The following is a 56367-nucleotide window of genomic DNA, read 5'->3' on the forward strand; positions in this document are numbered from 1 at the left end:
TCGGCAGGTTGTACTTGGTGGCGAATTCGAAATCGCGCTCGTCGTGGGCCGGCACGGCCATGACGGCGCCATCGCCGTAGTGCATCAATACGTAGTTGGCGACCCATACCGGCAGCTTCTCGCCGGTCAGCGGGTGCTCGACGAACAGGCCGGTTGGCAGGCCCTTTTTCTCCTGGGTGGCGACGTCGGCTTCGGCCACGCTGCCACCTTTGCATTCAGCGATGAACGCCTGCAGCTCAGGGTTGTTCTGTGCGGCCTGGGTGGCCAGCGGGTGTTCGGCGGCCACGGCGACGTAGGTCGCGCCCATCAGGGTGTCGGGGCGGGTGGTGAACACCTTGAGTGCGCCCGCTTCGCCGATGGAGTCGACGTTGTACGGGAACTGCACTTCCATGCCCTTGGATTTGCCGATCCAGTTGCGCTGCATGGTCTTGACCTGTTCAGGCCAGCCCGGCAGATCGTCGAGGCTCGACAACAGTTCATCCGCGTAGGCGGTGATCTTGAAGTAGTACATCGGGATTTCGCGCTTTTCGATCAGCGCGCCGGAACGCCAGCCGCGACCGTCGATGACCTGTTCGTTGGCCAGTACGGTCTGGTCGATCGGGTCCCAGTTCACGGTGCCGCTTTTTTTGTAGATCACGCCTTTTTCGAACAGGCGAGTGAACAGCCATTGTTCCCAGCGGTAGTAATCGGGCTTGCAGGTGGTGACCTCGCGGGACCAGTCCACCGCCAGGCCCAGGCTGCGCAGCTGGGTCTTCATGTAGGCGATGTTTTCGTAGGTCCACTTGGCGGGCGCCACGTTGTTTTTCATCGCGGCGTTTTCTGCCGGCATGCCGAAGGCGTCCCAACCCATGGGTTGCAACACGTTCTTGCCGAGCATGCGCTGGTAGCGCGAAATCACGTCGCCGATGGTGTAGTTGCGCACGTGCCCCATGTGTAGCTTGCCGCTGGGGTAAGGGAACATCGATAGGCAGTAGTAAGTCTCCTTGCCTGGCTGTTCACTGACTTCAAAGGACTTTTGCTCGTCCCAGAAGGTTTGGGCGGCATTTTCTATTTCACGGGGCTGATATTGTTCGTGCATGGCTACTTTTGAACTGGATAGGGGTGGCCTAATCCTCTTCGGTGCACTGTCCGGGTTGTTCGACACCAAGAAGCGGCGCGTCCATGCCCAAACCCTGCGGGAAGTGGAGTTACAGGAAGCGCCGTAGCATACATGACCCCACTCTATCGAGGGAAACCCTGATTGCGCGCCAAGGGCCGTCTGTCGCGGCACCGGGCAGGCGCAGCAACGGGGGCTACGCTGTTTAGTGGGGAGCAAGTATTTCTTCAATGAGGTGAGGGGATGGTTGAATCGCAGCGAACTTTAACGAAACCGCAGTTGTACGAAGGATTGATCGACCGTTTGGGTCGGGCATTGGATGCCGCAAGAACCGCAGGCCGATTGCGTGATGAGCGGCCTCTGGAGCTGGAGTTGCGAGGCTTGAGCCAGGCGGAGCTTGAATTGATCAATAACTACCTGGCGTTGAATCACGACCGCGCCTCCCATGGGCAGGCTTCCCCGCCCGCTCATTCGGCCAAGGTCATCTGGATCAAAGACCTGGCGACCGGCCGCAGGCCAGAGAACTTGCGGTCTGTGCGGTGCAAGTGAGCCCCGCGTTATCCGTTAGCGTTATCAAAATGTTGTCGGTAAGGATTGTTGCAAAACCCCTTTGCATCTAGGCTTCGGGCATCTTTGGAGATGCCCGATGCCTTTTCGTTATTTCATTAAACAACTGTTGTTGCCGCCCGGTATTTTTCTGCTGTTGTTGGCGTGTGCCTGGTGGTTTCGCCGCAGCCGTCCGCGCCTGGCGGGCTTGTGTTTTGCCCTGGGGCTTGGCGGGATGTGGTTGATCAGCCTGCCCGTGATGGTGCAGTGGGGCGCGCGCGTCCTGGAGACAGAGCCGCCTCTGGCCCGGGAAGACTGGGCTACATTGGCCCAGCGTGCCGACGCGATTGTGGTGCTGGGCTCGGGGCGCGAGCGTGGGGACATTGCGTGGGGCAGCGATCAGCCCACCGGTATTGGCCTGGAACGTGAGCGTTTTGCCGCGCGGCTGGCCAAGGCATCCGGTTTGCCAGTGCTGACCAGCGGCGGCTTGCACTACGGCACGCCGCCCAGTGAGGCCGAGCTGATGGCGGTGTCGATGCAGGATGACTTTGGCGTTAGCGTGCGCTGGAAAGAAGAACGCAGCCGCACCACCTGGGAAAACGCCCAAATGAGCGCCGAGATTTTGTTGCCGCAAGGCATCAAGCGGGTGGTGGTGGTGACCCAGGCCTGGCACATGCCGCGTTCGGTGTGGAGCTTTGAGAAAGCCGGCTTCACCGTGGTGCCGGGGCCGGTGGGCTTTCTGGGTGTGGACCATGGTCGACCGCTGGGCGGTTGGATGCCGGACGTCAAGGCGGTGTGGCAAAGCGGGCAGTTGATCAATGAAGCGGTGGGGCAGGTGGGGTATCGGTTGTTCTACCGGTAGGCGCAACACAGGCGATCAATGGTGGGAGCTGGCTTGCCTGCGATGGCGGTGGGTCAGTGAGCACTCAGGGCACTGATACACCGCTATCGCAGCATAGGTATTTACACAACTTCAATACGACACTGACCCTGTGGCGAGGGAGCTTGCTCCCGTGACGGCCTGGCAGCCGACGCTTACCTACCTGACGCGCCGCTGTCCAAATGTGGGAGCTGGCTTGCCTGCGAAGACGGCCTGACAGTCAACACAGTTGGACCGTGTACATATCCATTCCTGCGGTAACGGCCGTCTAGGGTTCCGCTCTGACAGCGGCTCACTTTTGAAAAGCGCAAAAGTAAGCAAAACGCTCTTGCCCCACCACTCGGCACCTCGCCTAGGCTCGGTGTGCCCGTAATCCGCCAGTGATTTGGGGGGCCGCCGCCACGCGCCATCCATGGCGCGGGGCGGCTAAACCGGCATCCCTGCCGGTTTACCCCCCAAATCCCTGTCGAATTACGGCCAGCGTGGTTTAACGGGGCGCCTGAGATCAAAAGCAGATCAAGATCAAGAGCGACTCGCTTCGCATCGTGGTTACCGTTGAGCGTTACAGTGTTGTGTAGATACCTATGGCCATCGCAGGCAAGCCAGCCGCCACAGGTCAGAGCGTTTTGGACATTCGTGCGGCCAGCAGAGCCCAGCCAAACAATGCCAGGCACACAATGATCAACGGCCACGAACGCCATTGCAGGTACGGCGTGAGGTTATGCATCGGCACCACCTCCCCATAGAGAATGCCGCGCTCGAACTGCGGGATCTGCGCGGTGATCTGCCCGAACGGGTTGATCAGCCCGGTCACGCCGTTGTTGGTGGCGCGGATCATCCAGCGGCCAGCCTCCAATGCACGCATCTGCGCCATTTGCAGGTGCTGCAGCGGGCCGATGGAGCGGCCGAACCAGGTGTCGTTGCTGATGGTCAGCAGCAGGTCGCTCTGGGCCGACAGGCCGGCGGCGAATTCGGGGTACACCACTTCATAGCAAATGAACGGCGCAATCTGGTAACCCTTGGCCTGCAGCATGGCCTGGTCAGAAGGGCCGCGGGCGAAGTCCGACATGGGCAGGTCGAAGAAGGCAATCAGCCCACGCAGCATGTCCTGCAGCGGCACGTACTCGCCAAATGGCACCAGTTTTTGCTTGAGGTAGGTGCCGTCGCCTTCACCCACCACGGTGATGCCGTTGAAGTAGCGCTTCTGGTGGTGCACTTCTTGTCGAATCGGTACCCCGGTGATCAGCGCGGTGTCCCGGTCAGCGGCAAACTTGCCCATCATGCCCAGGTAGCCCTCCACGGACTCCTTGAGCACCGGCACGGCGGTTTCCGGCCATACCAGCAGGTCGACACGCTTGGAGCTCAGGCTCATGTCGCGGTACAGCGCCAACTGTGCATTGAGCTGGTCCGGGTCCCACTTCATGCTTTGCTCGACGTTGCCCTGGATCGCGGCCACGCTCAGCGGCGCGCCAGACGGCGATGTCCAGGCGTGATGCTTGAGCGCCAGGCCAATGGCCCAAGGCGCAACCAGCAATAACAGGCCTGCGCCGATGAAGGCATTGCGCTTGCTCGCCAGCAGGCGCGGCAGGTTGCACAGCAATGCGGCGGTGAGTGCCAGCGCGAAGGAAATCAGCCACATCCCGCCCAATGGCGCGAGGCCGGTCAACGGCCCATCGAGTTGACTGTAACCGGAGTACAACCACGGGAAACCGGTAAGGAACCAGCCACGAAAGGCTTCCTGGCCGACCCACAACGCGGCGAACGTCAATGCGTCCGCCAGCGGTGCTTCGTTACGGCGCAACCAGCGCGCCCACAGCCAGGCGGGTAGGGCAAAGAACCAGGCGATGGCGGCAGTGAACAGCAGCATCAGGAACCCCGCCAACAGCACCGAAGCGCCGCCGAAGTGGTGGATGCTGTAGTAGATCCAACTGGTGCCGGCGCCAAACAGGCCGAAGCCGAAACACCAGCCACGGCCCAGGGCCTGGCGGGGCGAGAGTTCCCGCAGGCCGATATAGAACAGGCCGACCGCTACCAGCGCCAACGGCCAGATATCGAACGGTGCCAGCGCCAGGGTAGTGATGGCGCCGGCCACCACGGCCAGCAAGTTACCGGGCCAGCCGGGTGAGGTGAGACGGCGCATGTCAGTCCTTAGCGGGCGATGGGTGTCAAACGGATCAGATGGATACGACGGCTATCAGCATTGAGGATGCGGAAGCGATAGGCGCCGATCTCGGTGGTTTCATTACGCTTGGGCAGGTGCCCGAACGCACTCATCACCAGGCCGCCGACGGTGTCGAACTCATCGTCCGAGAACTCGCTGTCGAAGAACTCGTTGAAGTTCTCGATCGGCGTCAGCGCCTTGATCAGGAAATCACCGCTGGGCAGCGGCTTGATGTAGCTGTCTTCTTCGACGTCGTGCTCGTCTTCGATGTCGCCGACGATCTGCTCCAGCACGTCCTCGATGGTGACCAGGCCGGCCACGCCGCCGTATTCGTCAATCACAATGGCCATGTGATTGTGGTTGGCGCGGAACTCGCGCAGCAGCACATTCAGGCGCTTGGACTCGGGCACGAAGGTGGCCGGGCGCAGCAGGTCCTTGATGTTGAAGCTGTCGCCGTTCTCCTTGAGGATCAACGGCAGCAGGTCCTTGGCCAGCAGGACACCCATGACGTCGTCATGGCTTTCACCGATCACCGGGTAGCGCGAGTGCGCCGAGTCGATCACGGCCGGGAGGAATTCCCGTGGGGTCTGGGTCGCCTTGATGCTGATCATCTGCGAGCGCGGGACCATGATGTCACGCACTTGCAGGTCAGCCACCTGAATGGCGCCTTCGACGATGGCCAGCGCTTCGCTGTCCAGCAATTTGTTCTGGTGTGCATCGCGCAGCAGCTCCAAGAGCTCCTGGCGGTTTTTCGGCTCGTGGGCAAAAGCCTGGGTCAGTTTACCCAGCCATGACTTCTGCCCGTTGCTCGATCGGTCTTCGCTCATAGCGATTACTCTAAATCCTTTGATATGACAGTTGAGTGTTGATCAGCTTTCGTCGTCTGCATACGGGTCGCGGTGACCCAGTTCTGCAAGCAACGTTCGTTCCAGCGCTTCCATTTCCCAGGCTTCGTCATCGTCTATATGGTCGTAACCCAAGAGATGCAAGCAGCCGTGGATGACTAGATGGGCCCAATGGGCCTCAAGTTCCTTGCCTTGTTCCGCCGCTTCGCGTTCGACCACCGCGACGCAGATCACCAGGTCGCCCAGCAACGGGATATCCAGCAATTCGTCGGGTACGTCGGCTGGGAAGGACAGCACGTTGGTGGCGTAGTCTTTCTGGCGCCAGGTGTGGTTCAGCTCACGGCCTTCGGCCTCGTCCACCAGACGAATGGTCAGCTCCGAGTCGGCGGTGCGCTGGCGCAAGGCCAGTTCACACCATTGGCGGAACTGGGCTTCGCTGGGGGCGGGCGCGTCGGTGGCCAGCTGCAGGTCTAGCTCAAGCATCGTGGCGAGCGTCCTTGGCGGGCGCGTCGTCGCGGTGTTCGAAACGCTCATAGGCTTCGACAATGCGCTGCACCAGCGGGTGGCGTACCACGTCCTTGGGCATAAAATGCGTGAAGCTGATACCCGGCACGTCCTTGAGCACCTCGATCACCTGGCCCAGGCCCGACTTGGTGCCCTTGGGCAGGTCGACCTGGGTGATGTCGCCCGTGATCACGGCGGTTGAGCCGAAACCGATACGGGTGAGGAACATCTTCATCTGCTCGACCGTGGTGTTCTGGCTTTCGTCGAGAATGATGAAGCTGTTGTTGAGCGTACGGCCACGCATGTAGGCCAGCGGGGCGATCTCGATCACCTGGCGCTCGATCAGCTTGGCCACGTATTCAAAGCCGAGCATTTCGTACAGCGCGTCGTAGAGCGGTCGCAGGTACGGGTCGATCTTCTGGGCCAGGTCGCCGGGCAGGAACCCGAGCTTTTCGCCGGCCTCGACCGCTGGGCGCACCAGCAGGATGCGCCGCACTTGCTCGCGCTCCAGGGCATCGACGGCGCAGGCCACCGCCAGGTAGGTCTTGCCGGTACCGGCCGGGCCGATGCCGAAGTTGATGTCGTTGCCGAGGATTTCCTTGACGTACTTCTGCTGATTCAAGCCGCGTGGGCGAATCATGCCTTTTTTGGTACGCAAGGCCACGCTGGCTTCGGCCACCGGGTTGTTGGCCAGGTCTTCCACAGCCGATTCCTGTAAGTACAGGTGCACGGTCTCCGGCGACAGCTCGCTACCCTTGGTTTCGCGGTAGAGGCGGCGCAGCAGGTTTTCTGCAGACGTGGTGTGTTGGGGTTCACCAATGAGCTCGAACTGATTGCCGCGGTTGCGGATCTCGATGCTCAGGCGTTGTTCGATCAGGCGCAGGTGCTCGTCGAACTGTCCGCACAGGTTGGCGAAACGGCGAGCCTCAAAAGGCTCGAGGATAAAACGATGGGGTTCTGCTATGGGTGCGTTCAAGGTTGCTTTTAGCCGCCCTTTGGCTGATGAGGTGAGAGAGAGAATAACGCCAGGCGCCGGTGTGCGAAAGCACTTAAATAGCCCGAGTGTGGCGCAGATCCCATGTGGGAGCGGGCTTGCTCGCGAATGCGCCAGTTCAGTCGATATTTATATTGGCTGACACACTGCATTCGCGAGCAAGCCCGCTCCCACATTTTGATCTCCATCAGACAAAAATATCGATGGGTTACTGGATCAGCGAGCCACGCAACGAGTGTGGCTGCGCCGCATCAATGTGCACATCGGCAAACTGGCCGATCAGCGTGGGATTGTCGCAGCGGAAGTTGACGATTCGGTTGTTCTCGGTACGCCCCTGCAATTCACCCGGGTCTTTTTTCGAATAATCGGTGACCAGAATGCGCTGGATCGAACCGACCATTTGTCGGCTGATTTCAAAGCCCTGTTGATTGAGGCGATGTTGCAGCGCGTTCAAACGCTCTTTTTTCAACGCCTCCGGGGTTTCATCCAGCAGGTCGGCAGCCGGGGTGCCCGGGCGCTGGCTGTAGACGAACGAGTAAGAGAAGTCGAAACCGACGTCTTCGATCAGCTTCATGGTCTGCTGGAAATCTTTCTCGGTTTCACCCGGGAAGCCGACGATAAAGTCCGAGCTGATGCAGATGCCTGGCACGGCGGCGCGCAGTTTGCGCAATTTGGATTTGTATTCCAGCGCGGTGTGGTTGCGCTTCATCGCCGACAGAATGCGGTCCGAACCCGATTGCACCGGCAAGTGCAGGTGCTTGACCAGCTCTGGTACTTCGGCGTGGGCCTGGATCAGGCTGTCGGAGAACTCCAGCGGGTGCGAGGTGGTGTAGCGGATGCGCTCGATGCCGTCGACGGCGGCGACCACGCGGATCAATTCCGCCAGGTCGGCCAGGCGGCCGTCATCGGTCTGGCCACGGTAGCCGTTGACGTTCTGGCCCAGCAGGGTCACTTCGCGCACGCCGTTTTCAGCCAGGTGGATGATTTCTGCCAGCACATCGTCAAACGGCCGGCTGACTTCTTCGCCACGGGTGTAAGGCACCACGCAGAAGGTGCAGTACTTGCTGCAGCCTTCCATCACCGACACATAGGCGCTCGGCCCGTCGATGCGCGGTTCGGGCAGATGGTCGAATTTTTCGATTTCGGGGAACGACACGTCCACTTGCGGCAGCTTGGTGACGCGTGCGGCGTCGATCATTTCCGGCAGGCGGTGCAGCGTTTGCGGGCCGAACACCACATCGACATAGGGCGCGCGATCGCGGATCGCAGCGCCTTCCTGGCTGGCCACGCAACCGCCGACGGCGATCACCATGTCCGGGTTGGCCAGTTTCAATTCACGCCAGCGGCCCAGCTGCGAGTACACACGGTCCTGGGCCCGCTCGCGGATCGAGCAGGTATTGAGCAGGATCACGTCGGCATCTTCGGCGCGGGCAGTGACTTCCAGGGCCTGGTGTTCGCCCAGCAAGTCGACCATGCGCGAGCTGTCGTACTCGTTCATCTGGCAACCGTGGGTTTCGATGTAAAGCTTCTTGGCCATGGGAATCGTCAACTGGTGGTAAAGAACCGCGCATTATAGGGGGCATGCCCATTGGTTCCTAGCGCTGTGCATCGGGTGCCATGCTATAGTTCGCGCCCTCTTTTATATCCCCATGTGTTGTTCGCCCACCATGACCAAACGTGAAGCTCCAATCTATAAGGTGATTTTCCTCAACCAGGGCCAGGTGTTCGAAATGTACGCCAAGCAGATCTATCAAAGTGATCTGTGGGGCTTCCTGGAGGTGGAAGAGTTCGTCTTTGGCGAGCGCACCCAATTGGTGGTCGATCCGGGCGAAGAAAAGCTCAAGGCCCAGTTCGAAGGCGTGGTGCGCAGCTTTGTGCCGATGCATTCGATTGTGCGCATCGATGAGGTCGAGCGCCTGGGTACGCCGAAGATCAGTGAGGCTCGGGGCATGAGCAATGTGATGCCGTTTCCGATGCCGATGCCTGAGAAGTAGGGCTTTAGACCGAGTCGCGCCCTTCGCGAGCAAGCCCGCTCCCACATTCGGCCGAGTTCCAGATTTGGAATGCGGTCAACTGTGGGAGCGGGCTTGCTCGCGAAGAGGTCATCAAAAACGCTGAGAATTCAGGGCAGGGGTGAGAACGGCGAACGCCCATCGGCGCTCTGCAATTCCTGCAGGTAGTTGCGGAAAATCTGCCCCAGCACCTGGGTTGCCACTTCCAGTTCATCGCGCTGCATGTGCTCGGCGACTTCGTCGGCGGTGTCCAGTGCGTCTTCAGCGCCGTTGACCGCGGCCATTTTCAGCACGATGTACGCCTGGACGTTGTTGGCCGGCACGCCTTCGCCTTTGAAGAACATGTTGCCCAACTGATATTGCGCCTGGGCGTGGCCCTGCAACGAGGCTTTCTCGAAGTAGCTCAACGCTTTGTTGAGATCAACGGCCGGGTTCTTGCTGTCGTGGTAGTACTCGCCCAACTCGTATTGCGCCTGCGCATCCCCGTCCTCGGCCTGTTTCTGGCACGCGCTCAGGGCTTCGGCCTGGCTGTCTGGCTGGGTATTGAGGGTGCAACGACCCATCGCTGGGATTAACAACGAGTTGCCGCCGGCCTGGGCATGTGCCAGTAGCGGTTGAAGGAGCAACAGGCAGCCCAGAACCAGGGTGCGGCCGGTGCGTTTCATGGGAATCGACTTACCTCTGACGGGGCGCGCGGACCCTCGAGGGAGTCCAATAAGCGCGCATTATGAAATAAGCAGGCCTCTGCTTACAAAGTCTTTACTCGTTTTTCTGCTGCTTGGGCAAGTTATCTGCCGGATTGCAGGGCAATTCTCGAAAAAACCAGGAATTGTCTGTAAGCAAAGTAGCAAATCTGACGCTGCCAGGGGCAACGTCAGAAGGTTACCGTCACTTATTTCAGGGCCGCGAAGGCGCGCTCGGCAGCATCCAGGGTCAATTTCAGCTCGGCTTCGCCATGGGCGATCGAGGTGAAGCCAGCTTCAAAGGCGCTCGGTGCCAGGTACACGCCGCCTTCGAGCATCAGGTGGAAGAAGCGCTTGAACAGCTCGGCATCGCTGCCCATCACGTCATCGAAGGTGACAATATCGTCGGCGCCGCTGAAGTACAGGCCGAACATGCCACCGGCCTGGGTGGTCACGAACGGGATGCCAGCGGCATCGGCGCGCTGTTGCAGGCCGTCGAGCAGGCGCGTGGTGTAGTCGGTCAGCTCGGCGTGGAAGCCCGGGCGGCTGATCAGGCGCAGGGTGGTCAGGCCGGCGGCCATTGCCAGCGGGTTACCCGACAAGGTGCCTGCCTGGTAGACCGGGCCGAGCGGGGCGATGTGTTGCATGATCTCGCGCTTGCCGCCGAAGCAGCCTACCGGCATCCCGCCGCCGATGATCTTGCCGAAGGTGCTCAGGTCCGGCGTGACGCCGTAGTAAGCCTGGGCGCCACCAAGGGCGACCCGGAAACCGGTCATCACTTCGTCAAAAATCAGCACCACGCCATGCTTGTCGCACTGCTCGCGCAGGCCCTCAAGGAAACCCGGGGCCGGGGGGACGCAGTTCATGTTGCCGGCGACTGGCTCGACGATGATGCACGCCACGTCCTGGCCGACTTCGCTGAGCATCTGCTCGACGGCCGCGATGTCGTTGAACGGCAGGGTCAGGGTGTGCTTGGCGAACGCCGCAGGTACGCCAGCGGAATTGGGTACGCCTTGGGTCAGCGCGCCGGAACCGGCTTTTACCAGCAGGCTGTCGGAGTGGCCGTGGTAGCAGCCTTCGAACTTGATGATGTTGTCACGGCCGGTAAAACCACGGGCCAGGCGGATCGCGCTCATGGTCGCTTCGGTGCCGGAGCTGACCATGCGTACCATCTCCATCGACGGCACGATCGAGCAGACCAGGTCGGCCATCTCGGTTTCCATCGCGGTCGGGGCGCCGTAAGACAAGCCGTGTTGCAGTTGCTGGCGCACCGCGTCGAGCACGTCCGGATGGCTGTGGCCGAGGATCATCGGGCCCCAGGAGCCGACGTAGTCGACATAGCGCTTGTCGTCTTCATCGGTGACGTAGGCGCCTTCGGCATGCTTGAAGAACAGCGGCGTGCCGCCCACGCTCTTGAACGCACGCACGGGGGAGTTCACACCGCCGGGGATGTGTTTCTGGGCGTTGGCAAACAGGGTTTCGGAACGGGACATGGTCGGGCTCTCTAAACTGAAGATTTAAGAAGGTCGTTGAACGCACGGGCGCGGCGGGTGACTTCCTGGGTGCTGTCGGCACCGAACAGGCCATGGACCACGGCGAGCAGGTCGGCCCCGTGGGCCACCAGCGGCTCGGCGTTTTCCAGGGTGACGCCGCCGATCACGCAGATCGGCAGGTGCAGGCGCTTGCGGGCCTGGGCCAGCATGTCAACGGTGGCGGCAGGTGCGCCGGGTTTGGTCGTGGAATTGAAGAAGCGGCCGAAGGCGACGTAGCTGGCGCCTTCTTTGGCGGCCTGTTCGGCCAGTTCGATCTGGCTGTGACAGGTAGCGCCGATGATCGCCTTGGCGCCGAGCAGTGCCCGGGCCGAGGTCAGCGGGCCGTCGGTCTGGCCCAGGTGCACGCCGACGCCCAGGCGCGCGGCCAGTTCGGCATCGTCGTTGATGATCAATTGAGTCTTGTAGCGCGAGCACAGCTCATGCAGCTTTTCGGCTTCACGCAGGCGCCGTGCTTCGTCGCTGCTTTTGTCGCGGTACTGCAACAGGGTGATGCCGCCATCCAGCGCCGCCTCGACGTAGGCGAGGAATTTGCCGGCCAACAGCTGGCTGTCGGTAATGGCGTAAAGGCCGCGTAGTTTCATCGGGCAAACCCCTTGCTGACGAGCGATAAGTTACGAGCAGAAATCCAGCGGCAATCGGCGCGGCACGAACTGGCCCTGGCCGAGTTGTTCGGCATCGCGCAGGGTACGCCACGTGTAGTTGAGGGCCGTTTGCACGGCGCTGGCCAGGCCTTCGCCCTGGGCAATGCGCCCGGCCAGTGCACTGGCCAAGGTGCAACCCGAGCCGTGATAACTGCCCGGCAAGCGCTGGCAAGTAAAGGTCTGGCGCGTGCCGTCGCGGCTGTACAGGCGGTTGTGCACTTCGTGCTCATCGCCATGGCCGCCGGTGATCAGCAGGTGCTTGATGTACGGCAGCAGCTTCTCGGCGCAGTCGTCGGCGCTGCCGTCGGGCAGTTCCGCGAGGATGCGCGCTTCTGGCAGGTTGGGGGTGGCGATCAATGACAAGGGCAGCAGCCGCTCGCGCATCGCATAACCGACCTCGTCCTTGCCCAGGCTACCGCCGCCGCCGGCGCGCAGCACCGGGTCGCAGACCACCGGCAAATGCGGGTGCGCCTGCAGCAGTTCGACCACGGTGTCGACCATCGCGGTGGAACCGAGCATGCCCAGCTTGACTGCCGCAACTTCAGAGTCGCCGAGCACGGCATTGGCCTGGGCCAGTACCCACTCACGGTCAAGCACGCGGAAGTCACTGACATTGACGGTGTTTTGCACGGTCAACGCGGTGACGGCCGGGGCCGCGTGGCAGCCCTGGGCGAGCAGGGCTTCGATATCTGCTTGCAGGCCGGCGCCCCCACTGGGGTCGTGGCCGGAGAGACAGAGGACAACGGGGCGAGAACTGTAGATATTCATGGTGCGCGAGCTTACCACCAAACGCTTTTTGCGTGGCTGTATGGCGATGGCAGAAGTTTGCCGCTGCGGTGTCGCTTTGCGTGGCTGAAAGCCGCAATGAAGTGGCCTGAAAGCATTGCCCTAGAGCCGTTCTAAAAAAAGTTCCGACAGTGGCTAATGGCTTTTACTGGCTATGCTAAAGTGCATCCAAACAACTTACTGTATCGCCGGTGTACGTCTTCTCAAAAGGAATGGGGGGCTTTTGACACAACCGGACCAGGCTACGCTGGGGCTCTATGCGCTATTTGCTGATTTTTTTATTGTGCGGGCTGCCGATGCTCGCCAGCGCCGTCGAGTTCAACCAGAACACGCGAAGCCTCCCGTTGGGCCGGGTCATGCAAGTGCTCGAAGACCCAACCGATGCCCTGACCATCGCCGATGTCAGCTCTCCCGCCTATGCCGCCCAGTTCAAGACCCATGACAAAGACACCCTCAATGCCGGCTATTCGCGCTCGGTGTTCTGGCTGAAGGTCAACCTGCACTACACCGCCACAGATCCCCGCGCACCACGCACCTGGTTTCTGGAACTGGCCTACCCGCCGCTCAATCGCCTGGACCTTTACCAGAACGACGGCACCGGGAATTACCGCCTCACCGCCCGCACCGGCAGCGCGTTGCCGTTTTCCAGCCGAGAGGTGAGCCAGAGCAACTACCTGTTCAAGCTCAGCTTCTTGCCCGACCAGCAACAAACCGTCTACCTGCGCTTGCAAAGCCAAGGCTCGATCCAGGCGCCGCTGACATTGTGGGCCGGCACCGCCTATATGGAAGAGCAACCGCTGCGTTTGTATGTGCTGGGGGCCATCTACGGTGTGTTGCTGGGCATGCTGATCTACAACCTGTTCATCTACCTGAGCGTGCGCGACACCAGCTACCTGTATTACATCCTCTATATCGCCTCGTTCGGCTTGTATCAGCTGTCGGTCAATGGTGTGGCGGTGGAGTACTTCTGGCCGAACAACCCGTGGTGGGCGAATGCCGCGGTGCCCTTCCTGATCGGCTCGGCGGCCTTGTTCGGCAGCCTGTTTGCGCGCAGCTTCCTGCACACCGCGCAGCACAGCCGCTGGCTCAACCGCATCCTGCTGGCGCTGGCGGCCTGTGGTGGGTTGGTGATGGCACTGGCGTTGTTGACCAGTTACGCCGTGGCCCTGCGCCTGGCCACTGCGCTGGCGCTGGTGTTTACCGTGACCATCTTCGTGGCGGCCATCAAGGCCTGGTACTGCGGGCAGCGCATGGCGCGTTATTTCATCATCGCCTGGTCGGCCTTCCTGCTCGGCGGGGTGGTCAATACCCTGATGGTGCTGGGTTACCTGCCTAACGTGTTCCTGACCATGTACGCCAGCCAGCTCGGCTCGGCCATTGAAGTGGCGCTGTTGTCCCTGGCCCTGGCCGACCGCATCAACGGCATGCGCGAACAGCAGGCACAGATTCTGCTCGATGCCAGCCAGAAACTCGAAGCGCTCAACCAGCAACTGGCCCGCAGCAACCGCCTCAAAGACGAATTTCTCGCCACCCTGACCCACGAACTGCGCACGCCGATGAACGGTGTGATCGGCTCGTTGGAGCTGATGCAAACCGTGTCATTGGACGATGACATGACGCAGTACCAGCAAACCGCCGCCGGCTCGGCGCGGGACATGATGCGCATGGTCAACGGTATTCTCACCCTCACCGAGTTGCAGGCCGGTCGCCTGGTGGCCCAGCCGCAAGTGTTCAGCCTGCGCGGCACGCTCGACACCTTGCGCCAGCAGTTCACCGGCAGCGCCCAGAGCAAGGGCCTGGCGTTCTCCATTGATATAGCCGATGAGGTGCCGGATCGGCTGATCGGCGATGCCGACAAACTGCTCCAGTGCCTGGATTGCCTGCTCGATAACGCCTTCAAATTCACCCACGTCGGCGCGGTTCGCTTGCGGGTGGTGGGCGTGCCACAAGGGGATGGCCCCTTGCACCTGAGCTTTATCGTCACCGACACCGGTATCGGCTTCGCCTTTCTCGATGAGGCCACGCTGTATCAGCGTTTCTTCCAGCTCGATGGTTCGATGACGCGTGAATACGGCGGCCTGGGCATTGGCCTGGCGATCTGCCGGCAATTGATCGAACTGCTGGGCGGGCGTCTGACCCACCATTCGGAACCCCGTAAAGGCAGCCGCTTCCAGTTGGAAGTGGACGTCTCGGTGCCGCAGCAGATCACGCCCGCCACGCAAACGCTGCCTGCACAGCGTGCGCCTCAGGAATGCACGGTGCTGCTGGTGGACGACAACAGCGTGGGCCAACTGGCGGTGCGTGGCATGTTGCTCAAGCTCGGTTACCGGGTTAAAACCGTGGACAGCGGCCCGGCAGCCCTCGCTGCATTGCAAGGGCACAGCTTCGACGCCGTGCTGCTGGATGTGCCAGAGGGTGGTTTCTCGTTGTGCTGTCAGATTCGCGCGTTACCTGGCTGCGGTGAATTGCCGGTGATCGCCCTGAGCGCTTCGCCCAATGGGCCGGAACGTGAGCGTTGCCATGGCATTGGCATGACGGATCGGCTGGCCAAGCCGGTGCGTTTCGATGCCTTGCAGGCGGCGCTTGAGCGCAGTGTGCTGCGCGCGGATGAGGGTGAAAGCGCCGAACATTCGGCGCGTATGCCACTTTTTTAAGCGCAGTGGCAGTGCTTAACTGAAAAAACCGGCCTCAATCGATCTGTGTTTTTGTAGGAGCGAGCTTGCTCGCGAAGAACCTCAACGATAACGCGCCCCTCCTGGGTTAGCGCGTTGCGCTCAGGTTTTTCGCGAGCAAGCTCGCTCCTACAGGCAGCCTGAAATCGATGCGGCCTTTTTTCCAGGAGGCCCGTCATGAACCTGCATCAGTTTGCCGAAACCCACGACGTCACCAACCAGCCACCGTCCCTGGACGGCACCAACCTGTATCGCATCGACGTGCCTTTGCAGGAATGGTCGCGCCGCTTTGGCGCTAGCTGGGCCGAGTCGCGCATGGATGCCTACGGCGCGCTCGCGGGTGGGCCGTTGATGGCGGCCGGGTTCCTGGCCAACCAGAACAAGCCGGTGTTCAGCAGCCACGACCGTTATGGCCATCGCATCGACCTGGTGGAGTTTCACCCGGCTTATCACGAACTGATGCGCACCGCCGTCGAACATGGCCTGCCGTCGTTGCCGTGGGCCCATCCGCAGGCTGGCGCCCATGTGGCGCGTGCGGCGATGACGTACCTGCACAGCCAGGCCGAAGCCGGCAGCGGTTGCCCGCTGACCATGACCTTCGCCTGCGTCCCGGCCCTGCGCCTGCAACCGGAGTTGGCGGACCTCTGGCTGCCGAAGATCTTCAATACCCAGTACGACCCACGCAATGTCGGCATCGCCCACAAGGCCGGCGCCACTATCGGCATGGCCATGACCGAGAAGCAGGGCGGCACCGACGTGCGCGCCAACACCACCCGCGCTTACCCCGTGGGCGCGGGCGGCCCCGGCCAGGCCTACGAACTGGTGGGGCATAAATGGTTCTGTTCGGCGCCGATGTGCGATGGCTTTCTGACCTTGGCCCAGACCGACAAGGGCCTGACCTGTTTCCTGCTGCCTCGGCACCGCCCGGATGACACGCGCAACGAGTTCTACATCCAGCGCTTGAAGAACAAACTCGGCAACTGCTCCAACGCCTCCAGCGAAGTGGAATTCCGCGGCGCCCTGGCGTGGATGGTCGGTGAAGAAGGCCGCGGCGTTCCAACCATCATCGAAATGGTCGCCATGACCCGTTTCGATTGCATGGTCGGCTCCAGCGCCTTGATGCGCCAGGCGCTGACCCAGGCCAGCCATCACTGCGCCCATCGCCAGGTGGGTGGCCGCGTGCTCAGCGAGCAGCCGCTGATGCAGAACGTGCTGGCCGACCTCGCCCTGGAAAGCGAAGCGGCCCTGGCCTTGAGCCTGCGCATGGGGCGCGCCCTGGATCATCTGGATGAGGCGCATGAAGCCAAGTTCGCGCGGCTGGTCACGGCGGTGGGCAAATATTGGATCTGCAAGCGCGCACCCGCGATGATCAACGAAGCCGCCGAATGCATGGGCGGTGCCGGGTATGTGGAGGACAGTATCCTGCCGCGCCTTTACCGCGAGGCACCGGTGAATTCGACGTGGGAAGGTTCCGGCAATGTGCAGTGCCTGGACGTATTGCGTGCACTGTCCAAAGAGCCCGGTGTGCTTGAGGTGCTGTTTGTCGAACTGGGCGATGGCCACGGCCACAAACAGTTGGCGCGGCATATCGAGCAGTTGAAGGCGGCGTTCATGGACACCCAGGACATCCAGTATCGGGCGCGGCAACTGACCGAGGACATCGCCCTGGCGTTGCAGGCCAAGTTGTTGCTGGAGGCGGGTAATGCGGCGGTCAGCGATGGGTTTATTGCCAGCCGGCTGGGTGAATCGTCGGGGCGCGTATATGGCACCTTGCCGCGTGGCGTCGACGTGGAAGCAATTGTCGCCCGCTCAACCCCGCAATCGCTCTGAATAAACACAATCCAAATGTGGGAGCGGGCTTGCTCGCGAATGCGGTGTATCAGTTACCTATTCAGTTACTGACCCCCCGCATTCGCGAGCAAGCCCGCTCCCACATTATTTACCGCATTCCAATCCTGTGGTTTCGGTGACGCTTGGATACAGGCAAGATAAAGGCCTGCAAGTCAGAACACAGGATGCTTACCGTGACCGAAGCTTTTGTTGTCGTTAAAACCGCCGAAGAAGCCGTGGACCGGCTGGCGGCGCTGCATGAGCGTGCCACTGGCGCGCTCAACCAGGCGCTCAAGCAATACCTCAAGGACCGCGTCGAGCCCGACGCCGCGCAGCGCGCATTGTTTCGCTACCCGGAACTGCGCCTGACCTACCACTGCCACGGTGAAGTGCCACAGACCACTCGGGCGTATGCCAAGGTGCAACTGCCGGGTACCTACAGCGTCACCGTGACCCACCCGGCCGCGTTCCGTAAGTACCTGCTGGAGCAACTGGTGCCGCTGATGCACGACTTCACCGTCACGGTGGAAGTGGGCGTCAGCCAGCAGAACATCCCGTACCCTTATGTGGTGGAGCAGGGCGATGAACTGGCCGGCTCCGGCGTCACTGCCGCGACCCTGGCTCGCGTGTTCCCCAGTACCGACCTGTCTGCCGCCACCGATGGCATTGCCGATGGCCTGTACGACTGGGAAAACACCGACCCGCTGCCCCTGGCCCTGTTCGATGCCGCCCGCGTGGACTTTTCCCTGCGTCGCCTGGTGCATTACACCGGCAGCGACTGGCGCCATGTGCAGCCGTGGATCCTGCTGACCAACTACCACCGCTACGTGGACCAGTTCATCCTGCATGGCCTGGAACAACTGCGCAGCGACCCGCGGTTCATCCGCATGGTGCTGCCCGGCAACGTGGTGATCGACAAGAGCATGGACCACGGCGAAGCCTCGGCCATTGCCGCCGGCGTGGTCTGGCACCGCTACCAGATGCCGGCGTATCACCTGCAAGCCACTGATGGCCACGGCGTGACCCTGGTGAACATCGGCGTGGGCCCGTCCAACGCCAAGAACATCACCGACCACCTGGCTGTATTGCGCCCGCATTGCTGGCTGATGATCGGCCACTGTGGCGGCCTGCGCCAATCCCAGACCATCGGCGACTACGTACTGGCCCACGCCTATATGCGCCGCGACGGGATTCTGGACCGTGTAGTACCACCGAACATCCCGATCCCGGCCCTGGCCGAAGTGCAGTTGGCGCTTCAGCAGGCGGCGGCCAAGGTCACTGGCGAAAAAGGCGAAGAGCTGAAAAAACGTCTGCGCACCGGCACCGTGCTGACCTACGACGACCGTAACTGGGAACTGCGCTGGGCCCAGGAGCGCCCGCTGATCAACCTGTCCCGCGCCGTGGCCGTGGACATGGAAAGCGGCACCATCGCTGCCCAGGGTTACCGTTTGCGCGTGCCTTACGGCACCTTGTTGTGCGTATCGGACAAACCCTTGCACAGCGAGATCAAGCTGCCGGGCTCGGCCAACGCGTTCTATGAGCGTGCGGTCAGCCAGCACTTGAAGATCGGCATCGAAGCGGTCGACCTGTTGCGCACCGAACTCAACTCCTTGCACTCGCGCAAACTGCGCAGCTTCGACGAGCCGCCGTTCCGCTAAGCGGTTGGGATGGTCATTTAGCGGTCAGGCCACTAGCATTGTCGGTCCTGACCGTTAGATGTTCCTTTGCCATGTCCCGTCCCAGCCGTCCCGATTCACGCCGCCCTGGCGTGAAACCTCCGCACTCTGCCGCTCGCCGCGTTGCCAAGGCGCCACCGGCCGAGCCGAAGTTGATCCTGTTCAATAAACCTTTCGACGTGCTGACCCAGTTCAGCGACGAAGGAGGGCGTGCGACGCTAAAGGATTTTATTGATATCCCCGGTATTTACCCGGCAGGGCGCTTGGACCGGGACAGCGAGGGCCTGCTGCTGTTGACCAACGATGGTCAGCTACAAGCGCGGATTGCCGACCCCAAGCACAAACTGGCGAAAACCTACTGGGTGCAGGTAGAAGGCGAGCCCACCGAAGAGCAACTGCAACGCCTGCGTGACGGCGTGGAGCTCAACGACGGCATGACCTTGCCAGCCGAGGCACGGCAACTGGATGAACCGGCATTATGGCCGCGCAACCCGCCGGTACGTTTTCGTAAAAGCGTGCCCACCCACTGGCTGGAACTGGTGATTCGCGAGGGGCGTAACCGCCAGGTACGGCGCATGACCGCGGCAGTAGGCTTGCCGACCCTGCGCCTGGTGCGCGTGCGTATTGGTGAGTGGTCGATCGACGGCCTGGATCAAGGCCAGTGGAAGGCGGTGCCGGCGCGCTTATAAGGCGCCGGATTCAATCAGGCCGATCACCACGCTCTTGATGATGAACGCCGCCACGCCCAGCCCCAGCACGAAAAACAGGATGAACGAACCAAAGCGCCCGGCCTTGGATTTCTTCGCCAGGTCCCAGACGATAAAGCCCATGAAAATGATCAGGATGCTGACCAGGCCAGTCATCATCCATTCTTCAAACAGGGCGGGATCGATGTTGTTCATGGGGCTCTTCCGACAAGACAAGCGAGCAGTATACGGCAGCGTCACAGACGCAACATTGACCTGAGTCCTACACCATCGAACTGTGGGAGCTGGCTTGCCTGCGATAGCGGTCTGTCAGGTACCGTGATGCAAATTGGCCCGCCGCCATCGCAGGCAAGCCAGCTCCCACCGTTGTTTTCAGGTGCGCAGGTGGGTCAGGGGCAGTTCGGTGCTGTTGAGCACCTGGTTCAGCACAAAGCTGGAGCGCACGCTGGTCACGCCTTCAATCCGCGTCAGGTGGCCCAACAGCAGCTTCTGATAATGGTCCATGTCCGGCACTACCACCTTCAACTGATAGTCCGCATCCATGCCGGTCACCAAACTGCACTCCAGCACTTGCGGCAGGGTGCGGATGGCGGCTTCGAAGTTTTCGAAGCGTTCCGGCGTGTGACGGTCCATGCCGATCAATACATAAGCCGTGAGGCTCAGGCCGAGCATCTTGCGGTCGAGCAGGGCGACCTGGCGGGCGATGTAGCCGTCGTCTTCCAACTGCTTGACCCGGCGTGAGCAGGGCGAAGGCGACAGGCCGATGCGCTCGGCCAGCTCCTGGTTGGAGATCCTCGCGTCGCGCTGCAATTCCGCCAGAATACTCAGGTCGTATCGGTCAAGCTTGCTCATTGGGTTGGCCTTTGTCGTAACTATTGCGGTGAATTATCCATGAAGGGTTAAAAATTGCGCAAGCACTGTTTATTGACGCAATCTTCGCAATCCTCTGCCCGCCCGGCACGCCTATGATTACCAACAGAATCACCGCCTGGACAACAGTCCACAGCAACGCGCCCAATCAGGTCCGTTGCGGCCGCCGCCCCAGCAGGGTTGAGCCGGCCTCCAGGCTGCACACTGTCCACAAGACGGCGTGAGGTGAGCCAACGTCAAAAGCGTTGAGCCAGGACGAAATTCTCAAGGGGTGGCCGACGGGTTACCCCTTTTTCTTTGTGTGCGTTTTGCCTTCAGAAAATAGTTCTCGTGACTGATAACCTGTCTCAGAACCGGGCGAGGCTTTTCCAGTCTCATGATCAAGCCCCAATCCGCAGTGAGGAAAAGCATGAAGCGCATCTGGCGTATGGCAGGTGTTGGTTTGCTGGTGGTCAGCGTCGGCTCCCAGGCGATGGCCGACGAACGCGATAACTCACCGGGCCCGGGGCGTGGGCCGCAGGGGCAGCATGAACGGGGCCCCGAAGGTGGGCCGCGGCCGGAGCATAACCTGCCGATCCAGGGCCGGCCCGATACCGTGCGCCAGACTCAGGAGCCGCGCCAGGGTTATTACCGTGATATTCCCAGACGCCCCGATGACAATCGGCATTGGGAGGCCGGCGGCCCTGGTTCGCGTCCGGGTAACGATCGCCCCGGTGATAACCGCTGGCCAGGCCGCCCCGACGGGCATGGCAACGGCTGGGGCCCTGGCCCGCAACATCGCCCTGGTTATGTCATCGACCGTTTTCCCGACCGCAATTACCGCGTGCCTTACCGTGGCCAGGACTACTTTTTCTCCGGTGGCTACTGGTATCGCCCCCAAGGCCCGCGCTACGTGGTGGTGACGCCGCCCTACGGCATCCGCGTGCATTACCTGCCGGACTACGCGCGTGAAGTGTGGGTAGGGGGCTCGCTGTTGTTCCTCGCCGCAGGCGCGTATTACGCCTATGAGCAAAGCACCCAGCAATACGTAGTGGTGCAGCCGCCGACGCAGGTGCCATCACCCCCGCCGGCGCCTCAGGGCAACGGCTATGACGTAGTGGCTTACCCGGCCAATGGCCAATCCCCGGCCCAGGTCCAGCAGGACGGCTACGACTGTTATCGCTGGGCGGTGCAGCAAAGTGGCTTCGACCCGCGCACCGTGACTTACGCCCCCGATCCGGCAGTGGTGCAAACCTACCGCCAGGCCCAGGGCAACTGCCTGGGCAGTCGCGGGTATCAGGTGCAGTACTAGGCCTTGTTGCCGGTGACCACTTCCCGTGGGTCGGCGTGCACCAGCACTTCGGCTTTCGGGTATTCCCGGTGAATGGCATCGGCGGCCTGGTCGCTGATGCCGTGGGCCACCGACAGGGTCAATTCCCCCGGCAATTCCAGATGCAATTGCACAAACCAGTGATTACCGGAAACCCGCGTGCGCAAGTCGTGGGCACCCAGTACGCCGGGCACGCCCCGGGCCAGTTCCAGCATGTGCTGGCTGACGTCTGGCGGTAACTCTTCATCCATCAGCACCGCAAAGCTTTCCCGGGCGATCTGGATCGCGCTCCACAGAATGTAGGCGGCGATTCCCAGGCCGAACCAGGCGTCGACCTGATGAAAGCCCACCCCAGCCAACACCAGCGCAATCAGGATGCTGCCATTGAGCAGCAAGTCTGAGCGGTAATGCAGCGAGTCGGCGCGCACCGCGTTGGAGCCGGTCTCGCGCACCACGCGGTGTTGCAGCATCAGTAGGGCTACGGTCAGCGCCAGGGACAAAATAATTACGCCGATACTCAACCACGGTGCGCCGACCGGCTCCGGATGCTTGAGCCGTTCATACGCCTGCAGCGCAATCAGCACTGCACTGCCGGCGATAAACAAGGCCTGCGCCATTCCCGCCAGCGACTCCGCCTTGCCATGCCCATAGCGGTGATCGTCATCGGCCGGGCGCAGGGCGTAATGTACCGCCAGCAAGTTCAGCAGCGACGTCACGCCGTCGAGCAGTGAGTCGGTCAACCCGGCGAGCATGCTCACCGAGCCGCTGAGCCACCAGGCGATGGCCTTGGTCACAATCAGCACACAGGCCACACCCACCGAGGCGCGGGTGGCCAGGCGCAAGAGCCTGGCGTGTTCGGGGCTGCTGGTCATGGGCAGCCCTTACGCGGCAGGCTGCAGGCCCAGGGCCGCCAGTTGCTGCACGCTGCCCTTGAACTGGATCAGGCGCGGGTCATCCAGCGGCAAAGTGCGGCCGGTTTCCTTCTGAATGATGCTTTGCAGCTTGGCGTTATCGACCTTGCCGTCGGTGCCGATGGCTTCGTGCAGTTTCTCGGGGGCGACCTGGGCGGTCTTGCCCGGTTCGAAGTAAATGGCGCCCGTGGCGAAGTCGACACCGAAGGCGATCAGGCCGGGGATCACATAAAACAACAGGCCGAGGGCATCGAGTACCGCGATGGTCGGGTCGATCTTGCCGTCGATCTGGCCACGACGGTCGGGGTAGAAAATCGACCCGCAGGCGGTAAGTTGGCTCAGCAGGGTAACGGCGAGGACACCGCCGATGACACGGGAAGCGATACGCATGAAAAAGTCTCCTGAACAGATTTAAGGGTGACTATAAGCCAGATCGGCCAGGCGCCGATGAACTCATGTGGGAGCTGGCTTGCCTGCGATAGCGTCGGCTCGGGGAATACAGTGGCAACTGTCATACCGCTATCGCAGGCAAGCCAGCTCCCACCTTTGACTGCATTCCCAGTCCCAAGAGTGGCTGTTTTTGAGACCCGCATCGGCACTCGGCAGTTCGCCGTTATACTCGCCGCTCTGCTTTGGAGCCAGTATGAATTCGTTGCCGATCGATGATGTTTTACCCGCCCTGCGTGACGCCTTGGCGCATCGCCATGAAGCCGTGCTGGAAGCGCCCCCCGGCGCCGGTAAAACCACCCGCGTGCCCTTGGCCTTGTTGCATGAGCCGTGGCTTGCCGGGCAAACCATCCTGATGCTCGAACCCCGGCGCCTGGCTGCCCGTGCTGCTGCCGAGCGGCTGGCCAGTGAGCTGGGCGAAAAGGTCGGTGAGACCGTGGGCTACCGCATTCGTCTGGACAGCAAAGTCGGCCCTAATACGCGCATCGAGGTGGTCACCGAAGGTATCCTCACCCGCCGCCTGCAGGACGACCCGGCGCTGGATGGCGTGGGCTTGTTGATCTTCGACGAATTTCACGAGCGCAGCCTCGACGCCGACCTGGCGCTGGCCCTGAGCCTTAACGGTCGCGAGCTGTTTCGCGACGAGCAGCCGCTGAAGATCCTGCTGATGTCCGCCACCCTTGAGGGCGAGCGCTTGGCGGGCTTGCTGGATGACGCGCCGATCCTGCGCAGTGAGGGGCGCATGTTCCCGGTGCAGATGCGCTGGGGCCGGCCGTACCAGGCTGGGGAGTTTATCGAGCCGCGCGTGGTGCAGACTGTCCTCGAAGCCCTGCATGACGAGACCGGCAGTGTGCTGGTATTTCTGCCGGGGCAGGCGGAGATTCGCCGGGTCAACCAGCAACTGGCCGAGGCCTTGGGTGATCGCCCTGATGTGCTGCTATGCCCGTTGCACGGTGAGCTGGACCTCAATGCCCAGCGCGCCGCCATCGACCCGGCGCCGGCCGGCAAGCGCAAAGTGGTGCTGGCCACCAACATCGCCGAGACCAGCCTGACCATCAACGGCGTGCGTGTGGTGATCGACGCTGGGTTGGCGCGGGTGCCGCGTTTCGACCCCGGCAGCGGCATGACCCGCCTCGACACCCAGCGCATCTCCCGCGCCAGCGCCACCCAGCGCGCCGGCCGGGCAGGGCGGTTGGAGCCGGGGGTGTGTTACCGGTTGTGGTCTGAAGACCAGCACGACGGTTTGGCCGCTTATGGCAGTGCGGAAATCCTCGCCGCCGACCTGGCAGGGCTGGCCTTGCAACTGGCCCGTTGGGGCGTGACGCCCAACCAATTGGTGTGGCTGGACGTACCACCGACGGCCGCATATGCCCAAGCTCAGGACCTGTTGCAGCGCCTCGGTGCATTGAACGAAGAAAACCTCACCGCCCATGGCCAGAAGATGGCGGAGTTGCCGGCTCACCCGCGTATCGCCCATCTGTTATTGCGTGGCCAGGACCTGGGTCTCGCCGCCACCGCCTGTGACGTGGCAGCCCTGTTAGGCGAGCGCGACATCTTGCGCGGCGGCGGTGCCGATTTGCACAGCCGCCTGGCGCTGATGTCCGGAGAAGAGCGTGCGCGCGGCACTCAAGGTGGCGTGCAGCGCGCCAAGCAACTGGCCCGGCAATACCGTGGCTACCTGCGCGGCAAGGCGACCCAGCCGGTGGACAACCCGGACCACCCGCGCTGGCTCGGCGCCTTGCTGGCACTGGCCTACCCAGACCGCGTCGCCCAGCAACGCCGCCCCGGTGGCGCTGAATACCGTCTGGCCAATGGCCGAGCGGCGCTGTTTGCCGAAGCCGACAGCCTGATGAAACAACCCTGGCTGGTGATCGCCGACCTGGGCAGCCGCCAGGGCCAGCGCGAAGAACGCATCTACCTGGCGGCGGATTTTGATCCGGCGCTGTTCGACACGGTGCTGGCCGAGCAAGTGCGCAACGTCGACCAACTCGACTGGGACGAGCGCGAAGGCGTCTTGCGCGCCGAGCGCCAGCGTAAAGTCGGCGAGTTGGTACTCAGCCGTGAACCCTTGACCGGTCTCGACGAGTCCGCCCGCAGCCAGGCGCTGGTCAACCTGGTGCGCCGCAAAGGCCTGGAACTGCTGCCCTGGACCCCGGAACTGCGCCAATGGCAAGCCCGTGTGATGCTGCTGCGCCAACTGGATGCCAGCAACACCAGCGAGTGGCCCGACCTCAGCGACAAGGCTCTGCTCGCCAGCCTGGAGCATTGGCTGATGCCTTACCTGGGCAAGGTCTCGCGCCTCAGCCATTTCGCCAACCTGGATATTTCCAGCTACCTGCACAACCTGCTGCCCTGGCCCTTGCCCCAACGCCTGGAAGAGCTGGCGCCGCAGCATGTGAAAGTGCCGTCGGGCTCCTCAGTGCGCCTGGACTACAGCGAGCAGCCGCCGATTTTGGCAGTGCGCTTGCAGGAATTGTTCGGGCTGGCAGACACCCCGCGCATTGCCGGCGGGCGCCTGGCCGTGAAGCTGCACCTGCTGTCCCCGGCGCGGCGGCCGGTGCAGGTCACGCAGGATTTGGCGAACTTCTGGCGCAGTACCTACGCCGAGGTGAAGAAGGATTTGAAAGGGCGCTACCCCAAGCATTACTGGCCGGATGACCCGTTGGTGGCCGAAGCGACGGCTCGGATCAAGCCTCGCAAACCCTAACGACAAAGATCCAATAGGTGGGAGCGGGCTTGCTCGCGAAGGCGGTGTGTCAGCCAGTGCATGTATTAGCTGACACGACGCCTTCGCGAGCAAGCCCGCTCCCACAGGGGGGGCGTGTCAACGCTCATTGCGCGGCAGGCAGCAGGAAACGGGCAATGACCGGCAAATGGTTGGAGATGCGCAACGTGTCCTCCTGCCTCACCTTCGCCTCCACCCGCTTGATGCGCGGGCTGTAGAACAGGTAATCCAAGGTGCGATCCGGCCCGTCCAGGCTTGGGTCGTTGGGGAAGTGCGTCAGCCATTTTTCGCGATCAACCCCGCTGGATTCGCTATTGCGCGGGATCATCGGGTACTTGTCCCACAGCAGGTGCAATTCGCTGTCCGGCGAATACTGCCCGCGCTTAGCGGCGTCCAGGCGCAGGTATTGGCCCAGTGGCAGCAGGTTGAAATCCCCGCCGATCAACCAGGGCGTGCCCCGGCCTTCGAATTTATCCAGCAGTTTGGTCGTGGCTTGCACCTGTTGTTGCGCGGCCGAGCGGCCAGGTGCGCCGCCGTCCAGGCGTGTATTGAGTACCGCCAGTTGGCCGCCATCGCTCAAGGGCAGGTAAGTCAGCAGCAACGCAGGTTTAGGCTGGAACTGGCGGCTGATGAAGTTGGCTTCGGCGGCCGGCAGTTGCAGGCGTTCGGCGTGTTCGATCTGGTAGCGGCTGAGCGTGGCGAGCTTGCGCCCGACGCTGCCGAAGATAGGCAGGCTGGGCACAAAGTCGGCCTTCCAGTCGAACGCCTGAGTGCTGCACGGGTACAGATCCACCAGGCGCTCCTGCAACAGCGCAAGCTGGTCCTGATAGTGGGATGGCTTGGCGCCTTCGTCGACTTCCTGCAACAGCAGGACGTCAGGCTGTTCGTCGCGAATCACCCGCGCCACTTCGTCGAGGCTGAACGCCATGTCTTCGACGGTGGGGCGATCGTCCGGGCCGCTGCCATCCGGGGTGTCGTACCAGAACACGTAGTTCTTGCCCGCCAGGTATTGCACGTTCCAGGTCATGACCTTGAGCGCCTGCCCCGGCAACAGCGTCGGCGCGCGGGGTGCCACGCAGCTGACGGGCAGGGTCTCTTTGTCGGCAGGGCGCCAGGTCAGGCTGTAGATCAGCGCGGCCAGCAGGCCGGCGATGATCAACAGGCTCAACAGGGTGATGCGCAATAAACGGGTCATCGGCTCGGCTTATATGCGTGTCAGAAGAGCCACGGAGCATATCACCGCACGTCGGCGTCGCCACCGATCAGCATGAATAAACGGAACAACACCACGCTGGTAAACAGTTGCAGGAAGCTGTGGGCGCTGTCCATCAGCAGCCCCAGCAACGGCGCCGGCTCAGGGTACGCCGCTACGCTGGCGCCCTTGAGCAGCCACAACGGCGTCATCACGCACAGCAGGCACACCAGGATGCGCCAGAAATGCCCACGGGTCAGGCGCAGGCTTTCTTTCATCGCCGCCAACGCCGGCATGCCGCGCAATACCAGCAGGTATTCGGCAAACGCCAACACCACCATCAGCCACAAGCCCGGCAGGAAATATAGCGACAGCCCCAGCAGAATCAGCAAGGTGCTCATGGCCGTCAGCAGGGCAAAACGCGGCCACAGGCTCAACGCCATGGCCCATACGTCCTTGGTGCGCGGCGACTCACCGCGGGTGCGGGCGTCGAGAAACAGGATCAAGGCGCCGGTGTACAGCGGGTACACCAACAAACCCACGACCACGCTGTAGCCGGGAAACGCATCCGGGCCCAGCGTGTGGTCCAGCACCTGTTGCAGCAAGGCTTCGAGGATCACCAAGGGCAGGCATAGCTGGACGATGGCGCCCAGGTTGCGCAGGGTAAAGCGGAAAGAGTCGCGCAAAACGTCTAACGGATTCATCAGGGTCATCACAGGCCTGGAAGCAGAGGGCGACACTTTAACCGATCAGGCTCAAAGGGGCGCAAACGTAAACCTTGAGTAAAGACCATTGAAACAACTCGTAACATCCCCATAACTGAAACGCCCCTGGCCTGATCACAGGCGGGACGAGAATTTTTTATCGGCAATCTACGAGGTCGCCATGAACAGCGAAGAGCAAACCCTGATCGATGGACTGTTTTCACGGTTGCAACAAGCCGAAACGGACTCAGCCCCCCGCGACGCCCAGGCCGAAGCGCGGATCAAGGAGCATATGGCTCGCCAACCCGCCGTCGGCTACTACATGACCCAGTCGATTCTGGTGCAGGAACATGCGCTGCAGAGCCTCGACGCGCAGAACAAGCAACAGGCCCAGCAGATCCAGCAATTGCAGGACGAGCTGCAACGGGCCAAGGCCACGCAACCTGCGCCGGCCAGCGGTGGTGGGTTCCTGTCGAGCATCTTTGGCGGCAGCTCCCGTGACCCACAGCCTGCGCCGAGCAACTCAGGTGGCGGCTGGCGTGAGCCGGCGCGGCCCGCTTTTGGCCAGCCAGCGCGGCAACAGAACTACCAGCCACCTCAAGCACCGGTCGCCGCACCAGCCGGCAGTGGTTTCCTAGGTGGCGCCATGAAGACCGCCGCCGGCGTGGCCGGTGGTGTGTTGCTGGCCGAAGGGATCAGCAGCCTGTTCCATCACAACTCGCAGCCCCAGGTGGTGGAAGAGATCATCGAACAACCAGCACCGGCCAGCGATCAAGGCAACTGGGGCAACGACGACCAGCAGTTCGCCGGTAATGACCGCTGGGGCAGTGATAACACCGACAGCGATTATTCGGACGATTCCTCATCCTTTGGCGACGACGATTCTTTCGTCTGACCCACGCAGACCGGAACGCTGCGGCGCTCCGGTCTGATTTTTTCCCGGAAACACTCCCTTGGCTGGCATACTGGCGCCCTTTCCGGGCGCTGGCGCCTGGCTGTCCATGAGGAAGTGCGGTGAAAAAAATTGCGGTGTTCGCCGATGTGCAAAACCTCTACTACACCGTGCGCCAGGCCTATGGTTGCCACTTCAACTACGCCGCCCTGTGGGCTGACATCAGCGCGCGCGGGCAGATTGTCGAGGCGTACGCCTATGCCATCGACCGCGGCGACAGCAAGCAGCAGCAATTCCAGCAGATCCTGCGCAACCTGGGCTTTACGGTAAAACTCAAGCCGTATATCCAGCGCAGCGATGGCTCGGCCAAGGGCGACTGGGACGTGGGCATCACGCTGGACATCATGGACGCCGCCGACCATGTCGACGAAGTCGTGCTGGCCTCCGGTGACGGTGATTTCGACATGCTGCTCGAGCGCATCATCCACAAGCATGGCGTGCGGGCCGTGGCCTACGGCGTGCCGGGGCTGACGGCCAACTCATTGATACGCGCCGCCAGTCACTATGTGCCGATCGAAGGCGCGTTGTTGCTCAAATAGATCGTTGAACGGAGTAGGAACAGGTTTGGAACGCATAGCGGTCATCGACTTTGAAACCACCGGCATCACCCCCAGCAGCCACTGCCGGGCCACGGAGATTGGCGTGGTCATCCTTGAGCGCGGGCAAATCGTGGACCGCTACCAGAGCCTGATGAACGCTGGCGTGCGCATACCGGCGTTTATCGAACAGCTCACCGGCATCAGCAACGCCATGCTGCGCAGCGCGCCACCGGCTGAGCGGGTGATGAACGAGGTCAATGAGTTCGTCGGCACCACGCCCTTGATGGCGCACAACGCCGCGTTCGACCAGAAGTTCTGGGACTTTGAGCTCGGCCTGATCCGCCGCACTCGCCTGCAGAAATTCGCCTGCTCCCTGCTCCTGGCCCGCCGCCTCATACCAGCGGCGCCCAACCACAAGCTCGGCACCCTCAACGCCTACGCCAAACTGCCCCACACCGGCCAGGCTCACCGGGCGCTGGCGGACGCGGAAATGGCCGCCAACCTCACGGCCCACCTGGCCCAGGAACTGCGCCAGACTCACGGTCTGCGTGAACTGTCCCATGACCTGTTGTGCACCTTGCAGAAAGTGCCGGCGGCGAAGATCAATGAACACCTGAAGAAACATCGCGGGTTCTAAGTACGCTGAAGATCCCCATGTGGGAGCGGGCTTGCTCGCGAATGCAGGGTGTCAGTCGCTAAATAAGTTGACTGACGCACCGCCTTCGCGAGCAAGCCCGCTCCCACAGGGGTTATGCGTCGACTATCGAGGCTGTGCGCACTCCAGCGCCTGGTCCATCACCCCGTTCATCACATCATCCGACGCATGGGCCAGGGTATCTTCGAGGCTCAGGTTGTTATTCAGGATAAAAGGCGGCTAGAAATGAAGGATCATTCGACCAGAGCCGAGATCAGCGAAAAAGTGATCCAGCTATTCGTCGATATCATCGGTTTTATCGACCGAAGCGAAGTGACGGAGCAAACCGACTTCATCCATGACTTCGACATCATTGATGACGACCTGACGTGCTTTGTCATGCAGATCAAATGGCAGTTCAAGCTGCAAGCGACGCAGGAGGATTGGGATCACATCACGACCATCAAGCAGATAGTCGATCTGATCGAGCGCAGATCAAGCCCTTTGTAGGAGCGAGCTTGCTCGCGAAGAACGCCAACGGTGACGCTGGCATCCTGAATGCACGCGGCGCCCTCAGGTCTTTCGCGAGCAAGCTCGCTCCTACAGGGGGCGGCGGGCAAGCGGTGAGGCCACTGACGCCATCGCAGGCAAGCCAGCTCCCACAGTTGACCGCGTCGCTCGGGCAGTGCGCGATCGCTCAGCCACCATTTTTGCCATTGGTGTCCAACTGCCCCAACGGCACCCGCCGCTCTATGGCGCTGGACAAAATAATCGAGGTCTTGCTGAAGCCGAACTTCGCTACCCGATTAATCAGGTTTTCCAGCTCGGGCATCGAGCCCACCGCCGCTTGCATGATCACGCACGGGTCGCCGGTGACGCGGTGGCATTCGGTCAGTTCGGGAATTTGCGCCAGGGCGTCGTACACCTTTTGGCTGCCATGGTTGGTCAGCCGCAACTCGATCACGCATTGAATCGGCAAACCCACTTTGGATAAATCCACCTTGGCCTGGTACCCGGTGATCACGCCGCTGGCCTCAAGCTTGGCCACGCGTTCGGCCACGGCGGGGGCGGAGAGGTTTACGGTGCGTGCCAGTTGCGCGTAGGAAGCGCGGCCATCTGCAAGCAGGGCGCTGAGGAGCATGCGGTCGTATTTGTCCATGATAAGGCTCCGGTTGCGCATCGCTTTCGAAAGCACGGTTTATAGCCTTGATAACCATGGTTTGAGAAGTGTATTGGCGTTTTAAACAGGTTTTGTAACTTAAGTTTATCCACCTTCGTTTCTAGAATAAGTCTCCCATTTCCTGCCATAGAGCCGCCCAATGCCTGGCCCACGTCGCTTTCCCTTACCGTTGATCGCCGCCTTTTTTGCGTTGTATGTGATCTGGGGTTCCACCTACCTGGTGATCCGCATTGGCGTGGAGTACTGGCCGCCGTTGTTGCTGGCGGGCATTCGGTTTTGCACGGCGGGCGCGTTGATGTACGGCTTTCTCAGGTGGCGCGGGGTGCCGGCGCCGACCTGGCCGCAGTGGAAGGCGGCCGGGATGATCGGCATTTTGCTGCTCACCGTGGGCAATGGTGGCGTGAGTGTGGCCGAACATATGGGCGTGTCATCCGGCGTGGCCGCGCTGGCGGTGGCGACGGTGCCGCTGTTTACCTTGCTGTGTGGGTTTTTCTGGGGCGCACGTAATACACGGCTGGAATGGGCCGGGGTGCTGCTGGGGATCATCGGCATTGCCATGCTCAACATGGGCAGTACCTTGCAGTCGAGTCCCTTGGGCGCGGTGTTGCTGTTGATGGCGGCGGCGTCCTGGGCCTTCGGCTCGGTGTGGAGCCGCCACTTGCCGCTGCCCCAAGGCGCCATGGCCAGCGCCGCGGAAATGCTCGTGGCTGGCGTGGCGCTGCTGATCGTCAGCGCATTGTCTGGCGAGCACCTGCAGGCCATGCCGCCGCTGGAAGGCTGGCTGGCCCTGGCGTACCTCACGGTGTTCGGCTCGATCATTGCCTTCAACGCTTATATGTACTTGCTCAAGCACGTCCGCCCGGCGGCGGCGACCAGCTATGCCTATGTGAACCCGGCCGTGGCCGTGTTACTGGGGATTGTGTTCGTGGGTGAGAGCATCGGCCTGGAAGAAGCCCTGGCAATGCTGGTGATCATCAGCGCGGTGTTGCTGATCAGCCTGCCCCAATGGCGCAAGCCCAAACCCGAAATAAGGTAAACTGCCGCGCATTACGCCCTTGCGCTGAATTTTTCCTACGGTAACTACATGACTTTCGCCACCCTTGGCCTGATCGAACCCTTGCTGCGCGCCCTTGAGACGCTTGGCTACCAGACCCCGACGCCGGTGCAGGCCCAAGCCATTCCGGCCGTGCTGGCCGGTCGCGACCTGATGGCCGCGGCCCAGACCGGCACCGGCAAGACCGCAGGTTTCGCTTTGCCGCTGCTGCAACTGTTGACCATGGAAGGGCCGAAAGTCGCCGCCAACTCGGCGCGTGCGCTGATCCTGTGCCCGACTCGCGAACTGGCCGAGCAAGTACACGCCAGCGTTGCCGAGTACGCCCAACATCTGCCGCTGACCACTTACGCGGTGTACGGCGGCGTGAGCATCAACCCGCAGATGATGAAGCTGCGCAAGGGTGTGGACATTCTGGTCGCCACCCCTGGCCGCCTGATCGACCTGTTCCGCCAGAACGCGCTGAAGCTCAACCAGCTGCAAACCCTGGTGCTGGATGAAGCCGACCGTATGCTCGACCTGGGCTTCTCCGAAGAACTGGCGAACATCTACCGCATGTTGCCGAAAAAGCGCCAGACCCTGCTGTTCTCCGCGACTTTCTCCGATGACATCCGCCTGCTGGCCGGGCAGATGCTCAACGACCCGCTGAGCATCGAAGTCAGCCCGCGCAACGTCGCCGCCAACACCGTCAAGCAGTGGGTGGTGCCGGTGGACAAGAAGCGCAAGCCGGAACTGTTTGTGCACCTGATGCGCAAGGGCCGTTGGAAGCAAGTGCTGGTGTTCGCCAAGACCCGCAACGGCGTAGACGCCTTGGTGGACAAGTTGCAGGGCCTGGGGATCAACGCCGACGGCATCCATGGCGACAAACCCCAAGCCACCCGCCAACGCGCACTGGACCGCTTCAAGGCCAGCGACGTGCAGATCCTGGTGGCTACTGATGTAGCGGCCCGTGGCCTGGATATCGAAGACCTGCCGCTGGTGGTCAACTTTGACCTGCCGATCGTGGCCGAAGACTACATCCACCGCATTGGCCGTACCGGGCGTGCGGGCAACACCGGTGAGGCGATTTCCCTGGTGTGTGCCGATGAGGTGAACATGCTCTCGGCCATCGAGATGCTGACCCGCCAGACCCTCACGCGCAAAATGGAACCGGACTTCGAGCCCGAGCACCGCGTGCCGGATACCGATGCCAGCGGGCAGGTGGTGAAGAAACCGAAAAAGCCGAAGAAGCCTAAGGCCTCTGGCGGTGGCGGCAAGCGCAACCTGGGCAAGTGGGTGGACAGTGGGGAAGTGGCCCCAGCTGAGCCTTCGATCAAGCCGGTGCGCAAGGTGCCGGTGTTTAACACCGGGCCGCGTAAGAAGAAGTGATTTTGCGCTGTGGCTGATGGCCTCATCGCAGGCAAGCCAGCTCCCACCTTTTGAATTGTGAACACAGTCAAAGGTGGGAGCTGGCTTGCCTGCGATGGCGGCCTTAAGTCCACCGCAGCGCTCAGCGGTTAAGCCATTCCAACATCCCCAGCCCAGCCGCCCGGCCACTGGCAAAACAGCCGGTCAGCAAATACCCACCGGTCGGCGCTTCCCAATCGAGCATTTCCCCCGCACAGAACACCCCAGGCAATGGCTTGAGCATCAACCGCTCATCCAGCGCTTCAAACGGCACACCACCGGCCGTGCTGATCGCCTCATCCATCGGCCGCGTCCTCACCAGCGTCAGCGGCAACGCTTTGATATCCACCGCCAATTGCGCCGGATCGGTGAAGTGTTCAGCGGGCGTCAGCTCGCGCAATAACGCCGCCTTCACGCCATCCAATCCCAACTGACTGTGCAAATGCTTGCTCATCGACCGCGAGCCACGGGGCTTGGCCAATGCGGCCTGCACCTTGTCCAACGGCTTGCTGGGCAGCAAATCGATATGCACCGTGGCCGCACCGTCGCGGTTGATCGCTTCGCGAATCGGCGCTGACAAGGCGTAGATCAAGCTGCCTTCAATACCGGTGGCAGTGATCACACACTCGCCCAGCCGAGGTTTGTCGTCTGCCAAGCCAATGGCGACGTTTTTCAACGGTGCGCCCGCGAATTTGCTGACCATCAACTCGCTCCATGCCGACACTTCAAACCCGCAGTTGCTCGGTTGCAGCCGCACATAGGGCAGGCCTTTGCCTTCAAACAGGTTAAGCCACGCACCGTCGGAGCCCAGGCGCGACCAACTGCCGCCGCCCAGGGCCAGTAGCACGGCGTCGCTGTGGACAACTTTTTCGCCCTCCGGGCTGTGGATAAGTAAATCGCCCTCGGCATTCCAACCCGTCCAACGATGCCGGGTGTGGATAACCACACCTTGCTCCCGCAGGCGCTTGAGCCAGGCGCGCAACAGGGGCGCGGCTTTCATATCGGTAGGAAATACGCGGCCAGAGGTGCCGACAAAAGTTTGAATGCCCAGGCCATGAATCCATTCGCACAACGTCTCGGCGCCAAAGCTGCGCAGTAGCGGTGCCATGTGCGGGGCGCGTTCGGCATAGCGCGACAGAAACGCCGGGTACGCCTCGGAGTGGGTGATATTCATGCCGCCCACGCCTGCCAGCAGGAACTTGCGCCCCACCGATGGCATGCCGTCGTACAGGTCCACGCGCACGCCCGCCTGGCTCAAGACTTCGGCGGCCATCAGCCCGGCGGGGCCACCGCCGATAATGGAGACGTGGTGGGCAGAAGTCTGAGGCATGGGCAGGGCTACGGTGATATGAATAGGCCGAGCATTCTACCCGACCACGACGGCGCTGCCTGATCAAAAAACGTACACTTTCCTACAGGCCATACGGCCAAACGCTTGCAGCCGCTTACGCTCAAGTTATCCACAGGCCGTTCCACAGGCATTGTGGGTAACGCTCACACTTCAATGACAGCCTGATGACGTCCATACCCGTTGTGCGCTGTGGTGCAAGATGCCGTGGCGGCGGGCGAGGGCGGGGCGGTCCTTGCTGTAGCCGCCACCGATCACGCCCATCACTGGAATGTCGCGGCCCAGGCAGTGGCGCATCACGCTTTCATCACGGGCGGCGACGCCGGCGTCTGTCAGCTTGAGGTAACCAAGGGCGTCGTCCTTGTGCACATCCACGCCGGCGTCGTACAGCACCAGGTCTGGCTGGTAGAGCGGCAGCAGGTAGTTGAGCGCGTCATCCACCACCTTGAGGTAGTCCGCATCGCCCATGCCCATGGGCAGCGGGATGTCCCAGTCGCTCTGGGCCTTGCGGGTCGGGAAGTTCTTTTCGCAGTGCAGCGACACGGTGATGGCGTCCGGCGTGTCGTGCAGGATGCGTGCAGTGCCGTCGCCCTGGTGCACGTCGCAATCGAAGATCAGCACACGATTGACCCGGCCGCTGGCCAACAGGTAATGGCTGATCACCGCCAGGTCATTAAAAATGCAGAAACCGGCCGGATAATCGTAATGGGCATGGTGGGTGCCGCCCGCCAAATGGCAGGCCAGGCCATGTTCCAGGGCCTGTTCAGCCGCCAGGATCGAGCCGCCCACCGCCCGCACCGTGCGCCGGGCCAGGGCTTCGCTCCAGGGCAGGCCGAGGCGGCGTTGGTCTTCGCGGGACAGTTCGCCGCCCATGTAGCGTTCGATATACCCAGGTTCATGGGCCAGGGCCAAAATGTCTGCCGGGCACAGCGACGGGCGCAGCAATTGGCTGTCTTCGGTGAGGCCGCTGTCCACCAGGTGGTCACGCAACAGGCGAAACTTGTCCATGGGGAACCGGTGGTCCGCCGGGAACTCAGGGCTGTAGTCTTCGTGGTAGATCAATGGCAAGGGCATGGGATTTTCTGACGGGAACCTGCGAAGGATCTTAACAGCGCTGTACACTCACGCACATGGCAAGGCAGGGGGACCCATGGAGCCGATACTGGAATTGGAAAGTGCACGCTTGGTGCTGCGCCAATGGCGCGACAGCGACTTGCCGGACTTTGCGCGCATGTGCGCCGACCCGCAGGTGATGCGCTACTTCCCGGCGCAATTGAGCCACTTGGAAAGCGCGGCGCTGATCGGCCGGATACGCGGGCATTTTGCTGAATATGGCTTTGGTTTCTGGGCTTTGCAGCGCAAGGACACCGGTGAGTTTATCGGCCTGACGGGCCTTGCGAATGTCAGCTTCGAAGCCGGCTTTACCCCGGCGGTGGAAATCGGCTGGCGCCTGGCCCGTGAGCATTGGGGCCTGGGTTATGCCAGTGAGGCCGCCTGGACGGCGTTGCGCTGTGGTTTTGACCGCCTGCAACTGGACGAAATCCTGGCTTTCACCACCGAGAGCAATCTGCCCTCACAAAAAGTCATGCAGGCCATCGGTATGCATTACGATCCGCAGGCAGATTTTGAACACCCGAAAGTCGCAGCCGGTGACCCGCTGCGCCCTCACGTGTTGTACCGCATCACCCGCGCCCAATGGTTGGACACGCTGCACGGATAAGCAGGCGGTCATGCTCAACAGAAACCTGTAGGAGCGAGCTTGCTCGCGAAGAACGCAAGAGCGCTGCGGTAAACCAGAAGCGCTGCGTCATCGTTAACGACCTTCGCGAGCAAGCTCGCTCCTACAGGTAGATACCGTTTTGCTTTGAGGAGAGTTTCAATGAGCCAAGTATTGGAAGATCTGGTGGACTTGCTGACCCTGGAGCCGATCGAGGAAAACCTCTTTCGCGGCCGCAGCCAGGACCTGGGCTTTCGCCAGTTGTTCGGCGGCCAAGTGCTCGGCCAGTCGCTGTCAGCGGCCAGCCAGACCGTAGACGAAGCGCGGCATGTGCATTCCCTGCACGGTTATTTCCTGCGCCCTGGCGATGCGGCCTTGCCGGTGGTGTATTCGGTAGACCGCGTGCGCGATGGCGGCAGTTTCAGCACGCGTCGTGTCACCGCGATTCAAAAGGGCAACCCGATCTTCACCTGCACGACCTCCTTCCAGTACGACGAAGAAGGCTTTGAGCACCAGACCACCATGCCGGTGGTAGTGGGCCCGGAAAACCTGCCGTCGGAGCTGGAGCTGACCCAGCAACGTGCGCACCTGATCCCCGAGCACATGCGCGACAAGCTGCTGTGCCCCAAGCCCATCGAAGTGCGCCCGGTCACCGAAAAAGACCCGTTCAACCCGCAGCCGTCCGACCCGGTCAAGTACGTGTGGTTTCGTGCCGACGGGGCCTTGGCGGACACGCCGGCGCTGCATAAATACCTGTTGGCCTATGCCTCGGACTTCGGCCTGTTGACCACCTCGTTGCTGCCCCATGGCAAGACTGTGTGGCAGAAAGACATGCAGGTCGCCAGCCTCGATCACGCGCTGTGGTTCCACGCCGACCTGCGTGCCGATGACTGGTTGCTGTACGCCATGGACAGCCCGTGGGCCGGCAACTCCCGGGGTTTCTCCCGGGGCAGCGTGTACAACCGCGCCGGGCAATTGGTGGCGTCGGTGACCCAGGAAGGTTTGATCCGCCATCGCAAGGATTGGGCATGAGCCTCTGCGACGTTAAGCACTGGGTGTTCGACATGGACGGCACGCTCACGGTGGCGGTGCATGACTTTGCGGCTATCCGCGAGGCGCTGGACATTCCACCCGAAGACGACATCCTCACGCACTTGGCGGCCTTGCCGGCGCAGGAGGCCGCGGCCAAGCATGCCTGGTTGCTGGAGCACGAGCGCGAGCTGGCCCTGGGTTCGGTGGCGGCGCAGGGCGCGGTGGAGTTGGTACAGGAATTGGCCGCTCGCGGTTATCGCCTGGGCATCCTGACGCGCAATGCGCGGGAGCTGGCGCATATCACCCTGGAGGCGATAGGCCTGGCGGACTGCTTTGCCATTGAGGATGTGCTGGGGCGCGATGATGCGCCGCACAAGCCGGATCCGGGTGGGTTACTGAAGCTGGCGGCGGCTTGGGACATATCACCCAACGAAATGGTGATGGTGGGGGATTATCGCTTTGACCTGGATTGTGGTCGGGCAGCGGGGGCCAAGACGGTGTTGGTGAACTTGCCGGAGAACCCGTGGCCGGAATTGGCGGATTGGCATGCCGAGGATTGTGCGGCGCTGCGCCGAATGATTTGAATCGGCTAGCGCAAATCCAATTGTGGGAGCGGGCTTGCTCGCGAATGCAGAGTGTCAGTCGCCAGATAGGTTGACTGGTGCACCGCATTCGCGAGCAAGCCCGCTCCCACATTTTTATTGGGTTTCGTCAGTGATTACTGGGCGAACAGCACCTTTTCTCCCTCTGGCGAGGTAAACATCTTGTCCCCGTCATGCCCCACCCCCGGCACTTCTACCAGCCTGTGAGCCAACTGCGGATGCCGCTGCTTGAGATAGTCAAAGTAGTTGTGCCCACGCATCAGCCGATACGCTCCCTGGGCCTCGGCTTCGCAGCTTTTATCCAGCGCCGGGTGGTTGGGGTCGGTGTCCTGCTGGCCCAGCAGGTAAGTGATATCCCGTGACACGTAGGCCTGTTCCAGTTGCTGGGCGCCTCGGTCACCCACGTAATCCGGCAGGTTTTGCATGCCGTACTTCCAGTCGTTGAAGCCTGGGCAACTGGTCGCATCGAACTTCACCGGGCGTTGCGGGCTGAAGTACGCATAGGACGACGGGTTAGCCACCACATACCGCAGGCGGATGCTTTCGGTGTTCAGCAGCGGGTGGTCGTGGCCGGTGAGGGCGAAGCGCTGCACCACTTGGCCACCGCCAGAATGCCCGGCAACCACGATTTCTTTCAGCGTCGGGAACAGTTTGCGGTTGCCCAAGTGCTTGATGATCTGGTCCAGAGCGCCATAAGAGCTGATCTGCCCTGGGCCGGTGGACGCGTCGCCGGCCATCCAGTCGTTGCCCTTCCAACGTAATACGTCGTTGCTCAGGTGGTTGCGCTTCACGTCGGCTTGATTGAGAAACTGCGGTGCGATCACCAGCGTACTGCCGCCCGCCCCGGCATGCTCGGCGGCGTCGATGCCGCTTTGCAGGTAGGTTTGCGCATTGCGCAGGCGGCCATGCACGATGATCAATGCGCGCGTGACCTTGGGCAGCGGTTGGCGCCAATCCTGGCTCAGGCCCAGGCTGAGGTCGCCGGCCTCCAGATGAAAGCGATCGGGGCTGACCACCTTGACGCCGTGTTCGGCCGCGAAGGTGCAACAGGACACGAGCATACCCAGCAGTAACCCCAATCGTTTGATCATTTAGAGACTCTTGGCCGCGAAGGTATCGCATTGAGTGATCTGGCCCTGGGCGAAGCCGGTCTTGAACCAGCGCACGCGTTGGGCCGAGGTGCCGTGGGTAAAGGAGTCCGGTACCACGCGCCCCTGGCCCTGCTGCTGCAAACGGTCGTCGCCGATGGCATTGGCTGCGTTCAGGGCTTCTTCGATATCGCCGGGTTCCAGCCAGTTCAGGCGTTTTTGCGCATGGTTGGCCCACACGCCGGCAAAGCAGTCGGCTTGCAGTTCCTGGCGAACCAGCAGGCCACCGTCGCCTTCCATCTGCCGACCCTGTTGGCGCGCCGCCTGGATCTTGGACGAGATGCCCAGCAACGTTTGTACGTGGTGCCCGATTTCGTGGGCGATCACGTAAGCCTGGGCGAAGTCACCGGCGGCCTGGAAGCGTTGCGACATTTCCCGGAAAAAATCCAGGTCCAGGTACACCTGCTGGTCAGCCGGGCAGTAGAACGGGCCGCTGGCTGAGGTGGCGCCACCACAGGCTGAATTCACCCGGCCACGGAACAGGATCAGTTTCGGGTTCTTATACGCCAGCCCGTTTTGCTGGAACACTTGGCCCCAGGTGTCTTCGGTATCGCCCAGCACAGCGCGCACAAAGTCGGCTTGCTCATCGTTGGCCGGCGGTGCCTGACGCGGCTGGGTGCTGACCGACGGCGCCTGTTCCATCTGGCCGGTCAATTGGCCGAGGATCTGCATCGGGTCCTGGCCGGTCAGCCAGCCAATGCCGACGATCAGCACGATGGCCGTGAGGCTCAGGCCCTTGCCGCCGCCGAAGCGCATACCGCCACCGCCGCCGCCACTGTCATTACGGGCATCCACCACGTTGTCGCTGCGTCGGCCTTTTTTCCATAGCATGGGAGCAATCCTCTGTGTGCTAACCGTGATTGATTATGGTCGGTATTAACGGCAATAGCCTTCGCCAGTAGCAACGATCAGGCAGTCTTTTTTATCTGCCAGCCACTTCAAACCGGTGGCGGCGCCATCGCCAGCGCGCAACAGCTGCGGGCCGTCGGGGCGGGTGAAGGCGATGCCGTCGTCAGTGGCCTCACCTTTGAAGGTGCCAGCGTCATCGGCATCGAGGCCGTATTGCATGGTAAGAAGGTAGTGGCCACGGCCAATGCTGTCGTCTTTGGCGATGGTCAGGTGCAAGCCTTCGACACCGATCCACTTGCCAACCCATTTATCGGTGGGCGGGGTCTCTGGCACCAGAGTCGCTTGCACGGAAGCGGGCGCGGGCTTGGGGGCTTCTTTCGGGGCTTTGTCGCAGGCAGCGAGCAGGGCGAGGGCAGACAGGGCAAAGAGGATTTTTTTCATAGCGGCAAGGCCTTGGTTAAAAAGTGTGCAACGCCGGGGCGAGCGTGCAGCGTTGGACTCGGATCCATCGATTTAGTGCGCTGTTCGCCCGGTGTTTGGTTATGCTCTTGGGGCAGACTCCGGCCCGGCTGCTAGATTACCGGGTTGAGCGCTACTTGGTTCAGTGCTCAGCGTCCCGCTCGCCACACAAGAGAATTCAATGACTGTCAGTACCCCGCTCTCCGGCGTCAACCATCCGTTCAAAGGCATCCTGCTGATTGTGCTGGCGACGTTTCTGTTCTCCAGCCACGACGCCTTGTCCAAATACCTGGCCGGGTTTTACCCGATCGTGATGGTGGTGTGGGCGCGGTACATGGTGCACACCTTGCTGATGGCTGGGATCTTCCTGCCGCAATCGGGCCTGCGTGTGTTGCGCAGCAAGCGGCCGGGCATGCAGGTGGTGCGGGCGTTATGCCTGTTGGGCACCAGCCTGTTCTTCACCACGGCGCTGCATTACATCCCGTTGGCCGAAGCCACGGCGGTGAATTTCCTGGCGCCGATCCTGGTGACGGCGCTGTCGGTACCGTTGCTCGGTGAGCACGTGACCCGTGGCCAGTGGCTGGCGGTGATCTGCGGGTTTATCGGCGTGGTGATCATCATCCACCCCGGCGGCGAGTTGTTTACCCCAGCGGTATTGCTGCCGCTGTGCTCGGCGCTGTTCTTCTGCTTCTACCAGTTGCTCACGCGCATCCTCAGCCAATACGACAGCCCCACCACCAGCAACTTCTTCGCCGGCCTGTGCAACACCTTGGTGATGAGTGCGATGGTGCCGTTCTTCTGGCAAGTGCCGACGCTGTGGCACGCGGTGATGATGCTGGCGCTGGGCACCTGCGGGATGACCGCGCACCTGATGCTCACCCAGGCGTTCCGCTTCGCGGCGCCGGCCTTGCTGGCGCCGTTTGGCTATTGCCAGATCGTGTTCGCGGGGTTGTTGGGCTGGCTGGTGTTCAGCCATACCCCCGATATGACCACGGTGGTGGGTATCGGGGTGATCTGCATGAGCGGGTTGGCCGCTGCCTGGCAGCAGCGGCGGCGTTAGTTAAACGTCTACCGTGGGGATCTTGCGCGGCGCCATGAAGTACATCCACACCAGTGCGATGAAATACATCGCCGGGATCAGGGTGAACAAGATCGTGTAGTTGTTGTTGGTCACCGTGAGGATGTGGCCGACGATCTGGGTCATGAACATGCCGCCGATGGCCGCGCACATGCCGCCGAAGCCGAACACCGTGCTCATCATGTGCTTGGGCGTGTAGTCCATCACCAGGCTCCAGATGTTGGCGGTCCAGGCCTGGTGCGCGCCGATGGCCAGGGAGATGGCAAACACCGCGACCCACAGCTGGCTGGAACCGGCCGCCATGATCACGCCGACGATGCAGCAGGCGAACAGCAGCATCGACAACAGCCGCGCCTTGATCGAGTTCATCCCACGGCCAATCAGGAATGACGACAGGATCCCGCCGCCCACGCTGCCAAAGTCAGCGGTGAGGTAGATGATGATCAGCGGAATGCCCATTTGCGTCACGTTGATGCCCAGGTTGTATTGCTGGTTCAAGAACGGTGGCAGCCAATACAGGTAGAACCAGAACACCGGCGCGGTCAGCGAGTAGGCGAGGGCGAAGGCCCAGGTGCCGCGCATGCGCAGGATGCGGCTGAACGGCACACGGGGTTGTTCCGGTTCGACTTCCTGTTGCACGTAGTCCAATTCGGATTGTTTAACGGTGGGGTGGTCTTCCGGGTTGTAGTACTTCAAGCCCCAGAGCACCAGCCAGATACCGCCAAGTGCCGACATGCACAGGAACGCCGCCTGCCAGCCCCACACGTGCAGGATCAACGGCAGCAGCATGGGCGTCATCATTGCGCCGACGTTGGTGCCAGCGTTGAAGATGCCGGTAGCCACTGCACGTTCACCCGCTGGGAACCACAAGCGTGTGGTCTTGACGCAGGCCGGGTAGTTGGCCGCTTCGGTCAGCCCGAGGATAAACCGGCAGACCATAAAGCCGACCGCCGAGGTGGCCAGGCCATGGGCGCCGGTGGCCAGGCTCCACAGCAGCACGGCGCAGAAGAACACGCGTTTGACGCCAACCCGGTCAATCAAGCGGCCTTGCAGCACAAAGCCGATGGCGTAGCCGACTTGGAACCAGAAGTTGATGTTGGCGTAGTCCATCGCCGTCCAGCTCATTTCCTTGGCGAGGATCGGTTGCATCACGCCCAGGGCGGCGCGGTCGATGTAGTTCAAGGTGGTGGCGAAGAACACCAGGGCCAGCATGCCCCAGCGCGTTTTACCCACGGCCAGGGCACCGCGGATCTTGTCGCCGATACCGGCGTGCGGGTTGCCCGGGCGCGCGGCCAGGGCTGGATTTTGCAGAGGCATGAGGTTTGTACCCGTTTTTTGAAATTCTTATGGTGTGTTCTGGGTCTTTGTTACGTGAACGAATTGCCCGGTCGATGGTGCGCAGTGGTTAAAAAGTCGTCAATTCGCCAAAGGGGCTTAGTGTTCGATAATCGCACCAAAAACTAACCGGTTCGTACATTTTAATTGCTGCCTGTAGGCTAGGGGCGAATAATTTGCCACAAACAACAATTGCCGGGAGTCTTCCATGCAACGTTCTATTGCCACTGTGTCCTTGAGCGGCACCCTGCCGGAAAAACTCGAAGCCATTGCCGCCGCCGGGTTTGATGGGGTGGAGATCTTTGAGAACGACTTGTTGTATTACGACGGCAGCCCGCGCGAGGTTAGGCAGATGTGCGCCGACCTGGGCATCGCCATCACTCTGTTCCAGCCGTTTCGCGATTTCGAAGGCTGCCGCCGCGATCGCCTGGCGCGCAACCTGGAGCGCGCCGAACGCAAATTCGATTTGATGCAAGAGTTAGGCACCGACCTGGTGCTGGTGTGCAGTAACGCCTCGGCCGACAGCGTGGGCGACGAACGTATTCTGCTCGATGACCTGAGCCTGCTGGCCGAACACGCGGGCAAGCGCGGCCTGCGCATCGGCTATGAAGCCCTGGCCTGGGGCAAGCATGTGAACACCTGGCAGCAGGTGTGGAACCTGGTGCGCCAAGTCGACCACCCAAGCCTCGGTGTGTTGCTCGACAGCTTCCACACCTTGTCGCTCAAGGGCGACCCGAGTGCCATCGCGCAGATCCCGGGCGACAAGATTTTCTTCGTGCAAATGGCCGACGCGCCGATCCTGGCCATGGATGTGCTGGAGTGGAGCCGGCATTTCCGTTGCTTCCCAGGCCAGGGCGAATTTGACCTGGCGGGCTTTCTCGCGCCGATCATCAAAAGTGGCTACAGCGGGCCCTTGTCCCTGGAAATTTTCAACGATGGTTTCCGCGCCGCGCCCACCCGCGCGAATGCGGCGGACGGCTTGCGCTCGTTGCTGTACCTGGAAGAGAAAACCCGCCAGCGCCTGGCGCAAGAAGCACCCGCAGCGCCGGTGGACATCCTGTTTGAAACCCCGGCGGCCAGCGAGTACGACGGGATCGAATTCCTGGAATTTGCCGTGGATGAAAGCCTCGGCGCCAAGCTGAGCAATTGGCTGGAGCGCCTGGGCTTCGCCAAGGCCGGCCAGCATCGCTCGAAGAATGTGAGCCTGTTGCGCCAGGGCGATATCAACCTGATCCTCAACTGCGAACCCTATTCCTTCGCCCACAACTTTTTCGAGGCCCATGGCCCGTCGTTGTGTGCCACGGCGGTGCGGGTCAAGGACAGTGCCAAGGCCCTGGAGCGGGCGGTGGCCTACAAGGGCCAGCCTTATCGCGGCTTGGTCGGCCCCAACGAGCTGGAATTGGCCGCCGTGCGTGCACCGGATGGCAGCCTGATTTACCTGGTCGACCCCAGCGAAGGCGGGCTGTACGACACCGATTTCAACCTGCAGGCGGCCACACCCGCCAGCGGCGGCTTGTTGCGCATCGACCACATGGCCATGGCCTTGCCGGCCGACAGCCTCGACAGTTGGGTGCTGTTCTACAAGAGCCTGCTGGATTTCGAAGCCGACGATGAAGTGGTGCTGCCCGACCCTTACGGCCTGGTGAAAAGCCGTGCGTTGCGCAGCCGTTGCAGCTCGATCCGCCTGCCGCTGAACATCTCCGAAAACCGCAACACCGCGATTTCCCACGCGCTCTCCAGCTATCGCGGTTCGGGCGTGCACCATATTGCGTTTGATTGCGCGGACATTTTTGCGCAAGTACGCCGGGCCAAGGAAGCCGGTGTGCCGCTGCTGGATATCCCACTCAATTACTACGACGACCTGGCGGCGCGCTTCGATTTTGACGATGAGTTCCTCAGCGAGCTGGCGTACTACAACGTGCTGTACGACCGCGACGCCCAGGGCGGTGAGCTGTTTCATGTGTACACCGAGCCGTTCGAAGGGCGGTTTTTCTTCGAGATCATCCAGCGCAAGCACGGCTATGCCGGCTACGGCGCGGCCAACGTGGCGGTGCGTCTGGCGGCGATGGCCAAGTCACGCAGCGGTGCGGTGCGCCAGGCCCGTTTATAAGGGCAGGGTGGGTGCTTCCTTCGGGGAGCGCCGCGGCCCATAATCAGCGCCTGCACAACAATGGCCGTGAGCGCACCATGACCTCGAGTCCCGATCTCCCCGCGGTAGCTGACGCACCGCGCAAGAGTCGCAAGAACAATCCGGAAAAGACCCGCGAAAATATTCTGCAAGAAGCCATTGTCGAGTTTGTTCAGCAGGGCCTGGCCGGCGCTCGTGTGGACGCCATCGCCGAGCGCATCCATACCTCCAAGCGCATGATCTATTACTACTTCGGCAGCAAGGAGCAGCTATACGTCGAAGTGCTGGAGAAGCTCTACGGCGATATCCGCAACACCGAAACGCGCATGAACCTCACGGCTCTGGAGCCGCGTGAGGCGATTCGCCGGTTGGTGGAGTTCACCTTCGATCACCACGACCAGAACGTGGATTTCGTGCGCATCGTCAGCATCGAAAATATCCACAACGCCGAGTACGTCAAGCGCACCGAGACCATCAAGGCGATGAACAGCAAAATCCTGGAAGGGCTGGGGGAGACCTTGCGCCGCGGGGCTGAGTTGGGGCTGTTTCGCGAAGGGCTGGAGCCGCTGGATGTGCACTTGCTGATCAACTCGTTCAGCTTTTATCGGGTGTCCAACCGGCACACCTTCAGCGAGATTTTCCAGATCGAGCTGTCGGATGAGGCGATCAAGCAGCGCCATCGGGAGATGATTTGCGAGTCGGTGCTGCGCTACCTGCAAGCCTGAGAACACCCAACTCCCAAGGAAGAAATGCAATCCATGTGGGAGCGGGCTTGCTCGCGAATGCGGTGGATCAGTTACCCCAGCTTTAACTGACGCACCGCATTCGCGAGCAAGCCCGCTCCCACATACCTCCCACATGTCTAAGCATTCATGCTCTGGAAATGCGCCAGCATCCTGTCTGCATCCGCCACTTCACCGCTGAACAACTCAAACGCCTTCACCGCCTGAAACACCGCCATATTGCCGCCATCCAACGTACGGCAACCCAAGGCGCGAGCGTCACGCAGCAGTTGGGTTTCCAGCGGGAAGTACACGATCTCCGCTACCCACAATTCGGCCCGCAACAACGCCGCTGGCACCGGCGTGCCGGGCAGCTTGGCCATGCCCATCGGCGTGGTGTTCACCAGGCCATCGGCCTCGGCCATGGCGTTTTCCAGGTGGCTGCCGACTTGAGCGCTACCGGCACCGAACTGCCGGGCAAGGTTATCCACAAGGTCCTGGGCGCGGGTGCGGTCGACGTCGAAGATGCTCAACTGCTCCACACCTTCTGCCAACAGTGCATGGGCCACCGCCGCGCCCGCGCCACCGGCGCCCATCTGCACCACGCGTTGGCGCGGCACGTTGTGCAAGTTGCGCCGAAAGCCTTCGGCGAACCCCAGGCAGTCGGTGTTATGGCCAATGCGCTTGCCATCCTTGAGCACCACCGTATTGACCGCGCCAATGCCCCGGGCCTCATCGGAGAGTTCATCGAGCAGCGGCAGGATCGCCTGCTTGCACGGGTAGGTAATGTTCAGCCCGGTGAAGTGCATCAGCTCGGCGGCCCGCAATAGTTCCGGCAGGGCGTTGAGGTCCAGGTGCAACGGCTCCAGGTCGATCAGGCGATACAGGTAGCGCAAGCCCTGGGCGTCGCCTTCCTGTTCGTGCAGTGCCGGGGTACGTGAGGCCTGGATACCGGCGCCGATCAGGCCGGCGAGAATGCGTGGTTTCATCAGGTGCGTCCCTTCAGCGTATGGCTGAAATGTTCCAGGGCCAGGTGGTAGCCATGGCTGCCAAACCCGGCCAGCACGGCCTTGGCGATCGGTGACACAAACGAGTGATGACGAAAGGCTTCACGGGCATGCACGTTGGATAAATGCACTTCGATCACCGGCACTTCACTGGCTACCAGGGCATCACGGATCGCGACTGAGGTGTGGGTCCAGGCCGCCGGGTTGATCACGATACCGGCGCAGCGGTTGCGGGCGGCGTGGATCCAGTCGAGCAATTCGCCCTCGTGGTTGGTCTGGCGAAACTCGATGGTCAGCCCGAGTTTGTCGGCGCTGCGGCCACACAGGGCGGCAATGTCGGCCAGGGTTTCATGGCCATAAGTGGCAGGCTCGCGGGTGCCGAGCAGGTTGAGGTTGGGGCCGTTGAGCACCAGCACGATGGGCGGCATAGAGGCTTCTCCACAGTTCTTATTGGTTGTGGAGTCAAAATGTACTGGTTGGTTAATTTGGTCAATGGATGGCAGCGGATCTGTTCGGTGATCGAACGTTTAATCAAGGCAAACGCTCGGCTCAATCGGATTAGATATCAATTGAAAACCATTCTCGACAACGCTTAAGATGCCCGCCTGTTTCCTTAACATTCCAGGGAGTCGGTTTGTCGGACGTGGATCTCAAGGGCCTGTTTCTCAAGCACGCTGATACGCTGCGCGGGTATCTGGCCCGCAGAGTACGGGACCCGCAATTGGCCGCAGACCTGGTGCAGGAGAGCTTCCTGCGCCTGGCAGAAAAACCGGCCGGTGAGCGTATCGACAACTCCCAGGGCTATCTCTATCGAACGGCGAGCAATCTGCTGATCGACCATATTCGCCAGGAAGCACGGCGCAAGACCGACACCGTGCCCCACGAGGCGCTGGCCGAGATTGAAGATGACGTGGCCGGGTTGGAGGCTCAGGCAATGGCGCAGCAACAGCGGCAGGCATTGAAGCAGGCGCTTTCGGAATTGCCGGCGCGCACCCAGCAGATTTTCCGCTTGAACCGTATCGAAGGCATGACCCATGCTCAGGTCGCCCGGCATCTGGACATCAGCGACAGCAGCGTGCAAAAGCATCTGGCCAAGGCCCTGGCCTATGTGATGCAGCGCTTGCAGGAAGGCGAGGTGACGCCATCCGACGAATGAATTACCGAAAAACGCCAGGCCAGACGTCACAGCGTCTATATAACGAGAATTCGAGATTCACACGTGAATAGCCAGGGACCGCAACAGCACAGCATTACCGAGGCGGCCGCCGAGTGGGCGGTGCGCCTGCACGCCGGTGCCTTGAGCGAACAGGAACAAGCCGAACTGCGCCAGTGGATCGCCCGCGACAGCCGCCACGAAGCGGCCCTGCGGTTTGCCGAGCAGACCTGGGCGGCGCTGGGCGAGGTGCACAAGGACGAGGGTGTACACAGACAGCGCCCGCCCGCGCCCGCTATACCCTTGCGCCGCGCCAAACGTCGAAGGCCGTGGCAACGTGCGGCCGCCGTGGCGCTGGTGCTGGTGGCGGCGGGCATCGGCTGGGTACGCGGGCCGGATGCCTTGCTGCGCTTGCAGGCCGACTACGTCACCCACAAAGGCGAAGTGCGCACGGTGCACCTTGCCGATGGCAGCGTGGTGGAGCTGGATTCCGATAGCGCCATTCGCCTTGAGTACGACGGCGTACAGCGCGGCGTCAACCTGCTCCAGGGCTCGGCGATTTTTCAGGTGGCGCCGATGGCCGGCGAAGAAACCCGACCGTTCGTGGTGCACAGTGCCGGCGGCCAGACCCGGGCGCTGGGCACACGGTTTGTGGTCGAACGTGAGCGCGAGAGCCAGGCCTGGGTGGGTGTGCTGCAACACAGCGTCGAAGTGTCAGTGCCGGCTTCACCCAGAAACGGCCCTGCCGAGCAGGTCCTGCAACAGGGCCAGGCTGCGCGCTACAGCCCCCAGGACGGGGTGGTCAGCCTGGATCAGTTTGATGTGGATCGCGCCACCAGTTGGCACCGTGGTGTGTTGATCTTCGACCGGCAGCCGCTGGCCAAGGTCATCGAGCAACTCAACCGTTACCGCCCCGGGCGTGTGGTGTTGGCTAACGCGGACCTGGGCGAGCGCGAAGTCAGCGGCGTCTTCCGCCTGGACATGCTCGACAGCGCCCTGGCCACCCTGACCCAAGAGCTTCAAGTGCAACGCGTGGAGCTGGCTGGCCTCAGCCTGATCTACTGACCTTCCCCCGTTAAAAACCGATGCCCCTGTAGGCGCGAGCTCGCTCGCGAAAATACCCAGGGCACCGCGTTTTCGTTGAAGTTCTTCGCGAGCAAGCTCGCTCCTGCAAAAAATATTACTGACTTCCCGCGCCTCGCACGTCTTGCTAGGTGAGAAGTATTCGCATAAACAAAAAATGCTCAGCGCAGGGATCACCACCAATGTCAGCACTCACCAAGGGGCGTACCACCGGCAGCCGCTTAGCCCTGGCCATTCACCTGGGGTTGTTCACCGTGGCCGTACCGGCCTATGCGCAGCCTCCAGCTGCCACGGCTCAGTCCGCCGTGTTGACGTTCGATATCCCTGCGCAATCCCTCGGCAGTGCGGTGCTGGCGTTCGCTGACCAGGCCGGCCTGCAAGTGCTGTTCGACAGCCAGCGTCTGCACGGGCTGAGCAGCACCGCGCTCAAGGGGCGATTTGACGTGCAGGAAGGCCTGGGCCGCCTGCTGGGTGCCGCCCCGGTGGAGTATCGCTTTACCGGCGATCGCCAGGTCACCCTCACCCGGGTCGAGCAACAGGCCGGTGCCCTGGCCTTGGCCACCACCACGGTCACCGGCCTGCACCCGCAGGATTGGGTGTATTCAACTCCGCGCGCGGTGAGCGTGGTGGGGCGCGAACAGCTGGATCGCAACCCGCCGCGTCATGCCGCCGAGATGCTGGAAGAGGCGCCGGGCGTCTACTCCGCCGTCAGCCAGCAAGACCCAGGGTTGTCGGTGAATATCCGCGGTATCCAGGACTATGGCCTGGTCAATATGTCGGTCGATGGCATGCGCCAGAATTACCAGCAAAGTGGTCACCAGCAACGCAATGGCACGCTGTATGTCGACCCGGAGTTGCTGTCCGAGGTGGTGATCGAAAAGGGCGCGACCTCCACCCAGGGCGGTGCGGGGGTGATTGGCGGGGTGGCGAACTTCCGCACGCTTGAAGCCGCTGACCTGCTCAAGGATGGCAAGCAAGTCGGCGGGCGCATTCGGCTCACCTCGGGGCTGGGTGGGCGCAGCAACGGCACGCACTTTATCGGCAGTTCGGCGTTTGCGGTGGGCACCGATGTCTGGGACATGCTGGTGGCCGCCAGCGAGCGTCACCTCGGTGATTACAACCCCGGTACCCGGGGCAGCATTGGCGAGTTGCGTACTGGCGCTTCGTACATGCCGGCGAGTGAGGAGCGGATCAAAAACACCACCGTTGCCTATTCGGGCTCGGTGATGCGTTCACGCTTGCTCAAGCTGGGGCTCAATCTTCCGGTTGAGCAGCGCCTGCAACTGAGCTACCTGGTCACCGAGGTCGACTACGACGACGTCAATATGATGACCGCCGAAAAGCCCCAGTTATGGGAAAAGCTCGGCAGCAGCAACGTCAAGGCGCAGAACTTCGCGCTCGATTACAGCTATGCGCCAGACAACCCGCTGATCGACTTCAAGGCCAAGCTCTACCATGTGGATACCCGCAACGACCAATCCACCCTGGCCCGGGGTATCAACAAGGCTTACGACGTCACCTATCAAACCAATACCTACGGCGCGCAGGCGCAGAACATCTCGACCTTTGCCCTTACGGAGCTGGCCACCCTCAAGGCCAACTATGGGTTGGAATTTTTCTACGACAAGGTCCGACCGGACTCCAACCAGGGGGTAGAGGCGGGCTCGGCGCTGACGGCTTCGGCGGCAGAGAGCATCACGCCCAAAGGTGATCGCGCCATGGGCAGCCTGTTCGGGCGCCTGGACTTCGACTACGACGGTTGGCTGAACCTCAACGCCGGCTTGCGTTATGACCGTTATCGGCTGCGCGGCGATACCGGCTTGAACACCCGTACCTTCATCATTGGCACCACTCGCCAGATCAGTGTGCCCACCACTTATGACGTGGATCGCGAGGAGGGCCGTTTTTCGCCGACGTTTGGCTTGTCGGTCAAGCCGGGTGTGGAGTGGCTGCAACTCTTCGCCACCTATGGCAAGGGTTGGCGCCCGCCGGCTGTGACCGAAACCATGGTCAGTGGCCGGCCCCACGGCGGCGGTTCGGAGTCGATTTTCCCCAACCCTTACCTGAAGCCGGAGCGGTCCACGGCGTGGGAAGTCGGCTTCAATGTGCTCAAGGAAGACCTGCTGTTTTCCGATGATCGCATGGGCATGAAGGTGTCCTACTTCAACACCCGGGTCGATGACTTTTCCTATATGGCCCTGGGCGTGCAGCCGCCGGGTTATGGCAACATCAATATCGGCAGTGCGGCCTATGTGAACAACCTGGAGACCACGCGTTTTCGGGGGCTTGAATACCAACTCGATTACGACGCCGGTTTTGCCTACGGCCAGTTCAACTACACGCGCATGCTTGGCAGCAATCAGTTCTGCAGCAAAACCGCGTGGCTGGGCGGCGTGACCAAGACCCAGAAACGCCCGGGTAACCGTGCCCCGGTGGACGCGATGGTGCCGGACGACGCAGCCAATGCCGGCGTGGGTTGCAGCGCGATCCTCGGCTCCTCCGAACACATGCCCATGGACCGCGGCACCGCCACGCTGGGCGCGCGGTTCTTTGAACGCAAGCTGGACGTGGGTGTGCGTGCCCGCTACAGCGCCGGCTACTACGTCAAGGGCGCCGCCGGGGTAACCACCTCGCAAACCGGCGTCTACCCCGCTGACTGGAAGCCCTACACCGTCTACGACCTGTATGGCAGCTACCGCGCCACCGACCAATTGACCCTGCGCCTGGCCATGGAAAACGTCACCGACCGCGCCTACCTGGTGCCGCTCGGGGATGTGCTGGCCTTCACCCTGGGCCGTGGGCGCACCGTGCAGGGCACCGTTGAATATCAGTTCTGACCGCTTTTGCCCAGTGACGGGCAAAACCACAGCAGGCACCGGCTTGCTGGGGAGTGACCACCCAATGACTTGGAGTTTTGCATGAGCATTTCTATTTCATACAGCACGACCTACGCCGCCAGCACCGTCGCCCAATACCTGAACGACTGGTCGGCTTACTTTGGTGATCTCAACCACCGTGAAGGTTCGGTAAAAGAGGGTGTGAACACCGGTGGTTTCAACCCGGGGCCGTTCGATGGCACCCAATATGGCGTGACAAGCAGCATCAGCGATGCGGCGGTGGTGGCTGAAGGCAGCCTGCATTACACCCTGTTCAATCCGCCGACCCACACGCTGTGGGGTTCGCTCGACGGCCTGACCCTGGGCGATACCCTCGCCGGCGGCGCGAGCAGCGGTGGCTACACCATCGCCAACCAGGAAGTCAGCTTCACCAACCTGGGCCTGTCGAGCCTGCAATCCGAAGGCCGCGATGGCCAGGTGCACAAAATCGTGTACGGCCTGATGAGTGGCGACAGTTCGGCGCTGGCCTCGGCCATCGACACCCTGCTCAAGGGCATCGACCCAAGCCTGTCGGTCAACTCCACCTTCGATCAACTGGCCGCTGCCGGTGTGGCCCATCAGGAGCCGGCTGCATTTGCGGCTGCCGATGTGGGCCTGGTGGGTATTCAGGACGCGCCGCACGACTTCGCCCTGGCCGCCTGATGCAAAAAAGCCGATGAAAGATCGCTCTTTCATCGGCTTTGCTCGAACACCGTCGCCGCCCGAGTGCTTGCAGGCCAGGGCGGCGGCGGCTGCAAATTCTGTGGGCGCGCCACAGGTGCTGTCAACGCACCGGGCGGGCCCTTGCTTGACTCTTCAATGGGATGCCCTTCATGACTCGGCCCGGTGCCAAGCGCGCGAATGAGATGCTGGCTGCACTCACCGCCTATAAAAGCGCCTTCTTCAACATTGGCCTGTTCTCGGCGGTGATCAACCTGCTGATGCTGGCCCCGGCGCTGTATATGTTGCAGGTGTACGACCGCGTATTGGCCTCGGGCAACCAGATGACCCTGCTGATGCTGACGCTGATGATCCTCGGCCTCTTCGGCTTGATGGGCGCGCTGGAGTGGGTGCGCAGCCAGGTGGTGATTCGCCTCGGTACGCAGATGGACATGCGCTTGAACCAGCGTGTATTCGACGCCGCCTATGAAGCCCAACTCAAGGGTGGCACCCAAGCGGCGGGCCAGGCCCTGCACGACCTGACCACCTTGCGCCAGTTCGCCACCGGCCAGGCGTTGTTCGCCTTTTTCGATGCGCCGTGGTTTCCGGTGTACCTGCTGGTGATCTTCCTGTTCCACCCCTGGCTGGGCCTGCTGGCATTGGGTGGGGCGTTGCTTCTGATCGCATTGGCCTGGGCTAATCATTATGTCAGCCAGGCACCGATGGCCCTGGCCAGCCAACTGTCGATCAGCGCCAGCCAGCAGGCCACGGCCAACCTGCGCAACGCCGACACCATTGAAGCCATGGGCATGCTCGCCACCTTGCGCGGGCGTTGGTTCAGCCAGCATCAGGCGTTTCTGGTGCAGCAGAACCTGGCCAGTGAAAAGACTGCGGTGGTCACGGCCTGGTCCAAGGGCGTACGCCTGGCCCTGCAATCGCTCGTGCTGGGCCTGGGCGCCTGGTTGGCGGTCAACGGCGACATAACGCCGGGGATGATGATTGCCGGCTCGATCCTGATGGGACGTGTGCTCAGCCCCATCGACCAGTTAATCGGCGTGTGGAAACAATGGGGTTCGGCGCGCCTGGCCTATGAGCGCTTGTCGTTGATGCTGCAGGACAACCCGGCGCGGCCGGTGCGCATGAGCCTGCCCGTGCCCAAGGGCCAGGTGAGCGTGGAGCAGATCAGCGCCTGCGCGCCCGGCAGCCGACGTCCGGCGTTGGCAAACCTGGGTTTCAGCCTGCCGGCGGGGGATGTACTCGGTGTTATCGGCCCATCGGGGTGCGGCAAGTCCACCCTGGCGCGGGTGCTGGTGGGGGCCTGGGCACCCTTGGCCGGCAAGGTGCGCCTTGATGGCGCCGACCTGGCCCTGTGGGACAAGCAACAACTCGGCCCGCATATCGGTTACCTGCCCCAGGACATCCAATTATTCGCCGGCAGCATCGCCCAGAACATCGCGCGTTTTGAAGCGGTGGAGGCCGACACCGTCCTCGCGGCCGCGCAAATGGCCGGCGTGCATGAATTGATTCTGCAACTGCCCCAGGGCTACGACACGCAACTGGGGGAGGGCGGCGCGGGCTTGTCCGGCGGGCAAAAGCAGCGGGTGGCCTTGGCGCGTGCGCTGTATGGGTTACCGGCACTGATCGTGCTGGACGAGCCGAACGCCAACCTCGACGAAGTGGGCGAACAGGCGTTGCTGCAGGCCATCACCCAGCTCAAGCAGCAGCGCCGCACCTTGATCCTGATTACCCACAAACCCAACGTGCTGAGCCTCACCGACCAGTTGCTGATCCTCAAGGACGGCCAGATGCAAGCGTTCGGCCCCACGGCGCGAGTGCTGGAGGCGCGGCAAAAAACTGCGGCAAACAAACCGGTCTCGACCATGAGCATGAGCTACCGCCTCGGTGCAGGAAAACCCGCATGAGCCAGAGCAAGCCCATTTTGCTCAGTGACCCGTCTAACGTGCTGGCGCTGGATGACAAAAAATACTCACGCCTGGGTTGGTGGCTGGTGCTCGGCGGCTTTGCCGGGTTCCTCGGCTGGGCGGCGCTGGCGCCGTTGGACAAGGGCGTGGCGGTGCCGGGCAAGGTCATGGTGTCGGGGCATCGCAAGACGGTGCAGCACCCATCGGGCGGGATCGTCGAGCGTATCCAGGTGCGTGACGGTGACCGGGTCAGCGCGGGCCAGGTGTTGTTGCGGTTGAAGCAAACCCCGTTGCGCGGGCAGATGCAGTCATTGCGCAGCCAATACCTGGCGTCGTTGGCCAGCGAAGCGCGCTTGAGTGCCGAGAGTGAAGGCTTGCAGACCATTGTGTTCAGCCCCGAGCTGCTGGCCGATCCCGACGCCGCGAACACCCTGAGCCTGCAACGCCAGCTATTCAACAGCCGTGCCCAGGCACTGGCTACCGAACAGGCGGGCCTGCGTGAAACTATCGCTGGCTTTGAAGCGCAGTTGCGCGGCACGCGGGCCTCCCAGGCAAGCAAGGTTTTGCAGCGCGCGGCGTTGAATGAGCAGCTTCAGGGGCTGCGCGAGTTGGCGCGTGAGGGTTATATCCCGCGCAATCGCCTGCTCGACAGCGAGCGGCTGTACGCGCAAATCGACGGTGCCATCGCTGAGGATTTTGGCCGTATCGGCCAGTTGCAGCGCCAGGTACTGGAACTGCGCCTGCGCATCCGCCAGCTCGGCGAGGACTTTCAGAAAGACCTGCGCAGCCAGTTGGCCGAGACCCGCACCCGCAGCGACGACTTGCGCAATCGCCTGGCCTCTGCCGAATTCGAACTGGCCAACAGCCTGGTCCGCGCACCGGCGTCTGGCGTGGTGGTGGGGTTGCAGGTGTACACCGAAGGCGGGGTGATCCAGCCCGGCCAGACGCTGATGGACATCGTGCCCGAAGGCGAGCCACTGCTGGTGGAAGCACGGGTGCCGGTGCAGATGATCGACAAGGTGCACCCAGGCTTGCCGGTTGAATTGATGTTCTCGGCGTTCAACCAGTCCACCACGCCACGGGTGGCGGGCGAAGTCACCTTGGTCTCGGCCGACCGCCAGGTCGATGAGCGCACCGATGAGCCGTATTACACGCTGCGGGCCCAGGTCAGCGCGGCGGGTATGCAACAACTGGACGGCGTGCAGATCCGCCCGGGGATGCCGGTGGAAACCTTCGTCAAGACCGGCGAGCGCTCGATGCTCAACTACCTGTTCAAACCTTTGCTGGACCGCACCCATATGGCCCTGGTGGAAGAATGAAGGCGTTGTTGTTCACCCTCTGTTTAAGCTGCACACCGACGGCGTATGCCCTGGGTTTGTTGGACGTTTATGATTTGGCGCTGCGCAACGACCCGACCTTTCAGGCGGCGATTCAGGAGCGCGAGGCCGGTGAAGAAAACCGCGTGATCGGTCGGGCCGCATTGCTGCCTAACCTGTCATGGAGCTACAACAATTCGCGCAATGAGTCTGAAGTGACCCAGAGCACGGCAATCGGAAATGTCAGCAGCGACCGCAATTACCGCAGCTACGCCTCGGCCCTGACCTTGCAGCAACCGTTGCTTGATTACGAAGCCTATGCGCGTTTTCGCCAAGGCACCGCCCAGGCGTTGATGGCCGACGAGCGCTTTCGCGGCAAGAGCCAGGAACTGGCCGTGCGGGTGCTGAGCGCCTACAGCCAGGCATTGCTGGCACAAGAGCGCATC

Annotated in this window: 53 protein-coding genes (2 of these 53 only partly in view); 28 read left to right on the forward strand and 25 right to left on the reverse strand. The window is 62.0% G+C overall.

The window, feature by feature from the left end:
- Positions 1-1078: the 5' portion of a leucine--tRNA ligase gene (leuS, locus tag TX24_RS21255; RefSeq protein WP_032895163.1), read on the reverse strand. It extends 1529 nt beyond the left edge of the window; the window shows 1078 of its 2607 coding nt (coding positions 1-1078); it begins with the start codon at positions 1076-1078; the stop codon falls past the left edge of the window.
- A 261-nt stretch (positions 1079-1339) separates the two neighbouring features.
- Here leuS and TX24_RS21260 point away from each other — a divergent pair, with 261 nt between their 5' ends.
- A complete protein-coding gene (locus TX24_RS21260; RefSeq protein ID WP_057711032.1) occupies positions 1340-1645 on the forward strand; it encodes a hypothetical protein in 306 nt (101 codons plus the stop codon).
- Positions 1646-1742: 97 nt separating this feature from the next.
- The gene (locus TX24_RS21265; protein WP_057711033.1) at positions 1743-2504 is read left to right on the forward strand and encodes a YdcF family protein; all 762 of its coding nucleotides are present in this window, start codon (positions 1743-1745) and stop codon (positions 2502-2504) included.
- A gap of 634 nt (positions 2505-3138) precedes the next feature.
- Here TX24_RS21265 and lnt read toward each other — a convergent pair.
- The 5 genes from lnt to miaB all read right to left on the reverse strand — a co-directional run bounded on the left by lnt (position 3139) and on the right by miaB (position 8563).
- The gene (gene lnt / locus TX24_RS21270) at positions 3139-4662 is read right to left on the reverse strand and encodes an apolipoprotein N-acyltransferase (RefSeq protein ID WP_057711034.1); all 1524 of its coding nucleotides are present in this window, start codon (positions 4660-4662) and stop codon (positions 3139-3141) included.
- 8 nt (positions 4663-4670) lie between these two features.
- Positions 4671-5510: an HlyC/CorC family transporter gene (locus TX24_RS21275; RefSeq protein ID WP_003194444.1), complete on the reverse strand. Its 840-nt coding sequence runs from the start codon at positions 5508-5510 to the stop codon at positions 4671-4673.
- 42 nt (positions 5511-5552) lie between these two features.
- Positions 5553-6011, reverse strand: a complete 459-nt coding sequence (gene ybeY / locus TX24_RS21280) for an rRNA maturation RNase YbeY (RefSeq protein WP_044268940.1) — start codon at positions 6009-6011, stop codon at positions 5553-5555.
- The gene (locus TX24_RS21285) at positions 6004-7008 is read right to left on the reverse strand and encodes a PhoH family protein (protein ID WP_019818064.1); all 1005 of its coding nucleotides are present in this window, start codon (positions 7006-7008) and stop codon (positions 6004-6006) included. Before TX24_RS21285 ends, ybeY begins: the two co-directional genes overlap by 8 nt.
- A 226-nt stretch (positions 7009-7234) precedes the next feature.
- A complete protein-coding gene (gene miaB, locus TX24_RS21290; RefSeq protein WP_047711855.1) occupies positions 7235-8563 on the reverse strand; it encodes a tRNA (N6-isopentenyl adenosine(37)-C2)-methylthiotransferase MiaB in 1329 nt (442 codons plus the stop codon).
- A gap of 130 nt (positions 8564-8693) precedes the next feature.
- Here miaB and TX24_RS21295 point away from each other — a divergent pair, with 130 nt between their 5' ends.
- Positions 8694-9020, forward strand: coding sequence for a DUF1820 family protein (locus TX24_RS21295; RefSeq protein ID WP_003215457.1), 327 nt, complete (start codon positions 8694-8696; stop codon positions 9018-9020).
- A 128-nt stretch (positions 9021-9148) separates the two neighbouring features.
- Here TX24_RS21295 and TX24_RS21300 read toward each other — a convergent pair whose 3' ends face one another.
- From TX24_RS21300 to TX24_RS21315, 4 genes are all read right to left on the reverse strand, one after another.
- Entirely contained in the window at positions 9149-9703 is a 555-nt protein-coding gene (locus tag TX24_RS21300) for a tetratricopeptide repeat protein (RefSeq protein WP_003194434.1), read from the reverse strand.
- A 227-nt stretch (positions 9704-9930) separates the two neighbouring features.
- Positions 9931-11214: a glutamate-1-semialdehyde 2,1-aminomutase gene (gene hemL, locus TX24_RS21305; protein ID WP_032895176.1), complete on the reverse strand. Its 1284-nt coding sequence runs from the start codon at positions 11212-11214 to the stop codon at positions 9931-9933.
- Between the two features lie 11 nt (positions 11215-11225).
- Positions 11226-11855 carry a thiamine phosphate synthase gene (gene thiE / locus TX24_RS21310; RefSeq protein WP_057711035.1) on the reverse strand — a complete coding sequence of 210 codons (630 nt, stop codon included), beginning with the start codon at positions 11853-11855 and terminating at the stop codon, positions 11226-11228.
- Between the two features lie 30 nt (positions 11856-11885).
- Complete coding sequence (locus tag TX24_RS21315) at positions 11886-12683, reverse strand: hydroxymethylpyrimidine/phosphomethylpyrimidine kinase (protein WP_019818058.1); 798 nt, start codon at positions 12681-12683, stop codon at positions 11886-11888.
- Between the two features lie 275 nt (positions 12684-12958).
- On the opposite strand from TX24_RS21315, the gene TX24_RS21320 reads away from it, so the two are divergent.
- From TX24_RS21320 to TX24_RS21335, 4 genes are all read left to right on the forward strand, one after another.
- Positions 12959-15355, forward strand: coding sequence for a hybrid sensor histidine kinase/response regulator (locus TX24_RS21320; protein ID WP_057711036.1), 2397 nt, complete (start codon positions 12959-12961; stop codon positions 15353-15355).
- 195 nt (positions 15356-15550) lie between these two features.
- Positions 15551-17203, forward strand: coding sequence for an acyl-CoA dehydrogenase family protein (locus TX24_RS21325; RefSeq protein WP_057711037.1), 1653 nt, complete (start codon positions 15551-15553; stop codon positions 17201-17203).
- Positions 17204-17388: 185 nt separating this feature from the next.
- Positions 17389-18861 (forward strand): AMP nucleosidase, encoded by a 1473-nt coding sequence (amn, locus tag TX24_RS21330; protein WP_153475217.1) that lies wholly within the window; start codon positions 17389-17391, stop codon positions 18859-18861.
- A gap of 71 nt (positions 18862-18932) precedes the next feature.
- The gene (locus TX24_RS21335; protein ID WP_032895181.1) at positions 18933-19568 is read left to right on the forward strand and encodes a pseudouridine synthase; all 636 of its coding nucleotides are present in this window, start codon (positions 18933-18935) and stop codon (positions 19566-19568) included.
- Here the strand turns inward: TX24_RS21335 and TX24_RS21340 are convergent.
- A complete protein-coding gene (locus tag TX24_RS21340; RefSeq protein ID WP_016773053.1) occupies positions 19563-19772 on the reverse strand; it encodes a DUF2788 domain-containing protein in 210 nt (69 codons plus the stop codon). The two genes, TX24_RS21335 and TX24_RS21340, sit on opposite strands and share 6 nt — an antisense overlap.
- Before the next feature lie 186 nt (positions 19773-19958).
- Positions 19959-20438, reverse strand: a complete 480-nt coding sequence (locus TX24_RS21345) for an Lrp/AsnC family transcriptional regulator (protein WP_003194418.1) — start codon at positions 20436-20438, stop codon at positions 19959-19961.
- Between the two features lie 427 nt (positions 20439-20865).
- Between TX24_RS21345 and TX24_RS21350 the strand changes: the two genes are divergently transcribed.
- Entirely contained in the window at positions 20866-21747 is an 882-nt protein-coding gene (locus TX24_RS21350) for a DUF6515 family protein (RefSeq protein ID WP_057711038.1), read from the forward strand.
- On the opposite strand, the gene TX24_RS21355 is transcribed toward TX24_RS21350, so the two are convergent.
- Together TX24_RS21355 and TX24_RS21360 are read right to left on the reverse strand one after the other, a co-directional pair.
- Positions 21744-22637, reverse strand: coding sequence for a cation diffusion facilitator family transporter (locus TX24_RS21355; RefSeq protein ID WP_056791968.1), 894 nt, complete (start codon positions 22635-22637; stop codon positions 21744-21746). The two genes, TX24_RS21350 and TX24_RS21355, sit on opposite strands and share 4 nt — an antisense overlap.
- Positions 22638-22646: 9 nt before the next feature.
- Positions 22647-23066, reverse strand: coding sequence for a hypothetical protein (locus tag TX24_RS21360; RefSeq protein ID WP_057711039.1), 420 nt, complete (start codon positions 23064-23066; stop codon positions 22647-22649).
- A 253-nt stretch (positions 23067-23319) separates the two neighbouring features.
- Here TX24_RS21360 and hrpB point away from each other — a divergent pair, with 253 nt between their 5' ends.
- Positions 23320-25830 (forward strand): ATP-dependent helicase HrpB, encoded by a 2511-nt coding sequence (gene hrpB / locus TX24_RS21365; protein ID WP_057711040.1) that lies wholly within the window; start codon positions 23320-23322, stop codon positions 25828-25830.
- Between the two features lie 124 nt (positions 25831-25954).
- On the opposite strand, the gene TX24_RS21370 is transcribed toward hrpB, so the two are convergent.
- Positions 25955-27043, reverse strand: coding sequence for an endonuclease/exonuclease/phosphatase family protein (locus tag TX24_RS21370; RefSeq protein WP_057711041.1), 1089 nt, complete (start codon positions 27041-27043; stop codon positions 25955-25957).
- A gap of 41 nt (positions 27044-27084) precedes the next feature.
- Positions 27085-27744, reverse strand: a complete 660-nt coding sequence (locus TX24_RS21375) for a YciC family protein (protein ID WP_057711135.1) — start codon at positions 27742-27744, stop codon at positions 27085-27087.
- A 181-nt stretch (positions 27745-27925) separates the two neighbouring features.
- Here TX24_RS21375 and TX24_RS21380 point away from each other — a divergent pair, with 181 nt between their 5' ends.
- The 4 genes from TX24_RS21380 (at position 27926) to TX24_RS21395 (ending at position 30379) form a co-directional block, all read left to right on the forward strand.
- Positions 27926-28639, forward strand: a complete 714-nt coding sequence (locus tag TX24_RS21380) for a DUF2076 domain-containing protein (protein WP_057711042.1) — start codon at positions 27926-27928, stop codon at positions 28637-28639.
- Between the two features lie 119 nt (positions 28640-28758).
- Positions 28759-29235: a LabA-like NYN domain-containing protein gene (locus TX24_RS21385; protein ID WP_003194396.1), complete on the forward strand. Its 477-nt coding sequence runs from the start codon at positions 28759-28761 to the stop codon at positions 29233-29235.
- A gap of 25 nt (positions 29236-29260) precedes the next feature.
- The gene (locus TX24_RS21390) at positions 29261-29872 is read left to right on the forward strand and encodes a 3'-5' exonuclease (RefSeq protein WP_047711848.1); all 612 of its coding nucleotides are present in this window, start codon (positions 29261-29263) and stop codon (positions 29870-29872) included.
- Positions 29873-30115: 243 nt separating this feature from the next.
- Positions 30116-30379, forward strand: coding sequence for a hypothetical protein (locus TX24_RS21395; protein ID WP_057711043.1), 264 nt, complete (start codon positions 30116-30118; stop codon positions 30377-30379).
- 187 nt (positions 30380-30566) lie between these two features.
- Here TX24_RS21395 and TX24_RS21400 read toward each other — a convergent pair whose 3' ends face one another.
- A complete protein-coding gene (locus TX24_RS21400; RefSeq protein ID WP_057711044.1) occupies positions 30567-31028 on the reverse strand; it encodes an Lrp/AsnC family transcriptional regulator in 462 nt (153 codons plus the stop codon).
- A 160-nt stretch (positions 31029-31188) separates the two neighbouring features.
- Here TX24_RS21400 and yedA point away from each other — a divergent pair, with 160 nt between their 5' ends.
- Together yedA and TX24_RS21410 are read left to right on the forward strand one after the other, a co-directional pair.
- The gene (gene yedA, locus TX24_RS21405; protein ID WP_003194388.1) at positions 31189-32085 is read left to right on the forward strand and encodes a drug/metabolite exporter YedA; all 897 of its coding nucleotides are present in this window, start codon (positions 31189-31191) and stop codon (positions 32083-32085) included.
- Positions 32086-32133: 48 nt separating this feature from the next.
- Complete coding sequence (locus TX24_RS21410) at positions 32134-33468, forward strand: RNA helicase RhlE1 (RefSeq protein ID WP_019818046.1); 1335 nt, start codon at positions 32134-32136, stop codon at positions 33466-33468.
- Positions 33469-33589: 121 nt separating this feature from the next.
- On the opposite strand, the gene TX24_RS21415 is transcribed toward TX24_RS21410, so the two are convergent.
- Together TX24_RS21415 and TX24_RS21420 are read right to left on the reverse strand one after the other, a co-directional pair.
- Positions 33590-34816 (reverse strand): TIGR03862 family flavoprotein, encoded by a 1227-nt coding sequence (locus TX24_RS21415; RefSeq protein WP_057711045.1) that lies wholly within the window; start codon positions 34814-34816, stop codon positions 33590-33592.
- 171 nt (positions 34817-34987) lie between these two features.
- A complete protein-coding gene (locus TX24_RS21420) occupies positions 34988-35908 on the reverse strand; it encodes a histone deacetylase family protein (RefSeq protein WP_057711046.1) in 921 nt (306 codons plus the stop codon).
- A gap of 76 nt (positions 35909-35984) precedes the next feature.
- On the opposite strand from TX24_RS21420, the gene TX24_RS21425 reads away from it, so the two are divergent.
- The 3 genes from TX24_RS21425 (at position 35985) to TX24_RS21435 (ending at position 38167) form a co-directional block, all read left to right on the forward strand.
- Complete coding sequence (locus tag TX24_RS21425; protein WP_014720044.1) at positions 35985-36554, forward strand: GNAT family N-acetyltransferase; 570 nt, start codon at positions 35985-35987, stop codon at positions 36552-36554.
- Positions 36555-36713: 159 nt separating this feature from the next.
- Positions 36714-37583 (forward strand): acyl-CoA thioesterase II, encoded by an 870-nt coding sequence (gene tesB / locus TX24_RS21430; RefSeq protein WP_032895201.1) that lies wholly within the window; start codon positions 36714-36716, stop codon positions 37581-37583.
- The gene (locus TX24_RS21435) at positions 37580-38167 is read left to right on the forward strand and encodes an HAD family hydrolase (RefSeq protein ID WP_044268888.1); all 588 of its coding nucleotides are present in this window, start codon (positions 37580-37582) and stop codon (positions 38165-38167) included. Before tesB ends, TX24_RS21435 begins: the two co-directional genes overlap by 4 nt.
- A 134-nt stretch (positions 38168-38301) precedes the next feature.
- Here TX24_RS21435 and TX24_RS21440 read toward each other — a convergent pair whose 3' ends face one another.
- Genes TX24_RS21440 through TX24_RS21450 form a run of 3 tightly spaced genes read right to left on the reverse strand, consistent with a single transcriptional unit; the run spans position 38302 to position 40623 of the window.
- On the reverse strand, positions 38302-39276 hold the full coding sequence (locus TX24_RS21440) for an alpha/beta hydrolase (protein WP_057711047.1): 975 nt from the start codon (positions 39274-39276) through the stop codon (positions 38302-38304).
- Complete coding sequence (ypfJ, locus tag TX24_RS21445; protein ID WP_003194372.1) at positions 39277-40164, reverse strand: KPN_02809 family neutral zinc metallopeptidase; 888 nt, start codon at positions 40162-40164, stop codon at positions 39277-39279.
- Between the two features lie 45 nt (positions 40165-40209).
- Complete coding sequence (locus TX24_RS21450; protein ID WP_032895205.1) at positions 40210-40623, reverse strand: lipoprotein; 414 nt, start codon at positions 40621-40623, stop codon at positions 40210-40212.
- A gap of 199 nt (positions 40624-40822) precedes the next feature.
- Between TX24_RS21450 and TX24_RS21455 the strand changes: the two genes are divergently transcribed.
- Positions 40823-41701: a DMT family transporter gene (locus tag TX24_RS21455; protein ID WP_003194370.1), complete on the forward strand. Its 879-nt coding sequence runs from the start codon at positions 40823-40825 to the stop codon at positions 41699-41701.
- On the opposite strand, the gene TX24_RS21460 is transcribed toward TX24_RS21455, so the two are convergent.
- Complete coding sequence (locus TX24_RS21460; protein ID WP_003194368.1) at positions 41702-43036, reverse strand: MFS transporter; 1335 nt, start codon at positions 43034-43036, stop codon at positions 41702-41704. It abuts the gene before it with no gap.
- A 226-nt stretch (positions 43037-43262) separates the two neighbouring features.
- Between TX24_RS21460 and quiC the strand changes: the two genes are divergently transcribed.
- Together quiC and TX24_RS21470 are read left to right on the forward strand one after the other, a co-directional pair.
- A complete protein-coding gene (gene quiC, locus TX24_RS21465) occupies positions 43263-45164 on the forward strand; it encodes a 3-dehydroshikimate dehydratase QuiC (protein ID WP_044268880.1) in 1902 nt (633 codons plus the stop codon).
- A 77-nt stretch (positions 45165-45241) separates the two neighbouring features.
- The gene (locus TX24_RS21470; protein ID WP_014720036.1) at positions 45242-45907 is read left to right on the forward strand and encodes a TetR/AcrR family transcriptional regulator; all 666 of its coding nucleotides are present in this window, start codon (positions 45242-45244) and stop codon (positions 45905-45907) included.
- A gap of 137 nt (positions 45908-46044) precedes the next feature.
- Here TX24_RS21470 and TX24_RS21475 read toward each other — a convergent pair whose 3' ends face one another.
- Positions 46045-46893 carry a shikimate dehydrogenase gene (locus TX24_RS21475; protein ID WP_057711048.1) on the reverse strand — a complete coding sequence of 283 codons (849 nt, stop codon included), beginning with the start codon at positions 46891-46893 and terminating at the stop codon, positions 46045-46047.
- On the reverse strand, positions 46893-47339 hold the full coding sequence (gene aroQ, locus TX24_RS21480; protein WP_003194361.1) for a type II 3-dehydroquinate dehydratase: 447 nt from the start codon (positions 47337-47339) through the stop codon (positions 46893-46895). Before aroQ ends, TX24_RS21475 begins: the two co-directional genes overlap by 1 nt.
- A 206-nt stretch (positions 47340-47545) precedes the next feature.
- On the opposite strand from aroQ, the gene TX24_RS21485 reads away from it, so the two are divergent.
- The 7 genes from TX24_RS21485 to TX24_RS21515 all read left to right on the forward strand — a co-directional run.
- Entirely contained in the window at positions 47546-48067 is a 522-nt protein-coding gene (locus TX24_RS21485; protein ID WP_003194359.1) for an RNA polymerase sigma factor, read from the forward strand.
- Positions 48068-48130: 63 nt separating this feature from the next.
- Entirely contained in the window at positions 48131-49129 is a 999-nt protein-coding gene (locus TX24_RS21490; RefSeq protein WP_057711049.1) for a FecR family protein, read from the forward strand.
- 200 nt (positions 49130-49329) lie between these two features.
- Entirely contained in the window at positions 49330-51984 is a 2655-nt protein-coding gene (locus tag TX24_RS21495) for a TonB-dependent receptor (RefSeq protein ID WP_057711050.1), read from the forward strand.
- 81 nt (positions 51985-52065) lie between these two features.
- On the forward strand, positions 52066-52686 hold the full coding sequence (locus tag TX24_RS21500) for a heme acquisition protein HasA (RefSeq protein ID WP_057711051.1): 621 nt from the start codon (positions 52066-52068) through the stop codon (positions 52684-52686).
- A gap of 170 nt (positions 52687-52856) precedes the next feature.
- Entirely contained in the window at positions 52857-54605 is a 1749-nt protein-coding gene (locus TX24_RS21505; RefSeq protein ID WP_057711136.1) for a type I secretion system permease/ATPase, read from the forward strand.
- Positions 54602-55924: an HlyD family type I secretion periplasmic adaptor subunit gene (locus TX24_RS21510; protein ID WP_044268854.1), complete on the forward strand. Its 1323-nt coding sequence runs from the start codon at positions 54602-54604 to the stop codon at positions 55922-55924. Before TX24_RS21505 ends, TX24_RS21510 begins: the two co-directional genes overlap by 4 nt.
- Positions 55921-56367, forward strand: the beginning of a protein-coding gene (locus TX24_RS21515; RefSeq protein WP_044268851.1) for a TolC family outer membrane protein. 882 nt of this gene lie beyond the right edge of the window; the window shows 447 of its 1329 coding nt (coding positions 1-447); the start codon lies at positions 55921-55923; its stop codon lies beyond the right edge, outside the window. Before TX24_RS21510 ends, TX24_RS21515 begins: the two co-directional genes overlap by 4 nt.

Origin of the sequence: Pseudomonas lactis (assembly GCF_001439845.1) — a bacterium.
GTDB lineage: Bacteria > Pseudomonadota > Gammaproteobacteria > Pseudomonadales > Pseudomonadaceae > Aquipseudomonas > Aquipseudomonas lactis.

What these genes read in the sequence shown, in the direction of transcription:
- TX24_RS21505 (WP_057711136.1), top strand. Translation starts at nt 52,857, where the DNA reads ATGACTCGGCCCGGTGCCAAGCGCGCGAATGAGATGCTGGCTGCACTC.
- TX24_RS21440 (WP_057711047.1), bottom strand. Translation starts at nt 39,276, where the DNA reads ATGATCAAACGATTGGGGTTACTGCTGGGTATGCTCGTGTCCTGTTGC.
- TX24_RS21460 (WP_003194368.1), bottom strand. Translation starts at nt 43,036, where the DNA reads ATGCCTCTGCAAAATCCAGCCCTGGCCGCGCGCCCGGGCAACCCGCAC.
- TX24_RS21425 (WP_014720044.1), top strand. Translation starts at nt 35,985, where the DNA reads ATGGAGCCGATACTGGAATTGGAAAGTGCACGCTTGGTGCTGCGCCAA.
- tesB (WP_032895201.1), top strand. Translation starts at nt 36,714, where the DNA reads ATGAGCCAAGTATTGGAAGATCTGGTGGACTTGCTGACCCTGGAGCCG.
- TX24_RS21375 (WP_057711135.1), bottom strand. Translation starts at nt 27,744, where the DNA reads ATGAATCCGTTAGACGTTTTGCGCGACTCTTTCCGCTTTACCCTGCGC.
- thiE (WP_057711035.1), bottom strand. Translation starts at nt 11,855, where the DNA reads ATGAAACTACGCGGCCTTTACGCCATTACCGACAGCCAGCTGTTGGCC.
- amn (WP_153475217.1), top strand. Translation starts at nt 17,389, where the DNA reads ATGCTTACCGTGACCGAAGCTTTTGTTGTCGTTAAAACCGCCGAAGAA.
- TX24_RS21510 (WP_044268854.1), top strand. Translation starts at nt 54,602, where the DNA reads ATGAGCCAGAGCAAGCCCATTTTGCTCAGTGACCCGTCTAACGTGCTG.
- TX24_RS21410 (WP_019818046.1), top strand. Translation starts at nt 32,134, where the DNA reads ATGACTTTCGCCACCCTTGGCCTGATCGAACCCTTGCTGCGCGCCCTT.
- TX24_RS21300 (WP_003194434.1), bottom strand. Translation starts at nt 9,703, where the DNA reads ATGAAACGCACCGGCCGCACCCTGGTTCTGGGCTGCCTGTTGCTCCTT.
- TX24_RS21360 (WP_057711039.1), bottom strand. Translation starts at nt 23,066, where the DNA reads ATGCGTATCGCTTCCCGTGTCATCGGCGGTGTCCTCGCCGTTACCCTG.
- TX24_RS21495 (WP_057711050.1), top strand. Translation starts at nt 49,330, where the DNA reads ATGTCAGCACTCACCAAGGGGCGTACCACCGGCAGCCGCTTAGCCCTG.
- quiC (WP_044268880.1), top strand. Translation starts at nt 43,263, where the DNA reads ATGCAACGTTCTATTGCCACTGTGTCCTTGAGCGGCACCCTGCCGGAA.
- TX24_RS21345 (WP_003194418.1), bottom strand. Translation starts at nt 20,438, where the DNA reads ATGAGCAAGCTTGACCGATACGACCTGAGTATTCTGGCGGAATTGCAG.
- TX24_RS21470 (WP_014720036.1), top strand. Translation starts at nt 45,242, where the DNA reads ATGACCTCGAGTCCCGATCTCCCCGCGGTAGCTGACGCACCGCGCAAG.
- TX24_RS21315 (WP_019818058.1), bottom strand. Translation starts at nt 12,683, where the DNA reads ATGAATATCTACAGTTCTCGCCCCGTTGTCCTCTGTCTCTCCGGCCAC.
- ypfJ (WP_003194372.1), bottom strand. Translation starts at nt 40,164, where the DNA reads ATGCTATGGAAAAAAGGCCGACGCAGCGACAACGTGGTGGATGCCCGT.
- hrpB (WP_057711040.1), top strand. Translation starts at nt 23,320, where the DNA reads ATGAATTCGTTGCCGATCGATGATGTTTTACCCGCCCTGCGTGACGCC.
- TX24_RS21415 (WP_057711045.1), bottom strand. Translation starts at nt 34,816, where the DNA reads ATGCCTCAGACTTCTGCCCACCACGTCTCCATTATCGGCGGTGGCCCC.
- yedA (WP_003194388.1), top strand. Translation starts at nt 31,189, where the DNA reads ATGCCTGGCCCACGTCGCTTTCCCTTACCGTTGATCGCCGCCTTTTTT.
- TX24_RS21420 (WP_057711046.1), bottom strand. Translation starts at nt 35,908, where the DNA reads ATGCCCTTGCCATTGATCTACCACGAAGACTACAGCCCTGAGTTCCCG.
- TX24_RS21350 (WP_057711038.1), top strand. Translation starts at nt 20,866, where the DNA reads ATGAAGCGCATCTGGCGTATGGCAGGTGTTGGTTTGCTGGTGGTCAGC.
- TX24_RS21380 (WP_057711042.1), top strand. Translation starts at nt 27,926, where the DNA reads ATGAACAGCGAAGAGCAAACCCTGATCGATGGACTGTTTTCACGGTTG.
- TX24_RS21295 (WP_003215457.1), top strand. Translation starts at nt 8,694, where the DNA reads ATGACCAAACGTGAAGCTCCAATCTATAAGGTGATTTTCCTCAACCAG.
- TX24_RS21325 (WP_057711037.1), top strand. Translation starts at nt 15,551, where the DNA reads ATGAACCTGCATCAGTTTGCCGAAACCCACGACGTCACCAACCAGCCA.
- TX24_RS21265 (WP_057711033.1), top strand. Translation starts at nt 1,743, where the DNA reads ATGCCTTTTCGTTATTTCATTAAACAACTGTTGTTGCCGCCCGGTATT.
- aroQ (WP_003194361.1), bottom strand. Translation starts at nt 47,339, where the DNA reads ATGCCGCCCATCGTGCTGGTGCTCAACGGCCCCAACCTCAACCTGCTC.
- miaB (WP_047711855.1), bottom strand. Translation starts at nt 8,563, where the DNA reads ATGGCCAAGAAGCTTTACATCGAAACCCACGGTTGCCAGATGAACGAG.
- lnt (WP_057711034.1), bottom strand. Translation starts at nt 4,662, where the DNA reads ATGCGCCGTCTCACCTCACCCGGCTGGCCCGGTAACTTGCTGGCCGTG.
- TX24_RS21450 (WP_032895205.1), bottom strand. Translation starts at nt 40,623, where the DNA reads ATGAAAAAAATCCTCTTTGCCCTGTCTGCCCTCGCCCTGCTCGCTGCC.
- TX24_RS21455 (WP_003194370.1), top strand. Translation starts at nt 40,823, where the DNA reads ATGACTGTCAGTACCCCGCTCTCCGGCGTCAACCATCCGTTCAAAGGC.
- ybeY (WP_044268940.1), bottom strand. Translation starts at nt 6,011, where the DNA reads ATGCTTGAGCTAGACCTGCAGCTGGCCACCGACGCGCCCGCCCCCAGC.
- TX24_RS21395 (WP_057711043.1), top strand. Translation starts at nt 30,116, where the DNA reads ATGAAGGATCATTCGACCAGAGCCGAGATCAGCGAAAAAGTGATCCAG.
- TX24_RS21475 (WP_057711048.1), bottom strand. Translation starts at nt 46,893, where the DNA reads ATGAAACCACGCATTCTCGCCGGCCTGATCGGCGCCGGTATCCAGGCC.
- TX24_RS21400 (WP_057711044.1), bottom strand. Translation starts at nt 31,028, where the DNA reads ATGGACAAATACGACCGCATGCTCCTCAGCGCCCTGCTTGCAGATGGC.
- TX24_RS21260 (WP_057711032.1), top strand. Translation starts at nt 1,340, where the DNA reads ATGGTTGAATCGCAGCGAACTTTAACGAAACCGCAGTTGTACGAAGGA.
- TX24_RS21500 (WP_057711051.1), top strand. Translation starts at nt 52,066, where the DNA reads ATGAGCATTTCTATTTCATACAGCACGACCTACGCCGCCAGCACCGTC.
- TX24_RS21370 (WP_057711041.1), bottom strand. Translation starts at nt 27,043, where the DNA reads ATGACCCGTTTATTGCGCATCACCCTGTTGAGCCTGTTGATCATCGCC.
- TX24_RS21335 (WP_032895181.1), top strand. Translation starts at nt 18,933, where the DNA reads ATGTCCCGTCCCAGCCGTCCCGATTCACGCCGCCCTGGCGTGAAACCT.
- hemL (WP_032895176.1), bottom strand. Translation starts at nt 11,214, where the DNA reads ATGTCCCGTTCCGAAACCCTGTTTGCCAACGCCCAGAAACACATCCCC.
- TX24_RS21355 (WP_056791968.1), bottom strand. Translation starts at nt 22,637, where the DNA reads ATGACCAGCAGCCCCGAACACGCCAGGCTCTTGCGCCTGGCCACCCGC.
- TX24_RS21435 (WP_044268888.1), top strand. Translation starts at nt 37,580, where the DNA reads ATGAGCCTCTGCGACGTTAAGCACTGGGTGTTCGACATGGACGGCACG.
- TX24_RS21275 (WP_003194444.1), bottom strand. Translation starts at nt 5,510, where the DNA reads ATGAGCGAAGACCGATCGAGCAACGGGCAGAAGTCATGGCTGGGTAAA.
- TX24_RS21320 (WP_057711036.1), top strand. Translation starts at nt 12,959, where the DNA reads ATGCGCTATTTGCTGATTTTTTTATTGTGCGGGCTGCCGATGCTCGCC.